The 55,200-nt window shown below is 69.4% G+C and carries 58 protein-coding genes, 1 tRNA gene, 2 pseudogenes and 1 riboswitch; of the genes and pseudogenes, 36 read left to right on the top strand and 25 right to left on the bottom strand.

Annotated features, from left to right (window positions below):
• The first annotated feature begins 18 nt into the window (after positions 1–18).
• Positions 19–194, top strand: a riboswitch (cyclic di-AMP (ydaO/yuaA leader).
• A 2-nt stretch (positions 195–196) separates the two neighbouring features.
• Both ASD90_RS18475 and ASD90_RS18470 read left to right on the top strand, forming a co-directional pair.
• Positions 197–973: a C40 family peptidase gene (locus ASD90_RS18475; protein ID WP_056759748.1), complete on the top strand. Its 777-nt coding sequence runs from the start codon at positions 197–199 to the stop codon at positions 971–973.
• Positions 974–1,069: 96 nt separating this feature from the next.
• A complete protein-coding gene (locus tag ASD90_RS18470; protein WP_056759746.1) occupies positions 1,070–1,753 on the top strand; it encodes a DsbA family protein in 684 nt (227 codons plus the stop codon).
• Between the two features lie 47 nt (positions 1,754–1,800).
• Here ASD90_RS18470 and ASD90_RS18465 read toward each other — a convergent pair whose 3' ends face one another.
• Positions 1,801–2,412: a hypothetical protein gene (locus tag ASD90_RS18465; protein ID WP_056759744.1), complete on the bottom strand. Its 612-nt coding sequence runs from the start codon at positions 2,410–2,412 to the stop codon at positions 1,801–1,803.
• A gap of 489 nt (positions 2,413–2,901) precedes the next feature.
• Here ASD90_RS18465 and ASD90_RS18460 point away from each other — a divergent pair, with 489 nt between their 5' ends.
• Positions 2,902–4,671: a sigma-70 family RNA polymerase sigma factor gene (locus ASD90_RS18460; RefSeq protein WP_056759743.1), complete on the top strand. Its 1,770-nt coding sequence runs from the start codon at positions 2,902–2,904 to the stop codon at positions 4,669–4,671.
• On the opposite strand, the gene ASD90_RS18455 is transcribed toward ASD90_RS18460, so the two are convergent.
• From ASD90_RS18455 to ASD90_RS18445, 3 genes are all read right to left on the bottom strand, one after another.
• Positions 4,656–5,120, bottom strand: coding sequence for an STAS domain-containing protein (locus ASD90_RS18455; RefSeq protein WP_056759741.1), 465 nt, complete (start codon positions 5,118–5,120; stop codon positions 4,656–4,658). The genes ASD90_RS18460 and ASD90_RS18455 overlap by 16 nt on opposite strands.
• The gene (locus tag ASD90_RS18450; RefSeq protein ID WP_235506785.1) at positions 5,117–7,327 is read right to left on the bottom strand and encodes an MASE1 domain-containing protein; all 2,211 of its coding nucleotides are present in this window, start codon (positions 7,325–7,327) and stop codon (positions 5,117–5,119) included. The genes ASD90_RS18455 and ASD90_RS18450 overlap by 4 nt, the downstream gene beginning before the upstream one ends.
• 359 nt (positions 7,328–7,686) lie before the next feature.
• A complete protein-coding gene (locus tag ASD90_RS18445) occupies positions 7,687–7,950 on the bottom strand; it encodes a hypothetical protein (RefSeq protein WP_056759739.1) in 264 nt (87 codons plus the stop codon).
• Positions 7,951–8,172: 222 nt separating this feature from the next.
• On the opposite strand from ASD90_RS18445, the gene ASD90_RS18440 reads away from it, so the two are divergent.
• Both ASD90_RS18440 and ASD90_RS18435 read left to right on the top strand, forming a co-directional pair.
• The gene (locus ASD90_RS18440) at positions 8,173–8,418 is read left to right on the top strand and encodes a hypothetical protein (RefSeq protein ID WP_056759738.1); all 246 of its coding nucleotides are present in this window, start codon (positions 8,173–8,175) and stop codon (positions 8,416–8,418) included.
• Positions 8,419–8,674: 256 nt separating this feature from the next.
• Positions 8,675–8,857 (top strand): hypothetical protein, encoded by a 183-nt coding sequence (locus ASD90_RS18435; protein ID WP_056759737.1) that lies wholly within the window; start codon positions 8,675–8,677, stop codon positions 8,855–8,857.
• A gap of 103 nt (positions 8,858–8,960) precedes the next feature.
• On the opposite strand, the gene ASD90_RS23130 is transcribed toward ASD90_RS18435, so the two are convergent.
• Entirely contained in the window at positions 8,961–9,119 is a 159-nt protein-coding gene (locus ASD90_RS23130; protein ID WP_369793631.1) for a helix-turn-helix domain-containing protein, read from the bottom strand.
• A 561-nt stretch (positions 9,120–9,680) separates the two neighbouring features.
• Between ASD90_RS23130 and ASD90_RS18430 the strand changes: the two genes are divergently transcribed.
• Positions 9,681–10,424 (top strand): DUF4352 domain-containing protein, encoded by a 744-nt coding sequence (locus tag ASD90_RS18430; protein WP_056759727.1) that lies wholly within the window; start codon positions 9,681–9,683, stop codon positions 10,422–10,424.
• A gap of 261 nt (positions 10,425–10,685) precedes the next feature.
• On the top strand, positions 10,686–10,889 hold the full coding sequence (locus tag ASD90_RS23825; RefSeq protein ID WP_162260223.1) for a hypothetical protein: 204 nt from the start codon (positions 10,686–10,688) through the stop codon (positions 10,887–10,889).
• 370 nt (positions 10,890–11,259) lie between these two features.
• Here ASD90_RS23825 and ASD90_RS18425 read toward each other — a convergent pair whose 3' ends face one another.
• The 7 genes from ASD90_RS18425 to ASD90_RS18395 all read right to left on the bottom strand — a co-directional run bounded on the left by ASD90_RS18425 (position 11,260) and on the right by ASD90_RS18395 (position 18,634).
• Positions 11,260–12,165 carry a TIGR03560 family F420-dependent LLM class oxidoreductase gene (locus ASD90_RS18425; protein ID WP_162260222.1) on the bottom strand — a complete coding sequence of 302 codons (906 nt, stop codon included), beginning with the start codon at positions 12,163–12,165 and terminating at the stop codon, positions 11,260–11,262.
• 516 nt (positions 12,166–12,681) lie between these two features.
• Positions 12,682–13,152 carry a TspO/MBR family protein gene (locus ASD90_RS23125; protein ID WP_162260221.1) on the bottom strand — a complete coding sequence of 157 codons (471 nt, stop codon included), beginning with the start codon at positions 13,150–13,152 and terminating at the stop codon, positions 12,682–12,684.
• A gap of 508 nt (positions 13,153–13,660) precedes the next feature.
• Positions 13,661–13,957 carry a hypothetical protein gene (locus ASD90_RS18415; RefSeq protein ID WP_056759720.1) on the bottom strand — a complete coding sequence of 99 codons (297 nt, stop codon included), beginning with the start codon at positions 13,955–13,957 and terminating at the stop codon, positions 13,661–13,663.
• Positions 13,954–15,003 (bottom strand): trans-aconitate 2-methyltransferase, encoded by a 1,050-nt coding sequence (locus tag ASD90_RS18410; protein ID WP_056759718.1) that lies wholly within the window; start codon positions 15,001–15,003, stop codon positions 13,954–13,956. Before ASD90_RS18410 ends, ASD90_RS18415 begins: the two co-directional genes overlap by 4 nt.
• Positions 14,996–15,340 (bottom strand): nitrate/nitrite transporter NrtS, encoded by a 345-nt coding sequence (gene nrtS, locus ASD90_RS18405; RefSeq protein WP_157610608.1) that lies wholly within the window; start codon positions 15,338–15,340, stop codon positions 14,996–14,998. Before nrtS ends, ASD90_RS18410 begins: the two co-directional genes overlap by 8 nt.
• Before the next feature lie 81 nt (positions 15,341–15,421).
• Positions 15,422–16,471, bottom strand: a complete 1,050-nt coding sequence (locus ASD90_RS18400) for an alpha/beta fold hydrolase (protein WP_235506820.1) — start codon at positions 16,469–16,471, stop codon at positions 15,422–15,424.
• An 873-nt stretch (positions 16,472–17,344) separates the two neighbouring features.
• Positions 17,345–18,634 carry a glycosyltransferase gene (locus ASD90_RS18395; protein WP_056759712.1) on the bottom strand — a complete coding sequence of 430 codons (1,290 nt, stop codon included), beginning with the start codon at positions 18,632–18,634 and terminating at the stop codon, positions 17,345–17,347.
• 105 nt (positions 18,635–18,739) lie between these two features.
• On the opposite strand from ASD90_RS18395, the gene ASD90_RS18390 reads away from it, so the two are divergent.
• Positions 18,740–19,342 carry a TetR/AcrR family transcriptional regulator gene (locus ASD90_RS18390; RefSeq protein ID WP_056759710.1) on the top strand — a complete coding sequence of 201 codons (603 nt, stop codon included), beginning with the start codon at positions 18,740–18,742 and terminating at the stop codon, positions 19,340–19,342.
• Between the two features lie 128 nt (positions 19,343–19,470).
• Here ASD90_RS18390 and ASD90_RS18385 read toward each other — a convergent pair whose 3' ends face one another.
• From ASD90_RS18385 to ASD90_RS18375, 3 genes are all read right to left on the bottom strand, one after another.
• Positions 19,471–20,502, bottom strand: a complete 1,032-nt coding sequence (locus ASD90_RS18385; protein WP_082588857.1) for a hypothetical protein — start codon at positions 20,500–20,502, stop codon at positions 19,471–19,473.
• A 485-nt stretch (positions 20,503–20,987) separates the two neighbouring features.
• Positions 20,988–21,578, bottom strand: a complete 591-nt coding sequence (locus ASD90_RS18380; RefSeq protein WP_056759706.1) for an isoprenylcysteine carboxylmethyltransferase family protein — start codon at positions 21,576–21,578, stop codon at positions 20,988–20,990.
• A 306-nt stretch (positions 21,579–21,884) separates the two neighbouring features.
• Complete coding sequence (locus tag ASD90_RS18375) at positions 21,885–22,610, bottom strand: TetR/AcrR family transcriptional regulator (RefSeq protein ID WP_157623230.1); 726 nt, start codon at positions 22,608–22,610, stop codon at positions 21,885–21,887.
• Between the two features lie 31 nt (positions 22,611–22,641).
• Here ASD90_RS18375 and ASD90_RS18370 point away from each other — a divergent pair, with 31 nt between their 5' ends.
• Positions 22,642–23,601, top strand: coding sequence for an alpha/beta fold hydrolase (locus tag ASD90_RS18370; protein WP_056759702.1), 960 nt, complete (start codon positions 22,642–22,644; stop codon positions 23,599–23,601).
• A 258-nt stretch (positions 23,602–23,859) separates the two neighbouring features.
• On the opposite strand, the gene ASD90_RS18365 is transcribed toward ASD90_RS18370, so the two are convergent.
• The gene (locus tag ASD90_RS18365) at positions 23,860–24,204 is read right to left on the bottom strand and encodes a J domain-containing protein (protein WP_056759700.1); all 345 of its coding nucleotides are present in this window, start codon (positions 24,202–24,204) and stop codon (positions 23,860–23,862) included.
• Positions 24,205–24,783: 579 nt separating this feature from the next.
• Complete coding sequence (locus ASD90_RS18360; protein ID WP_056760265.1) at positions 24,784–25,215, bottom strand: Hsp20/alpha crystallin family protein; 432 nt, start codon at positions 25,213–25,215, stop codon at positions 24,784–24,786.
• A 155-nt stretch (positions 25,216–25,370) separates the two neighbouring features.
• Between ASD90_RS18360 and ASD90_RS23115 the strand changes: the two genes are divergently transcribed.
• Both ASD90_RS23115 and ASD90_RS18350 read left to right on the top strand, forming a co-directional pair.
• On the top strand, positions 25,371–25,862 hold the full coding sequence (locus ASD90_RS23115; RefSeq protein WP_082588855.1) for a MerR family transcriptional regulator: 492 nt from the start codon (positions 25,371–25,373) through the stop codon (positions 25,860–25,862).
• 194 nt (positions 25,863–26,056) lie between these two features.
• Positions 26,057–26,800 carry a ParA family protein gene (locus ASD90_RS18350; RefSeq protein WP_057586566.1) on the top strand — a complete coding sequence of 248 codons (744 nt, stop codon included), beginning with the start codon at positions 26,057–26,059 and terminating at the stop codon, positions 26,798–26,800.
• 214 nt (positions 26,801–27,014) lie between these two features.
• On the opposite strand, the gene ASD90_RS18345 is transcribed toward ASD90_RS18350, so the two are convergent.
• Entirely contained in the window at positions 27,015–27,302 is a 288-nt protein-coding gene (locus tag ASD90_RS18345) for a hypothetical protein (protein WP_056759698.1), read from the bottom strand.
• A gap of 16 nt (positions 27,303–27,318) precedes the next feature.
• On the opposite strand from ASD90_RS18345, the gene ASD90_RS18340 reads away from it, so the two are divergent.
• From ASD90_RS18340 to ASD90_RS24425, 20 genes are all read left to right on the top strand, one after another.
• Positions 27,319–27,876 carry a hypothetical protein gene (locus ASD90_RS18340; RefSeq protein WP_157610610.1) on the top strand — a complete coding sequence of 186 codons (558 nt, stop codon included), beginning with the start codon at positions 27,319–27,321 and terminating at the stop codon, positions 27,874–27,876.
• A 45-nt stretch (positions 27,877–27,921) separates the two neighbouring features.
• Positions 27,922–28,968 (top strand): hypothetical protein, encoded by a 1,047-nt coding sequence (locus tag ASD90_RS18335; protein WP_056759696.1) that lies wholly within the window; start codon positions 27,922–27,924, stop codon positions 28,966–28,968.
• Between the two features lie 160 nt (positions 28,969–29,128).
• Positions 29,129–30,460: a sugar ABC transporter substrate-binding protein gene (locus tag ASD90_RS18330; protein WP_056759694.1), complete on the top strand. Its 1,332-nt coding sequence runs from the start codon at positions 29,129–29,131 to the stop codon at positions 30,458–30,460.
• A 156-nt stretch (positions 30,461–30,616) separates the two neighbouring features.
• Positions 30,617–31,450, top strand: coding sequence for a carbohydrate ABC transporter permease (locus ASD90_RS18325; protein WP_056759692.1), 834 nt, complete (start codon positions 30,617–30,619; stop codon positions 31,448–31,450).
• On the top strand, positions 31,447–32,352 hold the full coding sequence (locus ASD90_RS18320; RefSeq protein ID WP_082588853.1) for a carbohydrate ABC transporter permease: 906 nt from the start codon (positions 31,447–31,449) through the stop codon (positions 32,350–32,352). Before ASD90_RS18325 ends, ASD90_RS18320 begins: the two co-directional genes overlap by 4 nt.
• Positions 32,349–33,413: a D-2-hydroxyacid dehydrogenase gene (locus tag ASD90_RS18315; RefSeq protein ID WP_056759690.1), complete on the top strand. Its 1,065-nt coding sequence runs from the start codon at positions 32,349–32,351 to the stop codon at positions 33,411–33,413. Before ASD90_RS18320 ends, ASD90_RS18315 begins: the two co-directional genes overlap by 4 nt.
• Positions 33,413–34,180 (top strand): DeoR/GlpR family DNA-binding transcription regulator, encoded by a 768-nt coding sequence (locus ASD90_RS18310; RefSeq protein WP_056759689.1) that lies wholly within the window; start codon positions 33,413–33,415, stop codon positions 34,178–34,180. Before ASD90_RS18315 ends, ASD90_RS18310 begins: the two co-directional genes overlap by 1 nt.
• 90 nt (positions 34,181–34,270) lie before the next feature.
• A complete protein-coding gene (locus tag ASD90_RS18305) occupies positions 34,271–35,632 on the top strand; it encodes a hypothetical protein (protein WP_056759688.1) in 1,362 nt (453 codons plus the stop codon).
• The gene (locus ASD90_RS18300; protein ID WP_056759687.1) at positions 35,629–37,371 is read left to right on the top strand and encodes an IlvD/Edd family dehydratase; all 1,743 of its coding nucleotides are present in this window, start codon (positions 35,629–35,631) and stop codon (positions 37,369–37,371) included. The genes ASD90_RS18305 and ASD90_RS18300 overlap by 4 nt, the downstream gene beginning before the upstream one ends.
• A complete protein-coding gene (locus ASD90_RS18295; RefSeq protein WP_056759686.1) occupies positions 37,368–37,727 on the top strand; it encodes a hypothetical protein in 360 nt (119 codons plus the stop codon). Before ASD90_RS18300 ends, ASD90_RS18295 begins: the two co-directional genes overlap by 4 nt.
• Complete coding sequence (locus tag ASD90_RS18290) at positions 37,724–38,407, top strand: polysaccharide deacetylase family protein (RefSeq protein WP_056759684.1); 684 nt, start codon at positions 37,724–37,726, stop codon at positions 38,405–38,407. The genes ASD90_RS18295 and ASD90_RS18290 overlap by 4 nt, the downstream gene beginning before the upstream one ends.
• Position 38,408: 1 nt before the next feature.
• Positions 38,409–39,170 (top strand): SDR family oxidoreductase, encoded by a 762-nt coding sequence (locus tag ASD90_RS18285; protein ID WP_056759682.1) that lies wholly within the window; start codon positions 38,409–38,411, stop codon positions 39,168–39,170.
• Positions 39,170–40,291: a carbohydrate kinase family protein gene (locus tag ASD90_RS18280; protein WP_056759680.1), complete on the top strand. Its 1,122-nt coding sequence runs from the start codon at positions 39,170–39,172 to the stop codon at positions 40,289–40,291. Before ASD90_RS18285 ends, ASD90_RS18280 begins: the two co-directional genes overlap by 1 nt.
• Positions 40,288–41,289: an SIS domain-containing protein gene (locus tag ASD90_RS18275; protein WP_200958656.1), complete on the top strand. Its 1,002-nt coding sequence runs from the start codon at positions 40,288–40,290 to the stop codon at positions 41,287–41,289. The genes ASD90_RS18280 and ASD90_RS18275 overlap by 4 nt, the downstream gene beginning before the upstream one ends.
• Complete coding sequence (locus tag ASD90_RS18270; protein ID WP_056759678.1) at positions 41,286–42,215, top strand: ketose-bisphosphate aldolase; 930 nt, start codon at positions 41,286–41,288, stop codon at positions 42,213–42,215. The genes ASD90_RS18275 and ASD90_RS18270 overlap by 4 nt, the downstream gene beginning before the upstream one ends.
• Positions 42,203–43,105: an acetaldehyde dehydrogenase (acetylating) gene (locus tag ASD90_RS18265; protein ID WP_056759677.1), complete on the top strand. Its 903-nt coding sequence runs from the start codon at positions 42,203–42,205 to the stop codon at positions 43,103–43,105. Before ASD90_RS18270 ends, ASD90_RS18265 begins: the two co-directional genes overlap by 13 nt.
• Positions 43,102–44,154, top strand: a complete 1,053-nt coding sequence (gene dmpG, locus ASD90_RS18260; protein WP_056759676.1) for a 4-hydroxy-2-oxovalerate aldolase — start codon at positions 43,102–43,104, stop codon at positions 44,152–44,154. Before ASD90_RS18265 ends, dmpG begins: the two co-directional genes overlap by 4 nt.
• A 219-nt stretch (positions 44,155–44,373) precedes the next feature.
• A complete protein-coding gene (locus tag ASD90_RS24435; protein WP_235506784.1) occupies positions 44,374–44,649 on the top strand; it encodes a trimeric intracellular cation channel family protein in 276 nt (91 codons plus the stop codon).
• Positions 44,625–44,858, top strand: a complete 234-nt coding sequence (locus tag ASD90_RS24430; protein WP_235506782.1) for a trimeric intracellular cation channel family protein — start codon at positions 44,625–44,627, stop codon at positions 44,856–44,858. Before ASD90_RS24435 ends, ASD90_RS24430 begins: the two co-directional genes overlap by 25 nt.
• Positions 44,859–44,866: 8 nt before the next feature.
• Entirely contained in the window at positions 44,867–45,010 is a 144-nt protein-coding gene (locus ASD90_RS24425; RefSeq protein ID WP_235506779.1) for a hypothetical protein, read from the top strand.
• A 118-nt stretch (positions 45,011–45,128) separates the two neighbouring features.
• Here ASD90_RS24425 and ASD90_RS18250 read toward each other — a convergent pair whose 3' ends face one another.
• A complete protein-coding gene (locus tag ASD90_RS18250; RefSeq protein ID WP_056760258.1) occupies positions 45,129–45,818 on the bottom strand; it encodes a DUF981 family protein in 690 nt (229 codons plus the stop codon).
• Positions 45,819–45,919: 101 nt separating this feature from the next.
• Complete coding sequence (locus ASD90_RS23645; RefSeq protein WP_157610611.1) at positions 45,920–46,084, bottom strand: hypothetical protein; 165 nt, start codon at positions 46,082–46,084, stop codon at positions 45,920–45,922.
• Positions 46,085–46,174: 90 nt separating this feature from the next.
• Between ASD90_RS23645 and ASD90_RS18245 the strand changes: the two genes are divergently transcribed.
• The 3 genes and pseudogenes from ASD90_RS18245 to ASD90_RS23105 all read left to right on the top strand — a co-directional run bounded on the left by ASD90_RS18245 (position 46,175) and on the right by ASD90_RS23105 (position 47,608).
• Positions 46,175–46,738 (top strand): TetR/AcrR family transcriptional regulator, encoded by a 564-nt coding sequence (locus tag ASD90_RS18245; protein WP_056759675.1) that lies wholly within the window; start codon positions 46,175–46,177, stop codon positions 46,736–46,738.
• A 355-nt stretch (positions 46,739–47,093) separates the two neighbouring features.
• Positions 47,094–47,267: pseudogene (locus ASD90_RS23110) on the top strand (helix-turn-helix domain-containing protein); the annotation flags it as partial.
• Complete coding sequence (locus tag ASD90_RS23105) at positions 47,198–47,608, top strand: tyrosine-type recombinase/integrase (RefSeq protein WP_082588852.1); 411 nt, start codon at positions 47,198–47,200, stop codon at positions 47,606–47,608. The pseudogene ASD90_RS23110 and the gene ASD90_RS23105, both read left to right, overlap by 70 nt.
• 14 nt (positions 47,609–47,622) lie before the next feature.
• Here the strand turns inward: ASD90_RS23105 and ASD90_RS18235 are convergent.
• Positions 47,623–47,698: transfer RNA gene (locus ASD90_RS18235), tRNA-Arg, on the bottom strand.
• A gap of 380 nt (positions 47,699–48,078) precedes the next feature.
• Here ASD90_RS18235 and ASD90_RS18230 point away from each other — a divergent pair.
• Positions 48,079–49,337: pseudogene (locus ASD90_RS18230) on the top strand (IS256 family transposase).
• 343 nt (positions 49,338–49,680) lie between these two features.
• Positions 49,681–50,409 carry a class I SAM-dependent methyltransferase gene (locus ASD90_RS18225; protein ID WP_056760256.1) on the top strand — a complete coding sequence of 243 codons (729 nt, stop codon included), beginning with the start codon at positions 49,681–49,683 and terminating at the stop codon, positions 50,407–50,409.
• 255 nt (positions 50,410–50,664) lie between these two features.
• Here ASD90_RS18225 and ASD90_RS18220 read toward each other — a convergent pair whose 3' ends face one another.
• The 4 genes from ASD90_RS18220 to ASD90_RS23640 all read right to left on the bottom strand — a co-directional run bounded on the left by ASD90_RS18220 (position 50,665) and on the right by ASD90_RS23640 (position 53,638).
• Positions 50,665–51,738 (bottom strand): hypothetical protein, encoded by a 1,074-nt coding sequence (locus ASD90_RS18220; RefSeq protein ID WP_056759672.1) that lies wholly within the window; start codon positions 51,736–51,738, stop codon positions 50,665–50,667.
• Positions 51,731–52,237 (bottom strand): RNA polymerase sigma factor, encoded by a 507-nt coding sequence (locus tag ASD90_RS18215; RefSeq protein ID WP_056759670.1) that lies wholly within the window; start codon positions 52,235–52,237, stop codon positions 51,731–51,733. The genes ASD90_RS18220 and ASD90_RS18215 overlap by 8 nt, the downstream gene beginning before the upstream one ends.
• A gap of 179 nt (positions 52,238–52,416) precedes the next feature.
• Complete coding sequence (locus ASD90_RS18210) at positions 52,417–53,490, bottom strand: hypothetical protein (RefSeq protein ID WP_056759668.1); 1,074 nt, start codon at positions 53,488–53,490, stop codon at positions 52,417–52,419.
• On the bottom strand, positions 53,483–53,638 hold the full coding sequence (locus ASD90_RS23640) for a hypothetical protein (RefSeq protein ID WP_157623229.1): 156 nt from the start codon (positions 53,636–53,638) through the stop codon (positions 53,483–53,485). Before ASD90_RS23640 ends, ASD90_RS18210 begins: the two co-directional genes overlap by 8 nt.
• Positions 53,639–55,200: the final 1,562 nt, after the last annotated feature.

Raw genomic sequence — 55,200 nt, 5'->3', positions numbered from 1 at the left:
GGACCGCCTAGTCCTGCCATCGACCTGAGGCTCAGTACGAACCGCACGGCAGGAGCGGGGGAACCACTTTCTCCGGGCGTCGAGAGACGCCCTCGGGGTGAAGCCCTCCGTGGACCGAACCTGGTCCGAGCGAAGGCCGGGCAGTACCTCCAGCCCGAACCCGACAGCTCACCTCGTAGGCGTCGAGAGGTCAAACGTGGCTCAGAACGTTCCCGGGCGCCACCGCGCCCCCGGTCGCTTCAACGCGATCTCGGAGCTCAAGACGATCGCCAAGGAGTCGGCCCAGCCCGCCGTGAAGGGTGCCGCCATCGTCGCGGCCTCCGGTGGTCTCGTCGCCTCGTTCGCCGGCACGGCGAACGCCGCTGACGGTACGAGCAGCGCCGCCGCCGGTCCTGCGGCCGTCGGCCCGGCCGTCGGCACCCTCAAGGCCGGCAACGCCCTGTCGGCGATCGGCTACGCCAAGCCCGCCCTCAAGCAGGCCACGGTCAAGCCCGTCGTCATCGAGGACGTCAAGGTCAAGGCGGAGCGTGCCGAGAAGAAGGCCGCCGCGAAGGCTGCCGCCGAGCGGGAGGCCGCACAGGAGCGCGCGTCGCGCTCCGGCTCGACCACGCGCGCTGCCCTCAACGTCGCGCCCAACCCCAGCGCCACCGGCATCGTCGGCATCGCCCAGTCGTTCTTCGGCGTGCCCTACGTCTACGGCGGCACGACGCCCTCCGGCTTCGACTGCTCGGGCTTCACGTCCTACGTCTACCGCCAGGCTGGCATCTCGATCCCGCGCACCGCCTCGGCCCAGGCCGCGGCCTCGACGCCGGTCAGCAACCCGCGCCCCGGCGATCTCGTCTTCTTCGGCTCGCCGATCTACCACGTGGGCATCTACGTCAGCCCAGGCCGCATGATCGACGCCCAGCGTCCCGGCACCGTGATCGGCAACCACTCGATCTGGACCCAGCCGTCGATGTACGGCCGCATCTGAGCGGTCACCTCTCGCGCCTCACGTTGCGCCCCCACCGGATCCGGTGGGGGCGCAACGCTTTTCCGGCCTCGACGGCGTCCGTGGTTGACTGAGTCGATGACCGATCAGCCTGCCGCCGAGTCCACGACCCTCATCGAGCTCGACCTCTGGAGCGACCTGGTCTGCCCCTACTCCTGGGTCGCCAAGCGGCGGGTCGAGGCCGCCGTGGCAGCCTTCGAGCGCCCGCACGACGTCACGGTGCGACTGCGCTCCTTCGAGCTCGACCCGGACGTTCCGGTGGGTGGCGCGGTGCCCGTCAGCGAGCACCTGTCGGTGCGGCACGGCGGCGACGCCGGTGCCGGCCGGCTGATGAACGCCAGGGCGAGCGAGGTGGCCGAGGCCGATGACCTCGTCTTCGACTGGGACCGTGCCGTGCGCGCCAACACCTTCGACGCCCACCGGCTCTGCGCCCTCGCCGGCGAGATGGGTGGCCCCGCGCTACGCTCCGCGGCGGTCGAGCGCTTCCACTCGGCCCACTTCGGCGAGGGCCTCGCCATCGACGACCACGAGGTGCTGCAGCGGCTCGCCGCCGAGTGCGGCCTCGACGAGCGCCGCGTGTCGGCCGTTCTCGCGTCGGACGAGTACGCCGAGCAGGTGCGTGCCGACGAGCAGCAGGCGCGCTCCATGGGCGTCACGTCGACGCCCTTCGTCGTCGCCAACGGCTATGCCGCCGTGACCGGTGCCCACCCGGTCGAGGACTACCTCGCACTCATGCGCGGGGTCGCTACCCAGACCGTCTGACGGGTCCGGGGGACTCGCGGAGGCGGCCGGACGGCATACGCCCCCGGTCAGGAGGGGTGGTCAGCGGCCGGACGGCCGAAGGTCACCGCCTCGTCGACGGCCGGTGGCGCCTCGGCGCGCAGCTGCTGGTCGGGGAGCGGGCCGAGGGCGTCGTTTACCGTCGAGAAGGCACGGCGCAGCGCGACGAAGACGGTGACCGCGAAGATCTGGCGGTCGTCGAAGCCGGCCGCCCGCAACGGCTCGAGGTCGGCCGGCGTGGTGGCGTTGGGGTTGCCTGCGACGGTCCGGGCCCACGCCGCGAGGGCCGCGTCGGCGGCGTCGAGCCCGTCGTCGTCGCCGCGGAGCACGGCCCCGGCGACCTCCTGCCCGGCCGCGGTGGCGAGGCGGCCGCCCCACGCGAGGGCGCAGTACGAGTCGCCGATGGTCGAGGCGGTCGCGGAGATGAGGATGCCGCGCTGACGGAAGGTCAGACCGGCGACGGAGACCATGTCGGCGAGCAGGCGGAACAGCGTGTCGTGGGCGGCGGGGGACTGGGCCCAGACGCGGCTGAGGTTCATGACGTAGCCGTGGTCGGCGACGTCGCTCGCGAAGTAGGCCTCGACGTCCGGCGTCGCGGTCGGCTCGGTCAGGAAGCCGTGGCTCGGGTGGGTGGCCGTCATGTGCTGCTCCCGGGAAGCGGGTCGTGGAACCTCCATCGTCGCACGCGGGGCCGGGCCGGATCAGGCTCGTGGACAAGGGGTCCGGGCTCTGGTGGGTGCTCCCGTCCCCTCCTCGGGAGCACCCACCACGCGGTGGAAGGCGGCCACGTCGCGGCCGTCCGTGATGCGCTCCCGCCATGGCCCCCACTGCTGGCTCGAACGTTCGGCCGAGATGACCGGCGCGGCGCATCACCAAGGAAGACGCCGCGGCGCGCCGAGTGTGTCGCAAACGCACGCAAATCACCCACTCCGGTTCCCACCCTGTACATCCGTGGGCATGTCGCGCCATGATTCGGGACCTCGCACGTCTCCTGGGGGGAGGATGCGTGAGGTGCGTTGCTGACGTGCCGACGGGTCGGGGACGGGACCCGGCGCCCGGTCACGCACCCGATGGAGTGACGGTCGAGGCAGCCGACGAGCGGTCGGCGTACGGGTGGGGGACGAAAGAGCGTGGAGCGGGCGCACGGCGAGCACGACGGGGTGACGGGCGAGCCCCTGGCGGGGACCGGCGAGGGCGGACGCGTCGACGGAGTCGAGAGCGACGCGGCGCTCGTCGACCGCGTGCGCGCGGGCGACGACACCGCCTACTCCGAGCTCTGGTCGCGTCACGAACCGGCGGCCCGACGGCTTGCCGCGCGGGTGGCCGCACCGAGCGACGTCGACGACCTCGTCAGCGAGAGCTTCACCCGCACCCTCGACGCCCTCCGCGGTGGCGGCGGCCCCGACACGGCCTTCCGGCCCTACCTGCTGAGCACGCTGCGCCGGGCCAACATCGACGTCGCGCGGCGCTACACGAACCGGGTCGTGCTCACCGACGACGAGACGACCATCGACACCCGCACCGCCGCCTCGGCGGAGGACGAGGCCGTCGACGCGGAGGAGCGCGACGCCGTGTGGGCCGCCTGGCGCTCGCTGCCCGACGAGTCCCGGTCGCTGCTCTGGCGTCTGGTCGTGCACGAGGAGAAGCCGCACCAGATCGCTCCCGGCCTGGGCACGACCCCCAACGGCGTGGCGAGCCGGAGCAAGCGCGCGCGTGAGCGGCTGCGCCAGACGTTCCTGTCAGAGCTCGTCGCGAACGCGGGTGAGCCGGACTGCCGCGAGGTGCGCCGCCAGCTCGGTGGCTACGTGCGCGACTCCCTGCCCGTCAGGGCCCGCGAGCGCGTCGACGACCACCTCGACCGGTGCGCCCGGTGCCGCGCGGCCGTGCTCGATGTCGTCGACGTCGACGCGGCGATCCGGCTGCGCGTCGCGCCGGTGCTGCTGCCCGGCGCCTTCGCCGCGGCCTCCGGAGTGGGCGCTGCCGGTGCCGTGGGGGCTGCGGGTGGCGCGGTCGCGGGTGCCACGGCCGCGGGCGGTCCAGGCGCCGGAGCAGCGGCTACGGGCGCGGGGGCCACGGTCCCGGTCGCGGTGGGAGTGGCCTCGATCATGGACGGCGTCGACGACCGTGAATGGTTCGCAGCCGATGTGGGCGGTGCCGGTCCCGGCGGCGGTGCGGGCGGTGTGGCCGGTCGGGTGCTCTCGGTGTCGGGTCGCTCGGCGGCCGCGGTGGTCGTCGCGGCTGCGCTCGTCGTTGCGGCAGCCCTCTTCCTGCTCCAGCTCGACCCGACGGGGCGCGTCTCGGCGGACGCACCAGTGGGCCGCGACTCCTCGAGGGGAGCCGTGGACGGCACCGAGTCGTCCTACCCGGCCGAGACGTCCGCCTCCTCGGTGCCCACGTCGTCCGGGCCTCGACCCGTCATCGGCGTCGCGACGGCGGAGGGCGTCTCCCGCTTCCAGTCGTCGGGCGGGCGTGCGGGGAGCGCCGACCGGCAGATCCGGACGACGTCGAGCCTCCGCGCGACGAGCCCCACCTCGACCGCGGGCCCGACGTCGAGCCGACCGGCGACGAGCTCGACCGGCCCGTCGGCGCCGGTCGCCCCGCCTCCTGCCCCGAAGGGCACGGTGACGACCCTGACGTTCCGGCCGAGCGACCGTGGGTACCTCGCCCACCTCGAGGCACCGGCCGGGTGGCTCATCACGTCGGTGCGCGACGAGCACGGCACCAAGGTCGTCGAGCACGTGAGCCGGCCCACGTCGCAGTTCGACGGCCGGCTGCGCGCGGGTGAGCTCGTCGTCGAGGTCACCCGGGAGGAGCCTGGTCGGACCGGGACGCTCGTCGCGCTCTTCACCGACCGCTCGGGCTCGCCCCTGCCCGGGTCCGGGAGCTATCCGTTGCGGTGACCGTCCGCGGTGCCCGTCCCGTCCGCGTCGGGCTCCGCCGCGTCTGCGACCGGTGGGGGCTCGGTCGAGTCGGGCACGCCGTCGTGCGGGAGGGCGGCATACGCCATCGGGTCGCTCGGCTCGGGGGCGCTCTCGTCGACGGGGATCACCTGGCTCAACCGGGTCAGCTCGATCACGGCGCGGATGGGTGAGCCGTCGGGGACGACGAGGCGCAGGTCCTGGCGGCGGTCGCGCAGACGCTGGGAGAGGCGGAAGAACGCGGCGATGGCGGCGCTGTCGAGGTAGGTGGTGGCGCTGAGGTCGACGACGACGTGCGTGACGCCGGTCGGGACGGCGTGGCCCAGGGCGTCCGTGAGCTCGCGGGCGTTGGAGAGGTCGAGCTCACCGGTGATGCGGACGAGCTGGGTGGTGCCGGTGCGGCGCGTGTCGACGCGGGCGAGGTCGCTCATCCCTCGCCTCCCATCTGGACGCGACGGCGGAGGCGGACGTCGGTGCCGCCGGTGGTGTGCTCGACGTCGACGTCGTCCATGAGGGCGTCCATGAGCTGCAGCCCCCACCCACCCCCACGGTCCGCGGCGGGACGCCAGTGGCCGTGGTCGCGGACGCGGACCTCGAGCCGGTCGTCGTCGAGCCGGGCCTCGACGACGAGCTCGCCGGACGAGGTCTGACCGCTGTAGGCGTGCTGGACGACGTTGGCACAGGCCTCGCCGCAGGCGACGAGGACCTCGTTGACGTCGTGGTCCGAGACGGCGGACTCCTTGAGCCAGCGGCGCAGGGCGCTGCGGACCTGCACGAGGTTGCGGGCCTCCGCGGGCAGGCGCACGTCGAGCTCGCCGTCGACGGAGATCGCGGGCCGCATGACGAGGATCGCGACGTCGTCCTCGATGTGGTCCTCGTCGAGGAAGGTGTCGAGGAGCCGGTCGCAGAGGGCCTCGATGTCGTCGACGGGTGCGGCGGAGGCCTCGCGGTCGAGGCGGTCGAGCCCGGCGGTCAGCGACACGCCGCGTCGCTCGACGAGGCCGTCGGTGTAGAGCAGGAGCGTCGCGCCCGGGGCCAGGACCTGGCTGGCCTCGGTGAACGAGCCGTCGACGGTGACGCCGACCGGAGGGGAGAGCGCGCCCTCGAGGTAGGCGCCATGGCCGTCGGTGAACGTGAGCGCAGGCGGGTGGCCGGCGTTCGTCCAGCGCAGGCGGCGCGTGGCCGGGTCGTAGACGAGGTAGATCAGCGTGACCATCTCGGGGACCGGGAGCTGGGCGACGAGCTGGTGGACGCCGCGCATGACGGCGGGCGGCGACGGGTCCTGGAGGGCGTACGCGCGCAGGGCCATCCGCACCTGGACCATCGTCGCGGCAGCCGTGAGTCCGTGTCCCGCGACGTCGCCGATGGCGAGCCCGATGAGGCCGTCGGGGAGCTGGACGACGTCGTACCAGTCGCCGCCGACCTGCACGTCGGCCGTCGCGGGCACGTAGCGCGCGGCGAGCGCGACGCCCGGCACGTCGGGGAGGCGGTCGGGCAGCAGGCTGCGCTGGAGGGTCTCGGCGATCTGGTGCTCCCGCTGCGCCCGGGCCTCCTCGTGGCTCAGCTGCTCCTGGGCCTCGGAGCGCTCCTGGATCTCCTGGACGAGACGGGTGTTGGCCGCGGAGAGCTGGGCGGTGCGCTGCTCGACGCGACGCTCGAGCTCGGAGGCGGCTGCCGAGAGGGCGGCGGCGGTCTGCATGCGCTCGCTGACGAGCGCGGAGAGGAAGAAGGAGGTGAGGGCGACGCACGCGTTGAAGGCCTGGAGCGTCACCATCTGCTCGAGCAGCGTCCTGCCCTCGAAGGGCCCGACCTGCTCGGCGGCCGCCCACGTCGCGACGAGCGAGGCGATGAGGGCCGCCGGGGCCGCGCCCCGGAGCTGGAGGCGCCACGCGGCCCAGCCGAGGACCGGCAGGGTGAGGAAGATGATGTGCGGGCCGGTGGTCGCGACGCTCGCGACGACGAGCGTCGCCACGACGATGATCGTCACGGCCTCGACCCACCGCCGCAACGGCCAGCGGCGCTGCTCCCAGAAGAGGGGCAGGCACAGCAGGAACGGCGCGACGGCGAGGACGCCCATCGCGTCACCGGTCCACCAGACCGCCCATGCCGCCGGGAGCTCCGCGGTCGTGATGGAGCCCGAGGCGACGAGCGTGACCGCGCCGATCGTCGCGCTGACGAGCATGCTCGCGAGGGCACCGAGGAAGACGATCGCGATCGCGTCGCGCTGCCGGTCGAGCTCGCGACGGAACCCGACGCGCCGGAGCAGGGTCACGGCGACGACGGGCGCCAGCGTGTTGCCGACGGCCGTCACGACCGCCGCCAACGGGTTGGCGCTGATCGGCAGGTTCACCGCGAGTGCCGCGACCGCCACGGCCGGCCAGTAGGACCGTCCGAAGACGATCAGTGCCGCGACGGCGACACCGGTCGGCGGCCAGAGCGGCGTGACGTCGTTGCCCACGAGCGAGAGGCGCAGGCCCAACCGGGCACCGAGGTAGTAGGCGACGGCGATCGCGGCGAGACGGGCGATCCGGCGGGCAGGGGATATGACCGCTTCGTCCCGAGCCGGTGGGTCGAACGGGCCGGCGGCGGGCAGGGGAGCAGGGCCCGAGGTCCCCACCGCCCCCACGCCTGTCGTCATCGTCGGGAGCAGCCCAGCCGCCCACGCCCCGCCATGGCAGTGACTCTAGGAGCAGGGAGTGTCGCGTGACGAGCCTTTCGTGCAGGGCAGTGTGCAGCCACCGGTCAACGACGCGTTCCGGTGGTCGCAGGTGGCTTGGTGAGCGGTTGTGACCCGGTGGGGGCGCGATCAGGCGCGGTGAGGCGCGCGGCGGGGCGCGACCGTGGCGCGGGGGCCGAACCCCTCGAAGCCAAGCGATGGACCCGACGACGCTGCCGAGGACCAAGGTGACGAGCCACTGGTCCCGGGTGAAGGCCGCATAGCGGGCCCGTCGTGGACGTCGCGGCGTTCGCCGACGGACGCCGGATGTCCAGGCGGAGTCAGTGACCCATCGTGAGTCGTCGAGGACGACGACGACGGGCGTCACCGATCTGCGCGGCGATGGTCAGGTCCGGTCTGAATGACGAGGCCAGGCGACGGTCGTCAGCGATGTAGAAACCCTCACCTCTGGACCTGGCGACGAGCACGAGGGCGTCGTCGATCCGGATGGCGGCTCGCCATTGGCCACCCAGGTGGTACACCTTCCCGATGGAGACTTCCTCGGTCGGCATCAGCGGGTCTTCGTGGCGGCTGGCGTTGGACATGTTGTTCTCTCTCACGGCGTGAGCCGGGCGGCTGATCGGTTGCTGAGGCCAAGAGAGAGCTGCGAGCTCCTCTTGTGGGACCTCGAACCCGACCCCGCGTTCCTGTCAGGGCGGGTAACGGATCCGAAGTCGCCTCGTTAGAAGTACTCTATCAGGGATCTATGGGTGTGTTATACGAGTGCTACTCGGCGGCATAGCAACACCCGTGCTACGTTGCGTCCCATGGCGCGCCCCTATGGAGACCCGGTAGAGATCGTGACTGCACCCATTCCGGCGCAGTCCCCGTTCATCCCCATCGACGCGAAGATCGTCGTCGGAGCGGTCGCCCCGGCGTCGCCGGAGCCGATCCCGCTGGTACTCCTTCCAGGTTTCGAGTACCGGCTCCGCGAGTGGCGGCACCCGGAGACCCACGAGGTCCACTGGCTGTTCGAGCGGAGAAAGTCCGCCCAGCAGGGCGACGACGAGTAACAGTCCCCACCGAACCTGGATGCGTCCAGACCCCGCCCGGCCCGAGCCGCACGCACGTCCGAGAGGCCCGGGGACAGGCGGCCTATAGCTGCGTGCGTGGCTGAGGGTGTCCCGGTCAAGCGTCGTGAACCCGCCGCAGATGGTCCGCACATGGTGCGCCCAGGGCTTGTGGTCGCGCAGACATCTGAGCGTGGGGCTGGAGCGACCGGCGCCTGCTCAGCGGCAACACGATCGGCTCGGTCGTCGCGGGGAAGCGATGCGTGACCGGTGGGAGCTGGCGACCCCGGCCGCCCGGGCCCGCGGCGATCAGGACAACCGGCTGCAGCACCACCGCTGGGTCGTGGTCACCGAGCGGCGCAAACGACACACCGTCGCCAACGTCGCGACCGCCCGGGAGTCGGCTGGCTGGTGCTGGTCGCCGGCGGTCATGGACGCCTGACCACCCCTGAACCGCTCCAGGGCAGGTGGCCGGAGGCAGCGCGAGGAACGACCCGCGACTCAACTGTGGCGCCAATCCCCTCGGGAGACTGCGACGCTCGACCCTAGTGCGGACATCGACCCGGACGATGGGACCGATCTGCCAGATCCTCGAGCCCGTCATGTTCGTACCGGACCAGCCACGCGCGCAGCGTCTGTCTCGAGACACCCCACGCCGCGGCGACCTCGGATACCTGCCGGCCGTCGCCGATCACGGCCAACACCGTCAAGCATCAGGCGACGCCGGTGCAGATGCCGGCCAACGTGGCCGGGCGCCGACCGGGGCCGTGCGATGTTGGGACGCCCGGCGGCGGGCTAGTCGTCGGCGTCACCCTGCAGGGCGGACTTTCTCCGCTCGAGCCAGCGCGTCTCGTGCGTCTCCGGGTGCCGCCACTCACGCAGCCGGTAGTCGAAGCCCGGCAGAAGCACCATCGGGATCGGATCAGGGGAGGCCGGTGCGACCGCCCCCACGACGATCTTCGCGTCAGGGGATGAAGGTTGACTGCGCGGGAACCGGCGCAGTGTGGACCTCCAATGGGTCCCCAGACGGGCGAGGCATGAGGCTCATCGAGCATGCGTCTGTAATAGGTGACACACAGGGGCTGAATAGAAACCCCATAAAGACCTGATAGACTGCTCATCAACACCAAGTAGGTGTGCACGCTGGACCAGTTCCCGGTCGATGGGGACACGCTCCGAACCGCGCCCCACCAGGGCCGGCTCGGGCTGCAGGGCGTGCTCGAGCCGCCCGGCTCACCGACCCAGAGAACAGAAAGCAGCCCATCGTGAGCAGCAACACCGAGTACAAACCCGGCGACGTCGCCAACGGCCACCTCCTCACCCAGGACGGCCAATGGGTGCCGCTGCCAGCGCCGCAGCCCATCATCCCGCCCGCCTTGGAGAAGAAGAAGGGCATGGGCAAGGGCGCGAAGATCACCATCGGCGTGGTTGGCGCGCTGGTCCTCATGGGCGCGTGCAACGCGATCACGTCGGCCGCTGGCGGGGGCACGACCCCAACCACGACCTCCGTCACCGTCACCGAGAAGGCCGCGCCCCCGGCTGCTGGCAAGGCCGCCGCTCCCAAGCCCGCCGCTCCCAAGCCCGCCGCTCCCAAGCCCGTGGCGAAGCCGAAGGCCGCCTCGCAGATCGGCACGCCGGTCCGCGACGGCAAGTTCGAGTTCACCGTCAAGAGCGTCAAGTGTGGGATCTCCACGGTCGGCAATGAGTACCTGAACACCAAGGCACAGGGCCAGTTCTGCGCTGTGCAACTCCACATCGAGAACATTGGGGACGAGCCGCAGTCCATGTTCGCGGACAACCAGTTGGCCTTCGACGCCAAGGACCGGAAGTTCTCCGCTGACAGCACGGCCTCGATCTACGACGACAGCTCGCAGGTGCTGTTTGAGGAGATCAACCCCGGCAACTCCGTCAAGGGCAAGGTCTACTTCGACGTCCCGAAGGGTGCAAAGCTCACCCAGCTCGAGCTTCACGACTCGATGTTCTCCGATGGCGTGAAGGTCGCTCTCTGATTCGCCGAGAGTCCCAACCGCCTCACGCTGGTAGCCCCCCAGACCGTCGCGATCTGGGGGGCTGCCCGGTCCGGCCCGCGACAAACAAGAGGATCGGGCCGTCCAACGAGCTGCCGGTTCGACCCGTTCGTCCCCCTGCATGTCGCCGTCAGACCGGCAGGGCCAGCCGAGAGAAGAGAAGGGCATGCCTGCTGACCTGCCCCTCACCCAGGTCGACAAGTTCGACTGGATCAACAACGGGATGCGTTTGCAGTAGCTGCGTTGCGGGAACCACCCGGACGTGGAGTACCTGACCTCGAACCCGTATCAACGGGATTTGCAGCCCAGGAAGATGTTGAAGGGCGTCGTCGAGGGCGCTCGCCGCGCGAGGTCACCGTCGAGCTGCCCACCGGCTACGGCGACAAGCCGTACACCGACGCCATGACGGGCCGTGCCGTGCAGCCGGTCAAGGGCAAGCTGACCTGACCCTGCCCGCGCTGAGCGGCTCGGTGCTCATCACCAAGTGACCAGTACGCCCCCGTGACAGCGCCGTTGATCGGCCGCTGTCCCGGGGGCGTCGTGGCACTGCCATTCGCCCTGGCTAGTTCTCGATCTCTACATCGTCGCCGTTGCAGCGCGTTCGATCGGTCGGTGAGAGCGCGTGGGACGGTCCACCTCGAACGGGATAGCCCATTGGCAGTGGAAGGACGCGGATGCCCATGGACAGAACGAGCGGATCGGACACTGCGGGCGTTGTTCTCGCCCGGACTGGGTAGTGGCCGCGGCCGGGGATCCTCGCGGCCGCGCAGTTTGGGCGAGGCCCTGACTGCCAGTTGTGAGGCGAGTGTCCGCACGTTCACATGTCCGCCAGCGCTGGCACGACCGTCTCGCCGATGAGTAGGACCGCCTCGACGTCATCGGAGTCCGCCAGGGTGAAGGTCACGTACTGCGAGCCAACCGCCGCATACTCGCGCAACCTGGCCACGACCGTCTCCGGGGTGCCGGCGATGCCGCCGAACTCGGGATGGCGCCGCGCCTTCGCGGCAAGCTCGGTCTCGTCGTTCGCGATGAGGATAGACACGTGGTTGCAGCGAGTGATCTCGCCAAAGGGTCGTCCAACCGCCTGACAGTGTCCTGCCAGAACGCCGAAGAGACGCTCCACCTCGCCGGGACTTCCCGACACGTTGCACATGTCGGCGCGGGTCGCGACGAGACGAAGAGTGACCCGCTCCCCGCTGCCTCCGATGAGGATCGGCGGTCGCGGATGCTGCACCGGTCGCGGGTCGTTGTAGGCACCGGAGACCGTGTAGTGCTTCCCGTCGAAGCTGGCGGGACGCTGGGTGAGCATCCGGTCGACGACTTGCACCGCCTCCTCGAGCATCTCCATGCGCTCTCTCACCAGTGGGAACGACCAGCCGTAAGCGTTGAATTCCGGCTCGTGCCAAGCCGCTCCGAGCCCGACGATGGTGCGGCCGTGGCTGATCACGTCCAGCGTGGCGCAGGTCTTCGCCAGCAGCGCCGGGTTGCGGTAGGGCACGCCGACGACGAGCTGACCGATGCGGATCCGATCTGTCACCGCCGCGATCGCGCCCAGCGTGGCGAAACACTCGAGGATCGGGACTTCACGCTCGGGGTTCTCCTCGTCGGAGAACATGAAGTGGTCGGCCATCCACACCGAGTCGAGGCCGGCTTCCTCGCAGGCACGAACCACCGCGAGAAGGGTGTCGGCGTGGTTTCCGTGCTCACTCGGGTGGGTGGGCATGAGCTGTAAGCCGAGAAGCATCGTGCTCTCCTAGGATCTGGCGATTCGCTAGATGCTCTGCCTTGAGCCGCCTGCCGAAACGGGGCACCGTGTCGATCTTTGCAAAGGAGAGGGATGCGGCGCCAGCACCCGCTAACTGCGGTCCTGGCCGCTGTTGCCTCCCGGTACGGGTGGGCCTCCCTGATGTTCACAAGCAACAAGCCGTTCGGACGCTGCGGGCGCCGTCAGGGAGCAAGTCCTGCAAACTCGTCGGTGCGCTCACTGCCAGCAGCGGTGTCCCGACGAACCTGCACATGAGACCTCAGTCAACGAGCCGACACACGCAGTAGTCGGCGGTGGACGTAGGTCGGCTGTGCTCGCGAGATCGATCGGACCACGCGGAGCGACTCTTGCAAGCCCACCCGCCGTGTGGCCGGCTTGCGGTGGGAGGATGTGGCCGCTGGACAGAGGGCGACCGAGCGGATCGCGGCAAGGACGCGTTTCGATCGACTGTCGGTTCTGCTCGCCCACGGGTGCCTAGCCCGGGTTGAGGCGCCACAGTCGGTAGCTCCACGGAACGTCGTAGGCGACCACCCAGAGGGTGTACGGCGTGAGGGCGATCATCGAGGGCCGGTCGGAGGTGACGGACCTCTGCAAGGCCAGAAGCGGAACGAGGAAGGCCAAGGTTCCGGCGAAGCCGTTGCGAGGACTGCGTCGGCCGATGAACGCCACATTCCACAGTTCGTTGCCTGCCAACACGACTAGCGCTAGATGGCGTACCCGTGAGTCCCTGTTCAGGTATGCCCGATAGAGGACCGTCCCCATCTGGACGTAGTAGGTGGCTCCCACAAGCCCGAATGCTGGCATCGGCAGTTGAAGCCGGGGTTGGCGCAGCTGGCGAAACCAGCGCAGCGAGTCTCGGCCGATGAACGCGTTGCCGGCAACCGCTGCGGCCAGCGGCGGTCCCATCGCCGCCGCGAGCCCTCTGACGTCGTGCGATCTACTCACTGACAAAGTCTGCTCGCCACCACTGCCGTTGGGAAGCAGCCGAACAAGGGGACGTTTCATGGCCGGTCCGGCTGTTCGACACCGGGCATAACCGCAAGGCCCCCGATGCCCATGACGCGCGCTCGATCGCGGTGATCACCGTCCGAACGTGGGGAGCTCAACTCTTACGCAGGCCGTGTGCACGAAGTTCGCCGACGTACCGCCGGGCGACGTGCGTGTCTCTGGGCGTCGACCCACACCGGTGGCGCGACGGTCACGTCCTCGCTACGTCAAGGGGGCCCTGCAGACCGCAGAAGGGGGCCGCGAGGTTGCAGGAGTGCGCTTCTTCGCCATAGTGGGGGAGTGGGGTCACTAGTTAGCCCCGCCCGCTTCGCGGCGGTATGTCGCGCCATTACGAGTCGAGCGCGGTCCCTTGTCGCGGGCGTCTACCGCGGGGACCGGACCGCTTGGCAAGGACTGAACTCCGAGGTGCCACCGTGTCGGCGACCAGCGCCCGGTGCCGGCAGGTCTACAGCTCTACTTCGCGCAGCACATCCAGGTTGCGAAAGGTTGGCCGTTCATCGCATATCGCTGCCAGGAACGAGGCAAACTCTCCTGTCGCGGGGCGGTCGGAGTTCTCCATAGCCTGGTCGTGCGATGCGAACACCACCATCAGCATGTATTCGTCCTCGGCGTCTCGGTCCCTAGTCAGCACGGCGCGGTGCGGAATCCGATCACCCTCGGTCTTGGCCATCCAGGCATCGAGGTACTGGTCGAACTCGGCGATCCGACTCGACCTGAACTCGATCATCTGCGCAAACTTCACGACACCCTCGCCTCCAGCACGAGGTTGAACGGCGTCTCCGCGACCCGGCGGAACGTCGAGAACCCAGCGCCGACAACGACTTCGCGCAGTCTGGCCTCCCCGGCCTGCGCGCCCAGCGCTGCACCCACGTCCTGGGACAACGAGCTGGGAGTGCAGAGCAATGTCGAGAACCCGTAGTAGGCGGCGCCTACCGAGGTGAGGTTGTCGCCGAGGTCATCGTGGGCGAAAGGCTCGATGAGCATGAGAGTCCCGTCCGGCCCCAGGCGCTCGCGTGCGTGGGCACACGCGCCGGCCGGGTCGCCCATGTCGTGGAGGCAGTCGAAGAAGCAGACGAGATCGAAGACCCCTTCGAACGTCGCGGCTGTCGCGACCTCGAATTGAACCCGATCGGCCAGTCCAGCGACGGAGGCGCGCCTGCGCGCTGCCTCGATCGAACCTTCGTGGGCATCGAAACCGACGATGCTCGACGCTGGGTACTCCTGCGCGAGGAGCAACGTTGACGCACCGTGTCCGCAGCCGACGTCGGCGACGTGCGCGCCGGCGGTGAGCTTGGCTTCGACACCGTCGAGCGCGGGGATCCAGGCACGGGCCAGGTTGTTGAGATAGCCGGGCCGGAAGAACCGTTCGCAGCCGCCGAGGACGTGACCGTCGTGCTCGCCCCAGGAGAAACCCTTCCCAGTCCGGAACCGCTCCGCGATCGTGTCTGTGGCGTAGACCGACCCGACGGCGATCTCGAAGGCTCCGATGACGCAGGCTGGGCTGGTCTCATCGGTGAGTGGGATGGCGTGTTCATCGGGGAGCAGGAACCGGCCGGCACCGTCATACAGCAGGTAGCCGCGCGCCGCTTGTGCACTCGACCACTCGCGCACGTACCGCTCGGCGGTGTCGGTGCGACTGGCCAGGTCCGTCGGGCTGAGCCAACCTGCCCCGGCCATCGCGCGGTAGAGGCCGAGCTGGTCGCCGATGACGACCATCGAACCGCCGAGCAACGCTCCGACATCGCAGATGGCTTTCTCGACGAATTCGGCCATCTTCGTCTCATCCATGTCCTTGTTCCTTTCCGCTCATGGCACGTTGCCCGGTGTGGGTGAGGCCCGCGTCGCTCTCAACCAGTGATGGTTGGACTCGAACGGTCGCCATCCTGCGGGTCGCCGACAGCAGCCCGAAGTTCGAGACGCAGAACGGCGTCAGGTACGTCAAAGCGGCCTTCACCCAGACCAGGGCGGTCGCACGCCCGGCCAGGATGACGCCGAGCTGGTTCATCGCGAAGAACGCGGTGCCGACAACCAACATCACGGACACCGTCCGCTTGAGCTGCTGTGGCGCAAGAGCCACCGAGAGCAGTTCACGGGGAGTGGACCACGTCGACGCTGAGTCGTTCATCTCGACCTCCCTCAATCAACGGTTGTCGATCAAGGTAGGCACGGCCGGTGAGAGATACCTCCGTATAGATACGGGACTTCGCTAGATTCCGAACTCGGCGGCCCGGCGGACCAGTTCCGTCTTCGAACCGATCTCGAGCTTTTCGTAGACGTTGACGAGGTGACTCTCCACGGTGCGCTTGCTCACCCCGAGCTGACCGGCGATCTCGCTGGCCGTCTCGCCTCGCGACGCGAGTAGGGCCACCTCGCGCTCGCGCCGGCTCAGCGCATCCATTCCGAGGTTGGTCCGCCGCCTCGGACGGCTCTTTCGACCGGTCACGAAGATCTCGACCTCGTCAGCGATCGCGTCGACGTCGCCGAGCCAAGGCCGGTGGTCGGTTCCGGGCAGTTCGACGTAACGAGCTCTCGGAAGGTGCTCCGCGAGGTACCGCGCGTGGCCCACCTCGATCCACGTGTCCCCGGCACGATGCAAGATCAGGGTCGGCTGCTCGATCATCGGGAGCAGGTCGCGTATGTCCATCCGCATGTTCATCCGGATGGCGTTCTGCGCCATGGCCGGGCTCGCCGCCATTCGCAGGTACCGAGCCCACCACGCGCGATGTTGCGCATCATCGGCCGGGCTCGGGCGGCCGCCATCCCACCACGTGCCGGATGCCCACGCCCGGTCCATCCCGACGATGGTGTCCTCGAGCTGCTCAGCCGAGGGGCCGTAGGGGTAGTCGGGACCGGGAAGGCGACGTGCCCACGACCCGTACAGCACCAGTGCCCGCGCCCGCTCCGGGTGCTTGTAGGCGAACAGCATGCTGAGTGTGCCGCCCTCTGATATTCCGAACAGGGTGCCGCGGCGCGAGTCGGCGGCATCCATGACGGCCCGGATGTCGTCCATCCGCTGGTCCATCGACGGCGGACTGTCAACGGGGTCGGACATGCCCGAACCCCGCTTGTCGAACACGATCAGCCGCGAGAACGAGGCCAGTCGGCTCAGGAAATGGGCCAGCCGCGGTTGCTCCCACGCCACCTCAACGTGAGAGACGAAGCCCGGCACCAGGATCAGGTCGTGGGGCCCGTCACCAACAACCTGGTAGGCGACACTGACCCCATCACTCTTCGCGTATCGCGTCTCCCGCTTCATCACTCAGCGCTCCAGCCCGAGTCCGCCCCGAAACAGCCTCCCGTCAACGATAGAGCCCGGGCGTGGCACGAACCACGGATGCCCGGGCCTGACGACCGCGCATGCACGCGAGGGCCCCGAAGGATTGTCGTACCGTCATCCGGCCTGGGCAGCTGGCCGAAGCCGCGTCAGTCTGAACGCTGGGGACGCCCTTCGTCGAGGAGGTCTCAGAGTGGGCCGGAGGGGCTCGCACGCCGGCGACCCTGGCGGCGTTGTGACGCACGTGAGGCTCGCGCGCATTGCGAAGTCCGCACGCTCGGATTCTGGTTGTCCCCCGTTGGTGGTTGGTGAGCGCGCTCAGGGCAGTCAGGGCGCGAGCTGGGCCTGATGCCGGACTTGGAGAGCGAGTTCCAGGCGACGGCGATGAGGATGACTCTCGCGAGACCGGTCGCCCACGGAAGGGGCAGTGCGAAGCCGATCCAGAAGACGGCTTCAACCGGGAGTACGGCCAGGTTGAGTACAGCACCGATCCTCCGCCCCTGCCAGAGCAGCCAAGCTGAGCAGAAGGCCACCAGGGTCGCCGCACAGAACAGGAGGAGGAGTCCGACGAAGGTTCTGTCTGAGGTACTGGCCGACCAAGGGCCGCCGAACATCTCAAACAAGCCGAAGAAGCGGGGGAGCCGACCGCTTCTCAGCCAGTAGATCGAGACGGGCGCGGTGGCGATTCCGAACCCGAGGGCGTACACCCAGGTCACGATCGCCGCTGCCCGCGCGCTACTCAAGGCGAAGCCCTCCCGGGTTCACACCGGCGCTCCCTCCGGCCGCCGCTCAGCCGGACCCTGGTGAGGTGGGACTGTTCCGCGACGCACACCCCGGTCGCGAACCTCAGCCGTGTCACGGGCGGGTGGTTGCCGACTCGTGCAGGATCGCGTTCTCGATCGTCTGCATGGGGTCGTAGGCGTGGAGCTCGGCGCGCAGGTCCGCGACCTTCCCGGCGTAGGTGGGGTCCTCCAGGAGGGTGCGGACTGCCCGCCTGAGTCTTGCTGGCTTTGGGCGTTCGCTGCGCAGGTCGATGCCGAGTCTGTTGTAGCCGACCCGTGCGTTGATGTCGTTCTTGCCCTCGCGCTTGCCGGCCCCGACGACCGGGACGCCGTGCAGGAATGCTGCGAGGTTGCTGCCGAAACCACCGCTGGTGACGAAGACGTCGACGTGCGGGAAGAGGTCGTCGTAGTCGATGAAGTCCTCGATCACCACGTTCGGGTCGGGGAAGCGCTCGCGGAGGGCCTGGGTGTGGGCTCCCGCGGTCGTGGCGACGACCATGTACTCGGAGTCCTTGAGTGCCTGGATGGTGGGGATGATCAGTTTGCCCGGGTCGGTGTTGTCGACGGTGCCCTGGGAGACCGCCACCACCTTCCTCGACGTCTGTACCACCGCAGCCGGCAGCGGGGTTCCCGGTCTGGTCGCCCGGCGGGCCGGGAGGAGCGGGCCGACGTACTCGGCGTTGGGAAGGGGCTGGTAGCCGGGGAACTCCAGGCCTGGGGAGCCGTTGAGGAAGACCCGCGTCGTCCTCAGCATCGGCTCGTGGGGGAACCCATCGGGTCGGATCGGTGCGATGCCGTGTCGGGCGAGGATCTGGTTGTAGTGAGTGGTGCCGGCGTTCATGCCGCTGGAGAGCAGTCTGCGCACGAGCGCGTGGTGAAGCCGGCCCACGGGCGTGCGCGAGGGGCGCAACCCGAAGAACGGTGGCGGTCCATGGGCGTCAGGCATCACCATGCTCAGGCCGATGGCGAACACCGGTAGATGCAGGGACTCCGCGACGAGCTGTTCTGCGTACAGGGCGCCATCACACACCATGGCGTCGAAGGGCCACTCCTGCCTGATGTCCACGAGGTCCTGGAAGTGCTCCTCGACCTGGCTTACGAAGAGCTTGTCGAGGTCGAAGGAGATCAGACGTGGTCCCTTGAGAGCCACACGTTCGGGGAACAGGGTGTTGAGGGTGCTCGCCATGACCTCGGTGGCCTGCCGGTAGGCGAACCAGCGCATGCCCAGTCGGTCGAGCTTGGCGCCGTACTCCGGTCCGGCGTACCACCGCACGTCGTGACCACCGTCGGCCAGGTGGGCGGCGATCCCCGTCAGGGGGTTGAAGTGTCCATCGGCCGGCATCGACGCGAACAGGATTCTCATCTGCCATCCCATCCTCTCACTATAGTCAGACTATAGTGAACCTCCATGGAGCCTCTGTCTAGCCCCACGACCCGCACGGACCGCGCCCTGATCACCCGACGCCGGATGGTCCGGGCTGCCTATGACCTGTTCTCCGAGCGCGGGTACCTCGGCACGACGATCGCCGAGGTGGCCCAGCAGTCAGGCGTAGCGGTTCCGACGATCTACTACACGTTCGGGACCAAGGCGGCGCTCCTCGCGGAGTCGCTGGGGGCGGCCGTCGTCGGCTTCGACCACTGGCGAGAGCCCCCACCGGACCCGGACATCACCGAGCTGATGCCCCGGCACCAATGGTGGGCCGCCTTCCAGGCGGCGCCCACATCAGAGGCGGCCTTCGCTGTCTTCTTCACCCACGGTGTCGGGATTCTCGAGCGGGTGGCGCCGCTCGTGGCCGCGTTGCACGGAGCCGGCGGCGACGTCGAGGCGGCCGCCGTGGTCGAGGTCAGTGAGCGCCGACGCGTCGAGTCCTACCGTGAGACGGTCCGCGACCTCGCACGAAAACCCGGCGGCCTGCGACCCGGGCTGTCACCGGCGAAGGCCACCGACATCCTGGTCGTGCTCTTCAGTGCCGAGCTTTACCAGTCGCTCCGCACCGGCCGGGGATGGTCCACCGCGCGCACTACGGCGTTCCTGCGCGAACTGCTGTCAGCGCAACTGCTTGGAGAGTGACGCCGAACTCCTACGGACTGACCCGGCCCCTTCGCTGGCGACTCTGGCGTTGCCGGCCGACGCACCGACCTCCGACCTGCAACTCGCGGCGAAAGACGCGGTTCGCCGGCATCCTGTTTGTGGGACGCTCAAGCCAGTTCCAGGACGGGTCCCTTGTGGAGGGCGAGGTAGACGTCGTTGCGGATGGCGTTCGCTTCGGCATCGGTCAGTGTGCGTGCCAACGCTCGTAACGTGAGCCGGACAAGGCAGTTGACCTGTCCCGGGGTGATACCCAGGCGCTGCTGCGCCCGCGTGGGTAGTTCGTCGTGGTCGGTGCGGCTGAGCACCTGGATGGACTCGATGTCCTCGACCCGATCATGCAGCGTCGACCGGACGGTGTCCCCGATGTTCTCGTCGTCGGTGTCTGGCGCGACGACGACGGAGAGGTCTCGGGTGATCGCCGGAAGCCTCGAGACGGGTCGCCATGGCTTCAGGTCCTGCATCTGGGCAGCGATGCGTGGTTCTGTTGCGCGCAGATAGCGTATGTCGGGAATTCCCTTGGCCAGCATCAGGGCACGTTCGAGGCCCATCCCGAGTGCGAGCCCGGACCAGCGGCTCGGGCGCAGTCCGGCGCGGGTGAGGACGTCGGGATGAATCCGTCCGCACTCGGCGATCTCCATCCATTGCCCGTCGTGCCACACGTCGATCTGCCGGCCGCCGTCGGTGTAGGCGTGCGCCGATGCGATGGTGCGGTACCGGGTCCCGGGCAGGATGGCTTCGACGAGCAGCGCAATCATGTGCTGCAGGGTGGCGCCTGTGGTGTCGGGGTAGGAACGCAGACGCCAAAGGTCGACCTGATGCGGTTCACCGACGTGGGTGCGGTCGACGACATCGCGGCGATAGACGAGCCCGGGAATAACGATGAGTTCATCCACCGGACCGGAACGCGCGCGGTATCGCTGCAGCGTGTGAGGGATGTCGGCGCTGGTGTGGCTGCGCAGCATCGTGGTCGGGCTGATGTAGCGGGTGTGCCGGGCGTCGCGGGTGATGCTCCCGGCGTCGAAACCCAGGTGGTCGTAGTTGTCGTGGACCGCGACGATCGGGGGGTTGCGCACCGTGATTGTCGTAGAGGCCCACGCCGCTGCCAGGGCAGAGACGATGCGCTCGAGCAGGATCTGCATCGCGTGTGGCCCCTGGGCGGGGTTACTCAGGTCTCGCAGGGTAAGGGCGCGGTGAAGGTCACAAGGGGTGAGGTAGCCAGGTTTCACGAGAATGCTCCAAGTGCGTGTCGGTTCGGGTGGGGTGGCTTCCCCCGACCCGGGCGACGCAGGAGCTGCTACACGAACGTACGCGCGCAAACGAACCCGCGGCCATCACCAGGCCGGGGGCAGAGAAATCGCTGACTCGCGTTCATGGAGAAATTTTACGACGTTTGTCGACTATGGCCCAGCGATTATTGGCCGTCCGCGTTCGGCCCAAGAGCCTGTTCACCCCTCACCGCCCCCTGCGCGTGTCTCATTGCCGGCTATGCACGTGTCCCGTCGCGGCGGTTGGTCACGCATGACCCAGCCGCGCGACTCGCGACATGGTCAGGCGTTCGGGGGACGTGCGCTGAAGGTGGTCTTGGAGCAGGTTGTGAGGGCGCGGCGCGCGCTGTCCTCGGCGCCTACCAGACGAAGGGGATGACGCGCCTGGTCCGTGCCATGTAGCGGACGTAGTCGTCGCCGAGCTCGGCAACCAAGAACTGCTCTTCGATCCGTGTTCGGTAGGCCAAGGCGGCAGTTGACACGAGCAACAGCAGCACGAGCGCGACCCATGATTGAAGAGCGAGCCCGAGCCCGATCATCCCAAACAGCACTCCTGTGTAGCCGGGATGGCGAAGGATGCGATAGGGCCCGGCGTCAACCACTGTGTGGTGACGTTGAACCTGCACCTCGAGGGAGAAGTTGGTCCCCAAGGTGTGATACGCCCACGTTGTGAGTGCCATCCCGGCAGCGAACATCACGAGGCCCGGGTAGAAGGTCCAGCGGGCAAGGAGTGGCCCGACTCGGGCGTAGCCAGCCCAGATCGCGACGGCTACCGCCGGAATGATGGCGAGGTTCGTGAATGTCGATGCGTCCCGTCGGGGCTTAGCCCTGGTTGACGGCGCGTTTCTGGTACTCCATCGAGCGAAGTAGAGGAGTGGAACGCTGAAGCCGCCCAGGAAGACAACCCAAAAGAGGATCTCCTGAAAGCTGGAGGTAAACAGGGGAGTCATGTGCGACCTCGACAGCTCATGACCATGGTTTGCGGCAAACTCAAGGCTAGGAGCGTGACACCCATGGGTCAATGGAGGCGCCTTGGTACCACGTTGGCTGGCAAGCCGTGGCAGGCCGAGCGTCCGCCACAAGACCCTGCACGACGCCCGACGCAGCTCCCCGGCGGGAGAGGGCCCGAGCGCGCACTCATCGGCAGATCGGGTACACAGGGCCGGAGGCCACGCCGGCAGGTGGCGGATAGACGCACTCCGGAACCGTCTGGATCGCGGCGAAGCCGGGCGGCCATACTCGTCGGCTCGATGGTGTCAGGTTGCGGCGGCGATCGGGTCTTGGGGGAGGGCGAGCGCGGCCTGCATGCCGCTGATGAGCGCCACGAACGCCTCGCGCCAGATCTCCTCCGCGTGGTCCGGTGGAAGTCCGTCACGCAGCTCGAGGAGCGCCAGCCCCTCGCAGAGGGCGTCGATCTTGATGGTTGCGTCCCGGACCTCTGGGTTGGTCAGGCCACCCTCCAGACCCAACGCCCGACTCACCATCTCGACCAGGTCGGCCAGCGCCTTCAGCCGCGCCGGACGGAAACGCTGCGTGAGGTCAGGCGGTAGTTCCCCGATGTGCTGGAACGCAATCCGGAACAGCGCCGGATGCTCCAGCGCCCACCGGCGGAAGTTGTCGACGATGGAGTTGACCAGGTCGGCCGCGGGATCATGCGTTCGCGGGTATTCGTTGACCCAGGAGCCCAGGAGCTGGAAGGCGCGGTTGCCCAACGCGACGAGCAGGCCCTCCTTGGACTCGAAGAGGCTGTAGACGGCGCGTGTCGTCGTTCCCGCCGCGGCGGCCACCCGCCGCATCGAGAGCGCATCGGGGCCGTCCGCGGCCACAATCCGCTCTGCCGCGTCCAGCAGTGCCTCCGCGGTTGCTTCGTCGTGAATTCGCGGTCTACCCATATTGACAGCATAGTGGCACGTCGTTACGGTACGACGTATCGCAACGGAGTTGCGAAACGGCACGAGGGCCCGGGAGGACAGGATGGACACACGGCCAAGCAGACAACGGCCACCGCGGTCGGTGGCGACGGACCCGCTGACGAGCCCGGGGGCATACCCACGAGGGGTTGACGACCAGAGGCGGGAGTTCGAGGAACGCCGCCTGGCCGCGTTCCGACGCCGCGGGTTCTCCGGTGTCGGGCGCCGGATCCCTGACCACGCCGGGCGAGAGACCTACATCCTGGTCAGCGAGGAGTCGCCCTGCCCTGCGGTCCTGGTCCACGGTGGCGTCGGCACCACTGTCGAGTGGGCCGACCTCGCACCCCAGCTGGGGAGCCCGCTCATCATCCCGGACCGGCCCGGCTTCGGACTCTCCTACCCGACCGACTACCGCCGCCTGGACTTCCGGGCCGACGCGGCGCGGTGGCTGCTCGAGTTGACCGACGGGCTCGGTGTCGACAAGATCGACCTGGTCGGCAACTCGATGGGCGGGTTCTTCGCGATCGCCTTCGCCGCAGCGCACCCCGACCGGGTCCGCAAGCTCGTTCTCTGCGGCACAGCCGGCGGGCTGTTTCCCAAGCCCGGCCTCTTCCTCCAGCTCTGGGCGACCCCCGGCGTCGGGACACTGATCTCCAAGATCCAGGTCCGGGACGCTGAGACGCTACGCAAGCGGGCCTTCGGCAACTACCTGGTGCACCCCGAGCGCGTCCCGGCCGACCTCCTGGAAGTTGCCCTCCTCGGGATCAACCTGCCCGGAACCGCCCAGACGAACCAGGCGATCATGCAGGCCGTCGCCACCATCCGAGGATGGCGCCCCCAGCTTCGCCTGGAGAGCGCCCTGGCCACGCTACCGGTGTCCACGCTCCTCATCTGGGGAGACCACGACGCCCTGGCCGGTCCCGACATCGGTCGCGACCTCACCACCCGAATGCCCAACGCGCGCATCACCGTCATCCCGGACGCCGGGCACATCCCACACCTCGACCAGCCGGAACCCGTCGCGGCGGCCCTCAACGAATTCCTCGGTCAGCCACTCCACTGACCCCGGGGCGAAACCGCCGCACATCGGCCGCTGTGATCATCACCGGTTCGCCCGCACGCAGGCTCAGCTCCACTTGCCACCGCCGGGGGTGAGCACGGGCAGCGTCTTCGACCTCACCCCTCCCCTGGACCACGCAGCCGACGGCCGCCGGCCGTGGACGAGCGCACCGCCACGATGGTCCTGCTCACCCTCTGACGACACATGCCGGGCCGCGGTCGCGGATCCGCCGCGGATCCGCCTCGCGGGCCGGCGGCGTGGTCAGGAGTGCCAGCGGACAGGGCCGGCCTGAATGGGCGGGTCGTCCGGCGTCGGGGAGGCCCGGTGGACCCGGACCTTGACGGGGACGGCTGATCCGGAGGAGGTGCGCAGCTGGTCGTAGGCGGCGCGCCGGGCTGGGTCACGCAGCACCTCGTAGGCGGTCATGATCTGCTGCACAGCTTGATCTGCCAGGTCTGCCGCGTCGGCGGCTGGGCCGGGTCCGGCCCCGCGGGTGTCCGGGTGGTGCTGGCGGAGCATCGCTCGGTAGGCGTGCCGTAGCTGGGCCGGCGTGGCGTCCGGCGTGAGTCCCAGGACGGCGTAGAGGTCGGTGGGTGTTGTCCTCATGAGCGTGGCGTGACGGGGGCGTGGTGCGGCGGGTGGGATGGTCGTGGTCCCGGCCGAAGGATCGGCCGGGACCACCTGGTGTGGACGACTGCGTTGCCGGCCCGCTGAGGTGTGCGCCGTGCGGGCGCGGGCGCCGCGAGCTGTTGCGACAGGCGCTCAGGGTGAAACGTGCGGGCGGGAAAGGCAGTCACGTCCCAAACGGTGCCTCACGTCTGGCCATCACCTACCTCTCGTTTCGTGGTTGTCGTGTAGCTGGCGTCATCGCCGCGGGTCAGCGGGGGGCGATCGTTGCCGGCTCCCTTCCCCGGCGCCTGGGTGTCGCGGCCGGCTCGGTGGCGCAGCGGGGCGACCTCTCGTTGAGGACGATGACCCTGGAGGGCCTTGCCGGGCTATGTTGCTTTCGGCTGGCTGGTCCGGTGGCGGGCTCGGCCATTCGGCAGCCACGATCGCCTCGAACTCGGCCCGCAGCAGGTCTTCGTCGGCGCAGAGCAGTTCCAGGAACAGGTCGCTGGTGCTGGGGGCGGCGGCATCCACGCTGTCGGCGGGCAGGATCGCGGGCAAGTGACTCACCCTCCTGGCTCAGGCGTTGATGGAGCGCCGGTCCTCACCGTTGCTGGTGATGGAGATCTTGCGCGGCTTCGCCTGCTCGGCGACCGGGACGTGCAGGGAAAGGACCCCGCTGTCATAGCTCGCCGTGATGTGCTGCGTGTCGAGGTTGTCGCCGAGGATGAGCTGGCGGCTGAACACCCCTCGAGGGCGTTCGGCGGCGATGAGCTCGGCGTCGCTCGCTCGAGCCGGACGTTCGGCCTTGACCGTGACCACGTTGCGTTCGACGTCCAGGTCGATCGAGTCCGGGTCGACGCCCGGCAGGTCGAACTCGACGTGGAAGGTGTCACCGTCCCGCCAAGCGTCCATCGGCATGACCGACGGACGGGCCAAGGTGCCGTTGGTGCCGAGAACCTGTTGGGTCAGGCGGTCCAGCTCACGGAAAGGGTCGGTGCGCATCAGCATCGTCACCACCTCCATCGCTTGTCTTCTGATGCTCCTTGTCTGGTCCACGATCGCCGTGCGATCTGTGGCATGCGCAATAGATTTTTTGTAGCACTGGTGGGACGCTGGTGCAAGAGGCAACGCGAGGAAGTTGCCGCCGAGAAAGGGCGTGGTCGATGCGCGTGCCGGAACCAGCGAGCGACCGGGGCGTCTACGGGATCTCGACCGCCGCGGAGCTGGTCGGAATGGGCGTGCAGAACCTGCGGCTCTACGAGGCCCGCGGTCTGCTGGAGCCCGACCGCACCGAGGGCGGCACGCGCCGCTACAGCGCCGACGACCTCGACCGGCTGCGCCGCATCAGCGTTCTGCTCGGGGCCGGACTCAATCTGGCCGGCATCGCCATGGTGCTGGATCTAGAAGCCGAGAACACTGCACTACGAGCGCGGAAGAGGAGGACGACAGTGGCTGACAACCGCATCGACCCCGGCGAGGAGGTCCCCGAGGCCGACCTCCTCGAACAACGAGCCCCGCTCGATCCGGACGCGGTGGCCGACACACTTGCGGCGGTCCCCCTCGACGCGCCGGCAGACCTCGTTGACGAGGCAGACCGACTCGAACAGCAGGCGGTCGTGCCCGACGAGGGCGAGGACGACTATCCACACGCATAGCGTCGAGAGGCCGTGGTGAACGGGTCGTCCGTGAGCGCCTCGCGGCGATAGGACCCAGGCCCCTTGGGCAGTCCGGGAAGCTACGCACCCACCGAATTGAGCGCCGCGAGCGACATCCACGACGGATCTCGTGCGACTCTTCCACGGCGAAGCTCGTCGAGAAACTCCCACGAAGGCCGTGACAGGATGGCCCCGTGGCGGCAACGGTGATCGCGGTATACAGCACCAAGGGTGGGGTCGGAAAGACGACGACCGCTGTCAACCTCGCCTGGCAGGCGGCATCCGAAGGGCGAGACGTTCTCCTGTGGGATCTTGACCCGCAGGCCGCGGCGACCTGGCTGCTGCAGGTGAAGCCGCATCTGCGAGGAGGCGCTGAGGCGCTCGTGCGGGGCAGGAAGCCCGCGAACAAGGTGGTGCGCGAATCGAAACTCGAGCGGATCGACGTGCTCCCCGCCGATGAGAGCTACCGCGACCTCGACATTGCCCTCGACGCGGCGAAGAAGCCGTCGTCCCGCGTGACGGAGGCACTGCGGCCTCTCCGCAGGCACTACGACGTCATCATCCTCGACACCCCGCCGGGCGCGTCGCTGGTCGCCGAGAACGCGCTGCGCGCAGCGGACGTCGTCGTTCTGCCGCTCATCCCGTCGGCGCTGGGGCTGCGCTCGCTGGAGCAGGTGCGCGGTGTGATCAAGGATGCCGGCGGCCACGTCAAGCTCGTTGCATTCCTCTCTCAGGTGGACCGACGAAAGCGCGCCCATGTGGACGCGCTCGAGCAGCTTCCTGCGGCGCACAAGGAGGTCGGCGACGGCTACGTCGGCGCGAGCGTCGTCGTGGAGCGCATGGGCGAGCACCGCGCGCCGATAGGCGTCTACGCCCCGACCTCGGACTCTGCCAAGGCGTTCGCGGACCTGTGGAAGCGCGTCCGGCGCGCTTCTTGAGGCCGCGCTCGGGCTGGTTCGGATAGCCGGTACGAAAACCGCGATCGACCCCGGTTTGAGAGCGGAGAGAAATCAGCGCGGTGGGGGACATGGCGGACGACGGCATAGACCCGACCGAGGATGTGCCGCCTGGCCCGCAACCCGTCATCCACCCGAGCGGTCGCTCCATACCGTCGGGAGGACGCTGGTGCGGTGAAACTCCCGATGGGAGTTGTCAGAGGCGGGACACGGCCACGAGGCCGGGGTCGAGGCCGAGTGTCTCGGCGACTTCGGCACGCACGGCGGATGCCAGTGCGGACTCGGCTGCCTCGTCCCGTCGGCGTCCTGCGAGGCTCACCATGGCTCCAGGTCCGGAGACCGCCCCAGCCGGGCTGACCAGCACGACGACGTCATCGGGGACGAGGTCGAGGGCCACCGCTGCGGCTGCAGCGACCTTGCGTGACAACGCACGGGCTGCCTCGTCGGGGAGGTCGGGGCCGGTGGTGACGCAGATCCAGGGCATGGGCGATCCTTTGTCGATGGCGATCGGATCCGGACTGGTGGGGTCAACGTACGTCGTCGTCGGTGCCTCCGGCATCCTCGCCCCGCTCGGCCGGTCGCTGTTTCGTGTGAGGGAAGGGGAGGGCCACCCCTTCCGGGTCGGGATCTCACGGGGATCGCGTCTGGCGGAGGGGGACTGGGACCGACGGTTCGCGCTCGACGCCCGTGACCCCCGGGCCGTGCGCAGGATGCTCGCTGACCTCCGGTCCGATGGGGTGGGCGTAGACGTGGCGGTGGGCTATGCGGGCGCGTTGAGTCCGGAGTCGTGGTCCGTCCTCGCGCGCGCCGCGGCGCACGCAGTCATCGTGCTGCCGAGCCGATTCGCGGATCCGTTGGGGGGCGAGGAGGCGGCCGCCGCCTGGCTGCCGACCCGGGCCACCACCCGCGTGCTTCTCGGATGGGCTGGAGGCGACGGTGACGTGCGGTGGCACACACCAGAGGAGATCTCTCGCGTCGTCGCCGACGCTGTACTGGACGAGCGAGCGGAGCCGCTCACAGTCGGACGCGTCACGCCGTGGAGCGAAAGGCCCGCCTGACGCGCCGACCGTCGGTCTGCCGCGGCGCGGGTGGAGGATGCGCTCATGAGCGACGTCGCCAGCGATCCGATCCCGCCCCCCGACCGGCAGCACGTGCGCGAGCCGTGGCCGCCGGTCAACGGCACGCCCGGGACGACGCAGGGTCGCTACGGCAGGGCCGGCAACCTCGAGCTCGTCGCGCCGGCGGTCGACGACGGTCTGTGGGTCGGCTGGTTCAACGCGGACCCGGAAGAGACCTACCAAGGTGCGGCAGTGGGGTCGTGGAGCGGTGCGTTGCGCTTCGGCAGGGGCATGCGATACGTGTCGGCCACGATTGCCCAGGTACAGGCCGGTCCCGACTTCCTCGAGGTGCTTGCGATGAGCGAGGCGGGTGAGCTCCGACGCCACGTGTGGACACCGACAGACGGGTTCGTCGACCACGGCGCCGTTGCCCACGGGGTATCGGGTTCGTCCGGAGTGGTCGAGACACCGGACGGCGATCACGTGGTGGCCGTCGTGGGCGCGCTCGGCCTGCAGATCCTGAGCGGAAGGCCGGGGCGTGGCTACCCGGTCATGACCCTCGAGTCCGCGGTCGACCGGCCCGGCCTCGGCAGGCTCGGGAGACCCGAGCTCGGTGACGACGACGCAATCGTGGGTGTGGACGCTGCGTGGCACGTCCGGGTGGCGGGGGGCGAGGGGCATCTGGACGTCCTCATCCGTTCGCAGAAAGGCCAGGTGCTGCTGGGATGCGCGTCTGGTTCGCGGGTCTGGACGTGCGTCGCACAGAGGGCGGGCGCGGCAGCCCTGGCAGCAGCGGGTCAGCAGCGGGCCGTCGTTGTCATCGTGGAGGGCCACGTCTGGCTACACGTTCTCGATCGCGACGTGCAGGACGCGCCCGCCCAGCCCGCCCAGCCCGTCGAGCCCGACGAGCTCGTCGACCTCGGACCGGCGGAGGCGGTGGCCCTGGCGGCCGGGCGGGTGCATGGACGCGGTCCCTGGCAGGTCGTGCTCCGAAGTGGCGACCGCCTCCGGCACGTCAGCGGCGGCCGGTCGAGCGAGGTCACCGCCGACGGCTGGGCAGCGACCGGCATGGCTTCCCTGCACCGCGGCTGACCCCCGGCTGGACGACGCGGCCTTCGGCGCGAGGGTTCATGGCCGTGCTCAGCCTGAGAGTTTCTGAGAGTTTTTGCGCAAGAATGCTTGCGCACGCTTGATTCTGGTACCTACAGTGGGTCATCGATCCGCCTTGCGGCCTCTCCAGAAGGGACCCCCCATGTCACAGCTCGACCGCCGCACCTTCCTTCTCTCCACCGGCCTGATCGGCGCCACCGCCGCTCTGGCCGCCTGCTCGGGCGGTTCGGAGACGCCCACGTCGACCGGCGGCGCACCTGCCGTGTCCACCGGCAAGCTCAGCGGCACCGTCACCCTGACCACATGGGGCAGCGACCAGGAGGTCGCGGCCTTCAAGAAGATCGCCGCTGACTTCACCGCGGCCCGCGGCGCCCAGGTCAAGATCGAGGTCCTTCCCTACGACCAGATCCGCACCGTCGTCGACCGCAGGCTCCAGGCGAACCAGGCGCCCGACCTCTTCCGGGTCTCGTACACCGACGTCACCGGCTACGCCGCGAACGGTGTCCTCGCCGATCTCAGCGACCACATCGACAGCTCGTTCGGTCAGCAGTTCTTCCCCGGGCTCTGGGCGGCGATGCAGTACGACGGCGCCCCGATCGGGGTGCCGCACCACACCGACACGTCGGCGCTCGTCTACAACAAGGCACACTTCGCCAAGGCCGGCATCACCTCCGTGCCGGACTCGCTCGAGTCCGCCTGGACGTGGGAGGAGCTGGTCGGCGTCCTCGGCAAGCTCAAGACCGCCAATCCCGGTGTCTCCCCCTTCGCCTTCAACTACCAGCTGTACGGTGCCTACCGCTGGTTCAACACCCTCTTCCAAGCCGGCGGTACGGTGCTCGACGCGTCCATGAAGAACGTCACGCTCGACACCGAGCAGGCGAAGAAGGCGCTCACGTGGACGCAGAGCCTGTACACCCAGGGCCTTCACGCCCCGAGTGTGCTCGTCAAGCGACCGACCTACCCGGACGAGATCTTCCCCACACAGAAGATCTCGATGATCCAGGCCGGCGACTTCCTCGTGCCCTCGCTCGACGGCGCCATCGCGAAGAAGTTCGAGTGGGGCGTCACCTACCTGCCGCACGACAAGGCGGCAGCCACGGACCTCGGCGGCAACGCGGTGGTCGTGACCGAGGGCTCGCCGAACAAGGACGCGGCGATCGAGTTCGCCAAGTTCCTCGTGACCAAGGAGAACATGCAGTACTTCTGCGAGAAGACGACGGTCCTTCCAGTCCGCAACGACCTCGCCGACGCCAAGCTCGCGTTCGATGTGAAGCCCGACCTCATGCCGGTCTTCCAGAAGCAGGCGACGACGATGCCCGAGGCGCTCGTCAAGACGTCGACGCTGCCGTCCTTCCCGGGCATCAACCAGGCCCTAGTCGACAACATGGACCAGTTCCTGTCGAACCCGTCGGCCACGGTCGACTCGGTCGTCGGCGGCCTCACCACGGCCATCCAGAAGGCCCTGCAGGTCTGAGCAGCGAATCGTTGCCCTGACCAGTTCCCGACCGAGCGGAGGACCATGACCACGGTAGTAACGAGACGGCGTGCGCCGGAGCCCCCGGTGCGCGCCGGCGGGAGGCGGCGCGTCGCCTCCGCAGCCCTGAAAGCCGAGCGCAGGGCAGGCCTGCTCATGGCGAGCCCCGCGCTGCTCGTCTTCACCCTGTTCATGTTCATCCCGCTCGCGCTGACCTTCTGGTACAGCCTGCAGCGATACTCGGGCTTCGGCCGGATGCGCTTCATCGGGCTCGACAACTACGCGGCCATCATCAACGACGCGACGTTCTGGACCGCGTCGCTCAACACGCTGCTCTACACGGCGCTGACCGTCCCGATCGGCATCGTGTGCGGCCTCTCGGCGGCCCTCCTGCTCAACCGGTGGATGCCTGCGCGCGGGCTCTTCCGGGCCCTCTTCTACGTGCCGGTCGTCATCTCCGGCGTCGCGTCCGGCATCATCTTCCTGCGTCTCTTCGACCCCATTGTCGGCATCCTGAACCAGATGCTCACGACCATCGGGCTCCCGGCCATCGACTGGCAGGGCAACGGCACCTGGGCGCTCGTCTCCATCATCCTGGTGAGCACCTGGCAGGGCATCGGCTTTGGCATGGTCGTGTATCTCGCTGCCCTGCAAGGCATTCCGCGGGAGGTCTACGAGGCTGGAACGGTCGACGGTGCGGTCGGTTGGAAGCGGTTCATCCACATCACGTGGCCGCTCCTGCGCCCGACGACCTTCTTCCTCGTCGTCTACTCGATCATCGGCAGCTTCCAGGTCTTCGACGTGGTCTACGTCCTCACCCGCGGGGGTCCCGGAACGTCCACGACCTTCCTCGTGCAGTACGCGTACGACCAGGGCTTCAACCAGCGACGCCAGGGATACGCCGCGGCCATCGGCGTGATCATCTACCTGGTCGTCCTCGTCTTCACCGTGCTCCAGTGGCGCTTCTCCAAGAGCAGGGACGACGCATGAGCACCGCACTGACGAGTGTCGCCACGACCGAGGTCACCGCGATCGAGGAGGCGAACGCCACCCTTCCGAAGGACGAGGAGCGGCACCAGCCACGACGCGTCGTGCTGACCCGCGTCGCGATCGCGGTCGTCGCCGCGATCATCCTGATGTTCCCGATGTACTGGATGCTGCGCACCTCTGTCGCCACAAGCGACGAGCTGTCCACGTTGCCCGTGCCGCTGTGGCCTCAGGACTGGCACTGGGAGAACTACACCCAGCCGTGGAGCCAGTACCCCTTCGCGCGGTGGCTCGCGAACTCCGTCGTCATCGCCGTGCTCTCGGTCGTCTTCACGCTCGCCATCAACCTCATGGCCGGTTACGCCTTCGCGAAGCTGCGCTTCCCGATGCGCAACCTGCTCTTCCTGCTCATCATCAGCACGCTCATGGTGCCGGTTCAGGTCATCATGGTCCCGCAGTTCCAGATGGTCATCGACCTCCACCTGCTCAACAGCAACTGGGGCGTAGTGTTGCCGCGCCTCGCCGAGGCGTTCGGGCTCTTCATGGCGCGCCAGTTCTTCCTCAGCGTGCCGGACGAGCTCATCGAGGCCGCGCGCATCGACGGAGCCGGTCACTTCCGGACCTTCTGGAGCGTCGTGCTGCCCCTGTCCAAGCCGCTCATCGCGTCCCTCGTCATCTTCACCTTCATGTGGCGATGGAACGAGTTCGTCTGGCCGCTCATCGTGCTCAACGACCCCGACGCCTACACGCTGCCGGTCGGCCTCCAGTTCCTCATCCAACAGTTCAGCTCGAACTTCGGGCCGCTGCTCGCGATGTCGTTCCTGTCGATCCTGCCCATGCTTCTCGTGTTCGCCTTCTTCCAGAAGTACTTCGTCGAGGGTGTCGCCCGGACGGGGCTCAAGTGACGACGCCCGCGAGGTCGGCCCTCGCGCCCCTGCACGTGCTGGTCACGCTGGACTTCCCGGAGTCGTTTCTCGACCGGGTGCGAGCCGTCGACCCACGCGTCGTCCTGGACCACCACCCGGTAGCCGAGCACGAGGACCCGGCGGGCGTCGTGCCCGCTCACGTGCTCGCGCGCGCCGAGGTCATGTACACCAGTGCCGTCCTGCCCGGGCCCGACACGGCACCGTCCCTGCGGTGGGTTCAGCTCGACACGTCGGGAATCGACCACGTCCGGGGAACTTCCTTGTGGCACAGCGACTGCGTCATCACGACCCTCGGGGGTGTCAGCCCTGCACCTCTCGCCGAGTGGATCATCATGATGGTCCTCGCGCACGCCCACCACCTGCGCACCACCGAACGCCTCGCTGCCACGCACACCTGGCCGTCGCGGGAGTACCGGTGGAACAGCCTGATGCCCCGCAACCTGCGGGCGAGCACCATCGGCATCGTCGGTTACGGGCGCATCGGCAAGGAGGTCGCGCGGATCTCCCGAGCCCTCGGCATGGACGTGGTCGCGCTCCGTCGAGGAGGATCCGCACCCGTCGAGGCAGGCTCGCCCGTCCGCACCGAGGAGCGGTTCGGCGACTCGGGTGACGTCGAGGGCGTCACCGAGCTGCCGGCCTCGCAGCTGCACGATCTGCTCGCGCGCAGCGACTACGTCGCCCTCACCGTGCCTCTCACACCGCAGACCGAAGGCATGATCGGGGCGAGCGAGATCGCCGCCATGAAGCCGACGGCCGTTCTCGTGAACGGCAGTCGAGGCGGCGTCGTCGACGAGGCCGCCCTTCTGGCGGCCCTCGACCAGGGACACCTCGACCTCGTCGCGAGCGATGTCTTCGACGCCGAGCCGCTGCCGGTCGACCACCCGTTCTGGTCGCACGAGCGATCCGTCGTGACGCCCCACGTGGCGGGCTTCGCGCCCGACTACCTCGACGTCGTCGGCACCCTCTTCACCGACAACCTCCGCCGCTATCTTGCGGACAGCCCGTTGCTCAACGTCGCCGATCGCGAAAGGGGCTACTGATGCTCCCCGTCCAGCGCCACGCGGAGACGCTCGGCCTGATCACCCGGCAGGGTGTGGTCAGCGTCGAGGACCTCGCCGCGCATCTCGAGGTGAGCCTGTCAACGGTACGCCGTGATCTGGACGAGCTCGAACGCCAGGGACGCGTCAGGCGAGTCCACGGCGGGGCCGTCGTGGACGGTCCGCAGGTGCCAGACGCACCCGAGCTGCCCCCGGCGATGCGTGAGGTCGAGCGCCAGGAGGAGAAGCAGGCCATCGCCCGTCGGGCCATCCGTCTCATCGAGCCCGGGTCGGCGCTGCTCCTCACCGGTGGCACGACGACGGCGGCCCTGGCGCCCCTGCTCGCCGCGGTGCCCGACGTCACCGTGGTGACGAACTCTCTCGACGTCGCGATCCGCCTGGCCGACGTGGACGTCGACCTCGTCGTGCTCGGCGGGGCGCTGCGGCGCCCCGAGCTCAGTCTGCTCGGTTCGCTGGTCGGCCTGACCCTGGGCGAGCTGCACGTCGACCACGCGATCATGGGCGTCTACGGCGTCGACCACCGCAGCGGCCTGCTGGGGGCCAGCGCGCTCGAGTGCGAGACGGACCGCCGACTGGCGGGAAGCGCCGACCGCCTCACCGTGCTCGCCGACTCGAGCAAGTTCTCGCGCCGTAGTCCCCACCGCATCTGCCCGCTCGACGCGGTCACGGAGCTCGTCACCTCGGCTGCCGCTGACGAGACCGACGTCTCCGTCCTCCGCGACCAGGGACTCGTGGTCCACGTCGCCTGAGGCGACGACATCCGCCCCAGCAACCGTGATCCGCCAGCTCCACCACCCGCCAGCACGTCCCGTCCCTCGAGCCACCGAAGGAACCATGTCATGACCACCCGCAAGATCGTCCTCATCGGGGCGGGCAGCGCCGTCTTCACGCGTGGCCTGCTGGCCGACCTGATCTCCGCCGACGACCTCGGTGCCTGGGAGATCTCGCTCGTCGACGTCGACGAGGTCGCGCTCGGTGTCGCGGTCGGACTCGCCGAGCTCATGGTGCAGGCGCGCCGAGCGGGGGACCGCATCAGTGTCCGGGGCACTGCAGATCGCACCCAGGCGCTGCCCGGCGCTGACTTCGTCGTCACGTGCGTCGGCGTCGGCGGACGCGACGCGTGGCTCCGCGACCACGAGACGTGTCAGGCCCACGGCGTCTTCCAGCCGGTCGGCGACTCCGTCATGCCGGGTGGCATCAGCAGGCTGCTGCGCACGGTCCCGGTCATGGTGGAGGTCGCGCGCGACGTCGTGCGCCTGGCGCCGGACGCCCTCTTCTTCAACTACAGCAACCCGATGACGGCCAACGTCATGGCCATGACCCGGCACGCCGGTGCCACCGTGGTCGGTCTCTGCCACGGCATGCACCACGTCCAGCGCGAGCTAGCCCAGCTCATCGACGAGCCCTTCGAGCGCACGTCGACCTTGTATGCCGGCATCAACCACCTGACCTTCATCTACGACTTCCGCCTCGACGGCCAGGACGCCTGGCCGCTCGTCGCGAAGGTCCGCGAGCAGGAGCGCTCCGAGCCGGCCGACCCCGGCGACATCGGCAACATCTTCGTCGACCGCATCAAGGCGGCACAGAACCCGTTCTCGTGGGAGCTGTTCGATACCTACGGTGCCTACCCGGCCGCCAACGACCGGCACGTCACGGAGTTCTTCCCGCAGCGCTGGCCGTCAGGGGCCTACTACGGCAAGACGCTCGGCGTGGACGCCTTCTCCGTGCCCGAGATCCTCGAGTGGGGCGAGAACCGCTACCAGTCGATGAAGGCCCAGGCGGAGGGTCGAGCACCGTTGGACGAGAGCATCTTCGGACGCTCCACGGGTGAGCAGGAGCAGCTCATCGCCATCATCCGGTCGGTCATCGAGGACCGCCGTGAGATGTTCTCGGTCAACGTGCTCAACAACGGTGCCGTGCCCGGCCTGCCCGATGACGTCGCCCTCGAGGTGCCGGGCGTCGCGACGGCCCGAGGCCTGCGCGCGATCCAGGTGCCCGACCTGGGCTCACCGCTCACCGCGATCCTGGCCCAGCGGCTCGTGTCGGTCTCGCTCGCCGTGGAGGCGGCCATGACCGGCGACCGGGGCCTCGTCGTCGAGGCGATGATCGCCGATGGCGCCGTCGCCGACCCGGAACACGCGCGTGCGCTGACGGACGCACTCATCACGGCCCAGGCCGAGCACCTCCCGGCATTCGCATGAGCGCGCACGAGGGCCCCGTCGCAACGTCCGGCCTGCGCAGCGCCGGCTGGTTCCAGGCGCCAAGCAAGAACGGCATCCTGCACCGGTCCTGGTTGCGCAGCGAGGGACTCCCCGACGACTCCTTCGACGGTCGCCCCGTCATCGGTGTCGCGACGAGCTGGTCCGAGCTGACGCCGTGCAACGCGCACCTGCGCGAGGTGGCCGAGCACGTCAAGCGCGGCGTGTGGCAGGCCGGTGGGGTCCCGTTCGAGTTTCCGACCGCCTCGATCGGCGAGACCATGGTGCGCCCCTCGGCCATGTTGCTGCGCAACCTCGTCGCCATGGACCTCGAGGAGACCTTGCGCGGCAATCCGATCGACGGCGTCGTGCTCCTCGCCGGCTGTGACAAGACGACGCCCGCCTACCTCATGGGTGCGGCGAGCACCGACCTCCCGTCGCTGCTCATCACTGGTGGACCGATGCTCAACGGCCGGTGGCGTGGCCAGACGGTGGGCTCCGGCACGTCGGTCTGGAGGATGACCGAGGAGCACCGGGCCGGCCGGATGACCGATGCCGATCTCGCCGAGGCCGAGTCGTGCATGAGCCGCAGCCGCGGCCACTGCATGACCATGGGCACGGCGTCGACCATGGCCTTGCTCACCGAGACGCTCGGCATGCAGATGCCGGGCACCGCGGAGCTGCCGGCCGACGACGCCCGGCGTCGCACGGCCTCGCACCTGGCCGGCCGGCGCATCGTCGACATGGTCGCGGAGGACCTGCGGCCGAGCGCCATCCTGACGCGCGAGGCATTCGAGAACGCCATCCGGGTCAACGCCGCGATCGGCGGCTCGACCAACGCCGTCGTCCACCTGCTCGCCCTCTCCCGGCGGGTCGGGGTGCCCCTCGACCTCGACGACTTCGACCGCCTCGCGCGTGAGGTTCCGACGCTCGTCGACGTCATGCCGTCCGGTCGGTTCCTCATGGAGGACTTCGCGTATGCCGGCGGGCTCGGTGCCGTCGTCGCCCAGCTCCACGACCTGCTGCACCGGCAGACGATCGGCGTCAGCGGCAGATCGCTGGCGGAGGCGTACGCGGGCGCGCAGCGTTGGGACGCCGAGGTCATCCGCGACTTCGACGCGCCGTTCCAACCAGCGGGGAGCGGCACCGCTGTGCTGCGCGGCAACCTCGCGCCGCGCGGCTGTGTCGTCAAGCAGTCGGCTGCGAGTCCCGACCTCATGGTCCATCGCGGGCGGGCGGTCGTCTGGGACGACTACGAGGCCTACCTCCGTGACGCGGACGACCCCGACCTCGATGTGGAACGCGACGACATCCTCGTCCTACGTGGTGCTGGTCCGAAGGGCTACCCCGGCATGCCCGAGATCGCGAACCTCCCGCTTCCTGCCAAGATGCTCGCCGCGGGCGTGACCGACATGGTCCGCATCAGCGACGCCCGGATGTCCGGTACCTCCTACGGCACCGTGGTGCTCCACGTCTGCCCGGAGTCGGCGGTCGGCGGTCCGCTCGCCGCGGTGCGGACCGGCGACCTCATCGAGCTCGACGTGCCCGGCCGCCGCCTGCACCTCGACGTGTCCGACGAGGAAATTGAGCGTCGCCTCGTCACCGAACCGCCGCGGCCATGGCAGGCCAGGCGCGGCTACCAGCGCCTCTACGTCGACCACGTGCTCCAGGCCGACGAGGGCGCCGACTTCGACTTCCTCGTCGGCGCCGAGACCGCCATCATCCCCAGGAGATCGCAATGATCGACCACCTCAGTGACGCGGGCACGCTCGCGGCCCCGGCAGCCGTCGACGTGCCGGCCGTGCTCGCCGCCTGCCACGGCCGACTGCTCGAGCGCGAGGGCATCGCCATGTTCGTCGCCCTGGACGATGCACGGCCCGGGGGCGACCTACGGGTGGGCGACGTGACCGCACTCAGCGACGGTGCACGGGCTGCCGAGCTGCTCGACGGCTACTACGCGGGGCTGGAAGCCGTCGGCTTCCCCGCGCAGTACCCGGACGAGCCCGACGAGACGGGTGCGCGCGAGCTCATCGACGCGCTCGTCGTCCTCAGCGACCAACACCTCCGCGCGCACGTCGACGGCGAGGTGACGTCATGAGCATCCTGACCAAGGACTACCAGCGCCAGGCCTTCGCCGACGGCAAGCTGCTACGAATCGTCAACTGGCACAACACTCCCGAGTCGCAGCGCGGAGTGCTCAAGGCCGAGCTGTCGTGGTATCTCGACCACTACGTGCCGCTGCTGCCCGAGGACCTCGACCGGTTCACCGACACGGGCGAGTGGCACCTGCCCAAGCCCGGCTTCATCCCCGTCTTCTACGACAGCTACCTCAACAACGCGACCGTCGCGGCACCCGTGTGTGACGAGCTGGGGCTGACGGCCTGGTTCTTCCCGACCACGGCGATCCTCGACGTGCCGCCGGAGGAACAGTCGGCCTACGCCGAGAAGCACGACTTCACGATCCTCGACGAGGAGCGCGACCAGGCGGCCTACGCCATGACGTGGGACGACCTCGCCGTCATCGCGAAGCGCCACGTCATCGCGGCGCACACCGCCAACCACGCCGCGGCCAAGGACATCGTCACCCCGGACGACGTCGAGCGCGAGATCACCGCACCCATCCGGGCCCTGACCGAGCTGACCGGCGTCGCGCCGGCCGCCTTCGCGTTCCTCTACGGCACGCCTCCAGACCCGGCGACGCCGGCCGGGCGAGCCGTCCTGGACAGCGGCATCCGCTACGCGACGACGAACACGGCCTACCTGAGGATCAAGGACTGAGATGGCCACGCCTCCCGCCCCCGAGCGTCGGGTCGCCCTCGTGACCGGCAGCAGCCGCGGCATCGGTGCAGCTGCGGCACGTGGCCTCGCTCGCCGCGGCCACGACGTCGTCGTGACGTATGCCGTCCGGCGCGACGCCGCTGCGGAGGTCGTCGACGTCTGCGCCGCCGAGGGCGTCCGGGCCGTCGCACTGCCGTTCGACCAGGGCGTCCTCGGTGGGGTCGACCGGCTCTTCTCCGAGCTGGACGATCGATTCGGCCGCCTCGACGTGCTGGTCAACAACGCCGGCATCCTCCCCCCGGCCGCCCGGGTCGTCGACCTCACGGCGGAGCGCCTCGTGCGCACGCTCACCGTCAACGCAGCGGGGGCCGCGCTCTGCGCCGCCCGAGCCGTCGAGAGGATGAGCACGGCACGCGGGGGCCACGGGGGCGTCGTCGTCAACGTGTCGTCGCGAGCGGCCGAGCGCGGCGCCGCAGGCGAGTTCGTCGACTACGCGATGAGCAAGGCGGCTCTCGACGTCCTCACGACCGGCCTCGCCCAGGAGGTCGCCGGCGAAGGCATCCGCGTCGTCGGGGTGCGCCCCGGGCTCATCGACACCGACATGAACGCAGACCAGCCCGGGCGCCTCGAACGCCTGGCTCCGACGGTGCCGCTCGGTCGCATCGGCACCCCGGACGAAGTCGCCGAGGCCATCTGCTGGCTCGCCTCGGACGCCGCCGGCTACGTCACCGGTGTGACCATCGACGTGTCGGGAGGGCGCTGATGTCCATCCACGGTGCCATGGACCAGGGAGCCGGCGGACCGACGGCCGGCACGATCCTCGTCGTGGGAGAGCTGTGCCCCGACATCGTCGTCACCGGGGTGCCCACGTCCGGGACGAGCCTGCGCTTCGGGCAGGCGGAGGACCTGGTCGGCGCGACGACGATGACGCTCGGCAGCTCGGCCGGCATCACGGCCTGCGCTGCCGCGGCCAGCGGTGCCGACGTCGCCCTCCTGGCGGTCGTCGGCGACGACGAGCTCGGACAGACCTGCCGCGGCTGGCTCAGCCGGCGGGGCGTGCGCACCGAGCTCGTCCGCGTCGACGAGGCCCGGCCGACCGGCTCGTCGATCGTCCTCGTCAGGGCCGACGACAACACGGACCGCCAGATCCTCACTCACCTCGGTGCGATGGAGTCGCTCCGGTCGGATGAGGTCACCGACGCCGTCCTCGCCGCCGTGCGCCATGTGCACGTCAGCTCCTTCTTCCTGCATGTGTCTGCGAGAGAGTCCTTGCACGAGAGGCTCGCCCGTGCTCGCCAGCTGGGCCTGTCGACGAGCCTGGACACGAACGACGACCCTGACCGTGTGTGGGCGAGCGGTGCTCGGGAGGCCGTCGCGCAGTCGGACGTGCTGTTCGTCAACGACGCCGAAGCCGTGGGCCTGGCCGGCCTCGGGCCGGGCGGCTCTCCCGATGCGGCAGTCGAAATCCTGCTCGCATCGATGCCGACCGGGACAGACCCGCGACTGCCCGCCGTCGTGCACAAGCGCGGCGCCGAGGGGGCGGCGGTCCGTTTCGGGGGTGGAGCCGTGCACATCCATGCTCCGGAGGTCGCAGTGGTCGACACCGTGGGCGCCGGGGACACCCTCGCGGGCACGGTGCTCGCCGCCCTCGTGAGCGGTGCCGACTGGCCAGTCGCGCTCTCCCTCGGTGTCGCGGCGGCGAGCCTGTCCACGCAGGGGGCAGGAGGCGTCGCCGCGCAGGCCGGACGCAAGGACGTCGGCGACCTCGCCGCCACGCTCAGCGCATCCGCCTCCTCGAGCGTGGCCACCACGCGGAGCGCGGACGAGCGCCCACCACACGAACCTGCATTCGAACCGTACAAAGCCTGGGAGGGCACACCGTGACCACGACGACCGAGCCCACCTCTGCTCAGGACCCCGCCGGCGCCCTGAGTCCTGCGACGCGAGCCGAGATCGCGAGCCAGCCTGCGCTCTGGCGCCGCGCCATCGAGATGGCGCACGACGGCATACCCGGGCTGCCGACCGCAGGAGAGCGCGTGCTCGTCCTGGGCTGCGGCACCTCGTACTACGTGGGTCTCGCCTACGGCTCGATGCGCGAGGCCGCCGGCCTCGGTCCCACCGATGCACTCATCGCGAGCGAGATCCCGCCCGTGCTACGGGCGTACGACCGGGTCATCGCCATCAGTCGATCGGGCACGTCGTCCGAGCTGCTCGACGCCGTGCGCACGCTGCGCGAGCAGCAGCCCGGTGTGCCGGTCACGGCCCTGCTCGGAGAGCAGGGGACTCCGCTCGCCGACCTCGCGAGCGACATCGTCGACCTGTCGTTCGCCGACGAGCAGAGTGTCGTGCAGACCCGCTTCCCGACCGTCCAGCTGGTCCTGCTGCGGGCAGCTCTCGCTGCCCAGACCACGAGCGTGGACGCCGCCACCTACGACCGGGTGCCGCTGGCTGGGCTCGACTCGCTGCCCGAACGTGCCCAGGCGGCGCTGGAGAGTGCCCTGCCCGCCACCGGCATCAGCCAGCTCGTCATCCTCGGCCGGTCGTGGGGCCAGTTCGTCGCGGAGGAGGCAGCTCTCAAGGTCCGGGAGTCTGCCGGCGCGTGGACCGAGTCGTACGCGGTGGGGGAGTACCGTCACGGGCCCGTGGCCACCCTTGGGCCCGGGACCCTTGTGTGGGGCCTCGACCGGCTGCCCGACGACATCGTCGCCACCGTCGAGACAGCAGGTGGCACAGTCGAGCACGGCTGCGGTGAACCGCTCGTCGAGCTCGTCCGACTCCACCGCTACGCCGTTGAGCTGGCGGCCGAGGCCGGGCGGGACGCGGACCGGCCGCACCTGCTCTCGCGCTCGGTCGTGCTCGGCGAGAACGGGGAGCCCGGATGAGCGTCGTGCGCACCGACGTCCTCGTCCGCGGCGCCCGAGCCGCGGGTGAGGCCGTCCTCGCGGTCAACGTCGTGACCCTCGAGCACGCGGAGGCGGTGGTGGCGGCGGCCGAGGAGGCGGGGCGCCCGGTGATCCTGCAGGTGAGCGAGAACGCCGCGGCCTTCCACGGTGGCGCGCTCGCCCCGCTCGCTGCCGCGTGCCGACTCGTGGCCGAGACGAGCAGCGCGCGGATCGCCCTGCACCTCGACCACGTGACGGACTGGGCCCTCCTGCGCCAGGCTGCCGACTGCGGCTTCTCGTCGGTCATGTTCGACGCGGGCGCCCGGCCCTACCGCGACAACGTCCGGGACACCGGCGCCGCTGCGGACTGGGCCCACGGCGCCGGCCTGTGGATCGAGGCCGAGCTGGGCCATGTCGGGGGCAAGGACGCGCCGGTCGGCAGCGCACACGCCGAGGGCGTGCGCACCGACCCGGTCGAGGCGCGGACCTACGTCGAGGCCACCCGCGTGGACGCGCTGGCCGTCGCGGTGGGCAGCCGCCACGCCATGCGCACCCGCTCGGCGCAGCTCGACCACGACCTCATCGCCCGGCTCAGGAACGCGAGCCCCGTGCCACTCGTGCTGCACGGCTCGTCGGGCGTCGCCGACGACGAGCTGCGGTCCGCCGTCCGCCACGGCATCACGAAGGTCAACGTCGGGACCGCTGTCGGCGTCGCCAACACCGCGGCGGTGCGCGCCATTCTGGCGGCGGACCCGGATCTGCAAGACCCGCGGCACTACCTCGCGGTGGCGCGCGCCGCCATGCGTGACGCGGTGATGGCGCTGCTCGTCGCCCTGCCGGTGGGCGGGGTCCGCACCCCGCAGCGCTCGACCCCCTCGACGTCGACCATCTCGCACGACCCTTCGGAGGAAGCATGCCCCGCGTGACCGCTGCCATCGTCGGTCCCGGCAACATCGGAACCGACCTGATGGCCAAGCTGCTCCGCTCTCAGCACCTGGACCTGCGCTGGATGGTCGGCGTCGACGCCCGGTCCGACGGGCTGGCCCGAGCGCGGTCGGCGGGGCTCGAGACGTCCGCGGAGGGCGTCGGGTGGCTCGTCGCCCGGCCGGAGCTGCCCGACATCGTGTTCGAGGCCACGTCGGCGGCCGCCCACGCCGCCCACGCGCCCCTCTACGCGCAGGCCGGGATCAGGGCGGTCGACCTGACCCCGGCGGCGGTCGGTCCGTTCGTCTGCCCACCCGTCAACCTCGACGCCGTGCACGACGAGCCGAACCTCAACCTCATCACGTGCGGCGGCCAGGCGACGATCCCCATCGTCGCGGCGGTCTCGCAGGTCGCGCCCGTCGACTATGCGGAGATCGTCGCCTCGATCGCGTCGCGCTCGGCGGGTCCCGGTACCCGGGCCAACATCGACGAGTTCACGCGGACGACCTCACGCGCCATCGAGAGCGTCGGAGGGGCCGCCCGCGGGAAGGCGATCATCATCCTCAACCCCGTCGACCCGCCCATGGTCATGCGCGACACCGTCTTCTGTGCCGTCCCCGTGGACACGGACACCGACGCCGTCACCGCGTCCGTCGTCGCGATGCTCGAACGGGTGCAGGGCTACGTCCCCGGCTACGCCCTCAAGGCGGAACCCCAGTTCGACCCCGTGCAGACCCCGGACGGTCAGCGCCTGCGCGTCACCGTGCTCCTCGAGGTGACGGGGAACGGCGACTACCTCCCGCCCTGGGCGGGCAACCTCGACATCATGACCGCTGCCGCTGCCCGCGTCGGCGACGTGCTCGCCCACCAGCTGGAGAAGGTGACCCCGTGACGACCGCTCCCCGACCCAGGCACCCAGGGGCCGTGCGCCTGACCGACACGACGTTGCGCGACGGCAGCCACGCGATGCGTCACCAGTGGACCGTCGAGCAGGCCCGCGCCGTCGTGCGGGCCCTCGATGACTCCGGCGTCGAGGTCATCGAGGTGTCGCACGGTGACGGCCTCGGTGGCTCCTCGTTCAACTACGGCTTCTCCGGCACCGACGAGCTCGAGCTCATCCGGGCCGCGGTCGAAGAGACACGACGGGCTCGTGTCGCAGTCCTGCTCCTGCCCGGAGTGGGGACCGTCGAGGACCTGGACCGGGCGCACGACCTCGGCGCCTCCGTGGCGCGCATCGCGACCCACTGCACCGAGGCCGACGTGTCCGCCCAGCACTTCGGGCGCGCCCGCCGGCTCGGCATGGAGACGGTCGGCTTCCTCATGTTGTCGCACCGCATCGGGCCCGACGCGCTTGCCGCCCAGGCGCGGATCATGGCCGACGCCGGCTGCCAGTGCGTCTACGTGGTCGACTCGGCCGGCGCGCTCATCCTCGAGGCCGCCGGCGACCGAGTGTCTGCGCTCGTAGCAGAGCTCGGCACGGATGCCGAGGTCGGCTTCCACGGCCATCAGAACCTCTCGTTCGGTGTCGCGAACTCAGTCCTCGCGCAACGAAACGGCGCGAGCCAGATCGACGGCACGCTGTGCGCCGTCGGCGCGGGCGCCGGCAACGCGCCAACTGAGGTGCTGGCCGCGGCCTTTGAGCGTCTCGGTGTCGAGACCGGTGTCGACGTCCAGGGGATCCTCCGCGCGGCCGACGAGGTCGTGCGCCCCATGCTCCTCAGACTGCCGTGGATGGACCGGGCAGCCATCGTCCAGGGCACTGCGGGTGTCTACTCGAGCTTCCTGCTGCACGCCGAGCGTGCTGCGAAACGTTACGGGGTGCCTGCGCATGCGATCCTCCGCGCTGTCGGAGAAGCCGGTTACGTCGGCGGGCAGGAGGACATGATCATCGACGTCGCGATCAGGCTAAGGGACGGTGCACCGTCCGACTCCGTCGCCTGACAACGCGGCCAGCTGGGTGGGGGGCTGGCCCAGGCCATGCGGGCGATGAGCAAGGGCGCGCCGGGACCTGCAACACGGTAAGCAGTCCCGCACTCCGAGGACCACTGCGTTGGCAGGCACGACGGGCAGGGCAGCCTGACACCTCCGTCCGACGGCTCACCCGCCCGTCCGGGCGTACCGTGTCGGCACGGCGAGCCCGGATCCCCAGGAGCAGCCCGCGTGAGTGTGAGCGCGACGACCGGCCTGCTCCTTCTCGACCTCGCAGGTACCGCCGTCTTCGCCCTCAACGGAGCGCTCACTGCCCTTCGCGCGGCGCGGCTGGACCTGGTCGGGGTGCTGACGCTCGGCATGATCACGGCCCTGGGCGGCGGCATCATCCGCGACGTCATCATCGCGTCTCTGCCCCCAGCGACGTTCCGTGACTGGCGGTATCCGGCGGTCGCCGGTGCCGGTGCCCTCATCGCCTTCGGGTGGGGCCGAAGCTCGACCGGCTGAGCTTCCCGATCGAGGTACTCGACGCCGAGGGCCCCAGCCTGTTTGCCATCACGGGAGCCACCAAGGCCATGGATGCCGGGCTCGGGCCCCTTCCGGCCGTCATCCTGGGCGCGGTCACCGCGGTCGGGGGTGGCACGATCCGCGATGTGCTCATCGGCCGGGTCCCGACGGGCCTGCGGAGAGCGGCCTCTGTGCCGTCCCGGCCCTGATCGGCGCCGTGACCACCGTGGTGAGCCTCGAGATCGGCCTGCACGGCTGGATCCCGGCGTTGGCTGCCGGCCTGGCGTGCTTCGCCGTCCGCCTGATCGGGATCCGCTTCGACCTCAACGTGCCGGTCCCCCCGGGGTCACCCGACGAATGAGACGGCATGGCGCATCCCGGCGCGCGGCGCGGCGCCAGGTCCTCAGGCCCTCAGCTCGTCCGAGTGGCCCTGCCCCGCGAACGCGCGGGGCAGGGCCCGGACGCCCCAGGTCGGCAGGTCACCACAGGTGCATGGTGCCGTGCGCGATGTTGAAGTACATCCCGATGTGCGTGTAGTAGTTCATCGCCCCGAAGAGCAGGAAGACGGCGCCGCCGACGACCCAGGCCCGGACGGCCCACGGCAGCAACGACGGCCGGTTCAGCAGCTGCGCGATCGCGAAGAGCAGGGCGCCGACCGCGACCACGCCCCACAGGCCGCCGAGGAACAGCGCCTCCAGGATGGGCAGGTGGCCGAAGCGGCCGCTGATGGGTTCCTCCGCTGGTGCCGCCCCGAGCTGGAACCGAACGAACGTGATGGCCAGGACGCCCATGGCCAGCCCGAGTGCGCCCACGAAGACCGAGATCGGCTTCAGGGCCGCAAGTGCGGTCGCGTTGGCCTCGTCCGGCTCGCCGGCGAACAGGGCTCGGTGACGCCACAGGTACACGGCGGCGAACAGGAGCAATGCGCCGAAACCCGCGGCCGGCTGGCCGAACGCGACGTTCGCGTACTCGAACCCGTCGCCGCCGAAGGGCCACGTCACCGTGGTGTGCAGACCCAGCGCGAGCAGCAGCAGCCCGGTGACGCCGAAGAAGGCGGCCCAGCCTTCGCTGTCGATGCGCTTGCCTCGGATGAGTCGGGCGAGGAACCAGGCAAATCCCAGAAGTCCCGCTCCCGCCGAGACCGCAACCAGCTCGTTGTAGACGACCACGTCGTCCACCTTCCTTTCATCGGCGGAGCTGTTGGCTCCGCCGCTCGTTCGTTCAGTTCCGTGGTGTTCCGGCCGGGTGCAGCAGCGGCACCCGGTTGCAGTCAGCGCGAGGTCTCCGACCGGGCAGTCCCGGGTGTCCCGGTGCGGGTGCCGGTACGACCTTTGTGTCGGTCAGGCCGGGTCGCGTCGATCAAGCCGAAGACGAACCACGCGACCACGAAGAGGATCGCGAGGGCGCCGGGGACGAGGACGTCGCTGGGTGTCATGAGGATCTCCATCTCTGGTTGCAGGCTCAAAATATCGATACACTCTCTGTAGCGATATTGCCCAGGCTTTTGTTCCCGAGAGGACCGTGTATGCCAACTGCGGCCGGCCGACCGCGCGACCCGTCCGTCGACGAGCGCATCTCTCGTGCGGCGCTGCTCCTGCTGCGTGAGAACGGGCCCCAAGCCGTCCATATCGACGCGGTGGCGGCCCGCTCCGGAGTGGCTCGTACGACGATCTATCGCCGCTTTCGGGATCGAGCCGCTCTGCTCACCGCGACCCTCGAACTCTTCGTCGATGCACCCTTCCCCGCCGCGGACCTGCCGGTCGAGGACAAGCTGCGGTGGGTGCTCGACCAGGTCCGAGAGCTCGTCGAGGAGCAGCTGGGGCGAGGTGCGATTGCTGCGGTGCTCGCGGACTCCGACCCCGCGTTCAGCACGGCCCTGCGTGCCCGCCTGAGGCGCCGGCTCGAGGCCCTACAGGTGCAGATCGACGCCGACGTCGCCAGCGGTCGACTGAGGGATGGGATCGACGTGGAGTCGCTCGCCGGCGTGGCCTTCGGGGCCTACCTCGGGGAGGCGCTGCGGCACGGCAGGGTTCGACCCGGCTGGGCTGACGGGGTCGCCGACCTGCTCCTCAGAGGCATCAGCACCTAGCCCTGCCCTGGACATTCACCGTGCTTCCCGCCCGATGGCCTCGAATGGCCGTGGACGAGATCCCCTCTAACGTGGTCTGAACCTCCTCCCGCCACGGCTGTAGCAAGGCGGCCTCGACAACGTCCCAACTCGGTATGACAGGACGACTTCGACCATCGCCAATGCGTGGTGAATGTGCCGCGGGCGTGCCCGACACCAGGGGAGCGGGCGAGGTCAAGCAGGCCGCGTCTAGTTGTACTGACCGGGCACGTTGGTTGAGGGAATGCGACTCCGCGTTGTGAGCTGCTGACGTGGGAGGGCCTCCCACGGTGGAGTGGAACTGCTCAAGGTTCACTTCGCCAAACAGGAGGCCCTCGTGTCCCACGCTAACGCTGCCCTGACCCCACGCGCCCGGCTCCGGGTGGCCCAACTCGTCGTGGACAACGGGGTGGCGATCACGGAGGTCGCGGCCCGGTTCCAGTGCTCGTGGCCGACCGTCAAACGCTGGGCCACCCGGTACGCCGCCGGCGAGGCGATGACCGACCGGACGATCTGCTCTTCCCGGCACCGGAGGGCGGCTACCTATCTGCGCAGAACTGGCGTAGAGCGGTTCACTGGACGACCACGGGACTCGGGCGTCGTCCCCACGACCTCCGGCACACCGCGGCCAGTCTCTGGATTTCAGCTGGCGTGGACATCAAGACCGTGTCCTCGTGGCTCGGTCACTCGACCGCGAAACTGACTCTCGACACGTACGGCCACCTCATGGGGACGGACGCCGGCAGGGCGGCGCTCGATCGCGTGAACACGGCTCTTAGGCACCCCACGGGCACCCGGCAGGGTTCGGTGTTGCCGCGGATCGCAGAGTTCGGCGCTGAAAACAACCCCTGAACTGCGGAAACGTGTGGTGCCCCCGGCAGGATTCGAACCTGCGACACCCGCTTTAGGAGAGCGGTGCTCTATCCCCTGAGCTACGAGGGCGGGGCATGGCTGAAACCCTTGCTAGAAACCTCGCTGCAAGGGTCGCTGTGACCCTCGCTGTAACGAGGCCCTGTCGGGCCGGCCAACGGGGACAGGCTACTGGACCCGTGGGGTGGTCCCGCGCGGGGCTGCCGCCAGCACCATGACACGCATCATCAGCGGCATGAGCGCAAAAGTCAGTCGACCATCTCCACCCGGAGTGGGGTGCCCGCAAGCTCCTCCACACGCGAGACAAGTGCGGGCGCTACCTCGCAGCAAGAGTTGAGTCCATAGCGTTGGTGTACGACGACACCGGTGGCGTGTCCCTGCCGGATGCAGGTGCGGTCACCGCGTGATCCTTCGAGTGAACCTCTCACAGCACCCTCGAATGGAGCATCGCGATGACCGCGAACACCAGTATCGACCCTGCCGCCTTCCTGCACGAGCAGCTGGCCCAGGCCAGTCCCGATCTGATGCGCGAGCTGCTCGGCACGTTCATCAACGCGCTGCTGTCCGCGCAGGCCGACAGCGTGTGCGGCGCCAGGTACGGCGCCCGCAGCGATGAGCGCACCAACCGACGCAACGGCTACCGTCACCGTGACCTCGACACCCGCGCCGGCACCTTGGACGTAGCAGTGCCGAAGCTGCGTGAGGGGACCTTCTTCCCGGACTGGCTGCTTGAGCGGCACCGCCGTGCGGAGGCGGCGCTGACGACGGTCGTCGCGACCTGCTACCTGCTGGGCGTCAGCACCCGGCGGATGGACAAGCTCGTACGGACGCTCGGGATCACCGGCCTGTCCAAGTCGCAGGTGTCGGTGATGGCCAAGGACCTCGACGAGCAGGTCGCCGCGTTCCGCACCCGACCCCTGCACGAGGGCCCGTACACGTTCGTCGCGGCCGACGCGTTGACGATGAAGGTCCGCGAAGCCGGGCGGGTCGTGAAGGTGGCGGTGATGGTCGCGACCGGCGTCAACGCCGAGGGATACCGTGAGGTCCTCGGGATCCACACCGCGACAACCGAATCGAGCGCCGGCTGGCTCAGCTTCTTCCGGGACCTGGCCGCCCGCGGCCTGTCCGGTGTCGCGCTCGTCACCTCCGATGCGCACGCCGGCCTGGTCGAGGCGATCGGCGCGACCCTGCCGACCGCGTCGTGGCAGCGCTGCCGGACCCACTACGCCGCGAACCTCATGCCGTGACGCCGAAGTCGCAGTGGGGCTGGGTGCGGGCGCTGCTGCACAGCGTGTACGACCAGCCGGACGCCGACTCCGTGAACGCGCAGTTCGACCGGGTCTTGGAGGGCTTGTACGAGAAGCTCCCGCAGGTCGCGGAGCACCTGGAGCTGGCCCGCGCCGACATCCTCGCGTTCACCGTGTTCCCGAAGGAGATCTGGCGTCAGATCTGGTCGAACAACCCGAACGAGCGGCTCAACCGTGAGATCCGCCGGCGCACCGACGTCGTCGGGATCTTTCCCAACCGCGACGCTGTGATCCGGCTCGTCGGGGCGGTCCTGGCCGAGCAGCACGACGAGTGGGCCGAACAGCGCCGCTACCTCGGGCTCGAGGCCCTCAAGAACGCCCGCGCCGTCCTAACCGCACGCACCACCGAGGACCGACACGAGGAGGTGAACTCCGGCCTGATCACCAGTGCAGTCACCGCCTAACCGAACAACCTCAAGGATCCCCGTCGTACACCACGGACCCGGACTTGACCCGCAGCAAGATCCCCGCGCAACGACTCGGATGCGTGGGGGCGGGTCACCGACAAGACGCACGCTCGAGGCCGGCTGGAACTCGCTCAGGTGGAACCGGGCTTGGTCCCAACCGTTCTCTGAGAACTCGAGGTGTCCCCCCTCGGCGACTAGGTCGAATCGGTAGGTCACGCTCGCAGCGTACGGCCGATGACCGCCCGCGACTGGTGCGCGTGTCGCGGCGCCAGACTCTTCTGTGTGCAGCAGCGGCGTCGTCCACGTCCACGTGCCCAACGACCTGACACACTGCCGTGGCATGACCTCCGAGACGCAGGCCGCCGAGCAGCAACCGGACCACTATGACGCCTTCGCTGATGCGTACACGCGGGCGAACGAGAACGGCCTGTTCAACCGGTGGTACGCCCGACCGGCGGTGCTGGACCTGCTCGGGGACGTCGCCGGGCGCCGGATCTTGGATGCTGGCTGTGGTTCCGGGCCGCTCCTCGCCGACCTGAAGGAGCAGGGCGCGAACGTGGCTGGTTTCGACGCGAGCCCCGCGATGATCCGGCTCGCCCGCGAGCGGCTCGGAGACGAGGCCGACCTCAAGGTGGCCGACCTGACCCAGCCCCTTCCGTACGACGCCGAGGCGTTCGACGACGCGGTGGCCGTGCTCGTGCTGCACTACCTCGAGGATTGGTCGCGGCCGCTGGCCGAGCTGCGCCGCGTGCTGAGCCCCGGCGGTCGGCTGGTCGTGGTGGTCAACCACCCGATCATCCCGCCGGTGATGTATCCCGAGGTCAACTACTTCGCGACCGTGGCGAACGCGGAGGAGTACGACTTCGACGGCGTATCTGCGACGCTCACGATCTGGTACCGCTCGCTCAGCGCGATGTCGGAGTCGTTCACGGCCGCGGGCTTCAGGATCTCGGGGATCAGCGAGCCGCCGGTGTCGCCCGATACGCCGCCAGAGCTGCTGCCTCCGAGCGAACCCGACCCCACCCGTTTCATCGGGTTCATCTTCTTCGCCCTGGAGGCCGTCTCCTAGGTACGCGCCTGGGTCTCACCTACCGGGGCCGGGGCCCGGAGACGGGGCAACGCGCTTGCTCATCGGCACGACCCATCAACGGCATGAGCGAGCGTCCCGCCCTCAACGCGACATGACCGGGCGAGCGTGGCCGCCCTCAACGGGCAGAAGAGGGCGCTTCTGGGTTGCCGATCGGATCGAGGCCCTTGGAGAACCGGCCGCCGAGCCGAATCCGCATCCACTGCTGGCGCAGCGGGTGGAGCGCGCCCTGGCCCGTCAGAGCGGGTGAAGGGTTCCGGGTGACTTGAGCGGGTGGGTCATCGGGGGCAGGTCGGCCCAGTGGGGCGGGATGAGGAACCGGTCTCGGGGCTGATGCTCGTAGTATCCGGCCACTTGCGGTAAGGGGGTTTGGCGGATCTGCCAGGTCTTGCCGTGGTCGAGGCTGACGACAAGCTGGTCCCTGTTGTCGGTGACGTTCTGGTAGTAGGCGACCTCGCAGTTCGGTCCGCCCTCGGCCATGGTCGTGGAGTAGGGGGCGGTCGGCAGGTCGGCGCTCGCGAACGACCCGTCGCGCTGCTGGATGACCAGGCGGAGGTTGGCGCCGACCCCGGCCAGGCCCCAGAGCCCGCAGCCGAGGGCGGTCGGGGTCGCCCAGCGGGTGTCGGGGACCTGCGGGATGGCGAGCCGCCCCAGGGTCCTCGCGTTCAGGTCGAGGGTGCACAGGCCAACCTGGTCTGCGCACTCGATGCTCGGGGCCCCGAAGCCGTGGGTGGCGGGGCGGTCCGAGACCGTGAGCTGCACCGGCTGGCGCATCGTCGCCGACACCAGGTAGGGGCCGGGGTGTTGGTGCGCCCAGTACCAGACGCCGGGTGCGACCTCGCGGAGCAGTCCGTCCCCAGCAACGGAGGGCTGCTGGCTCGAGTTGGTGACGGCCCCGAGGGTGACGAGCCGGTGTCCGGAGCCGTCCACGACAGCGATGGCTTCGCGGCCGAGGCAGTCATGGTGTGGGTCGGGGTGGGGGCAGCGTTCCCACACCGTCAGAACGGTCCGGGAGTCGGTGTGGGACTCGAGCTGCTTGACGACGAACGCGTCGGGGTGGTCCACGATCTGGTCCGCGGTCCAGTCCGGCACGAGCAGCTGCGGTGCCGGCAGGGCCGGGATCTGCTTGTGGTGCAGCTGGCCCAGCCCGGCGAGCGCCAGCGCCAGGGCAAGGACGGCGGCGACCGCGGCGGCGACGGAGAAGGCCGCGCGGCGGTGCCGCGCTCGGCGGCGGCCCGCGATCATGACCTCGAAGGGTGGCGGGTCAACGGACCGCTCGGTGTCGCGCGCGAAGCTGCGCAGGTCAGACATGATCGGCCCCCTCGTGGTCGATGAGGTGGGCAGCCATCTTGACGCGGGCCCGGGCCAGACGAGCCTTGACCGTCCCCTCCGGGACGGACAGCTCGTGCGCGATCTGCGCGACGCTGAGGTCGCCGATGTAGTGGAGCACGACGGTCACCCGGACGGGCAGGCTCAGCTGGCTCAACGCGTACACGAGAGCGAGGTGGTCCTCCGGGGCCTGCGGCCCGAGGTCGATCTCGAGCTCTGCACGGAACTTCGGCAGGATGCGCCCGGCGACCCGGGCGCGGCGCCAGCGGTTGCGCAGCACGTTCAGGGCCACCGTCCGCAGCCACGCCTCCTTGTTGGCGGCCAGTGTGAAGTCCTGTCGATGCGTGAGCGCGGTCAGGAACGACTCTTGCACGAGGTCCTCCGCCTCGGACCGGTTGCCGCACAGCGCCACCATCTGGGTCACGAGGCGCCGGTAGGACAGCTCGTACACCGCGCGGACCGCGTCACCCTCGTCGTCCATGAGCTGACCACCTGCCGAATCTCCCTGACGATGCTTCCACTGAGACGAACCCCCGGACGGTGTTTCGGTTGCATACGCTCGAGTGACCTCGTGCGTCCATGTGCTTCGTCGGGGGTTCAGATCCTCGAAGGGGCGGAGATTTCGACGCGGAGGGCGAGGTGGACGCGAGTCCGGAAGCGTCAGAGCGGCTGAAGACCTCGAGGAGCCGCGAGCGGCTGTGGCATCGGGGGCAAATCCGCCCACCGTGGCGGGATCAGAGTCCTGAACCGGGGCTGCCGCTCGGCGTAGCCCGTCCCCTGGGGCATCGCAGTCTGCCGGATCTGCCATGTCTTCCCTTGGTCGAGGCTTACGACGAGCTGGTGTGTGTTCGCGACGCTGGTCTGGAAGTAGGCGATCTCGCAGCCGGGGCCACCCTCGGCCATGGCGGCCGCGGCGCTGTCGTCCGGGATGTCGGCGCTGGCGAAGGAGCCGTCGCGCTGCTGGATCACCAGGCGGAGGTTGCCGCCGACCCCGGCGAGGCCCCAGAGCCCGCAGCCTGTGGCCGTCGGGGTCGCCCAGCGCGTATGTGGGACCTGCGGGATGGCGAGCCGCTCGAGGGTCCTCGCGTTCTGGTCGAGGGTGCACAGGCCTACCCGGTCTGCGCACTCGATACTGGGGACCCCGAAGCTGTGGGTGGCGGGCCGGTCCAGGACGGGCAGCTGCACCGGCTGGCTCATCGTCGCCGACAGCAGGTACGGGCCGGGGTTGTCGTGCGCCCAGTACCAGAGCCCGTCGTCGACCTCGCGGAGCAGCCCGTCATCACCCAGCGAGGGCTGCTGACTCGACCCCGTTACCGCTCCGAGGGTGACGAGCCGGTGGCCGGAGCCATCCACGACACCGATGGCCTCGCGGCCGAAGCAGTCATGGTCCGCGCGGGGTTGGGTGCAGCGCTTCCACACCGTCAGGGTGGTGCTCGGGTTGGGGCGGGACTCGAGCTGCTTGACGACGAACGCGTCGGGGTGGTCCACGATCTGGTCCGCGGTCCAGTCCGGCACGAGCAGCTGCGGTGCCGACCCGGACGGGACCTGTCTGTGGCCGAGCTGTCCCAGGCCGGCGCCCGCCAGCGCCAGGGCGAGGACGGTGGCCACCGCGGCGGAGAGGGAGAGGGCCGATCGGCGCCGGCGGGCCCGGCGCTGGATCGCGATCATGACCTCGAAGGGCGGCTGGTCAACCGACCACTCGGTGTCGCGGACGAAGCTTCGCAAGTCAGACATGGTCGGCCTCCACGTGGTCGCCGACGTGACCGGCCATCTGCGGCAGACTGCGCTCGCTCAACGCGTACACGAGGGCGAGGTGGTCCTCGGAGGGCCGCCGGTAGGACAGCTCGTACACCGCGCGGACCGCGTCGCCCTCGTCGTCCATGAGCTGACCACCTGCCGATTCGCCCTGACCATGCCTCCACTCCGGACGAACCCCCAAGCGGCCTGATGGTTGCATCCGCCCGGCAACCCGGGTGAGACAACCCGTGAGCTGCGCTGCTTCGCCCTGACCTTGACGTGCTCGTCGACGAGCTCGACATCGTGATGGTCTTCGGCCCAGTCGTCGCCCACGAACGACATCGCACAGATCCTCTTTGCCCCCTGCCGACACCAGCATTCCGTTCAGCAGCGCGGACGAGGACTCCCGCATTGCGTGGCGCGGTCGGCCCCACGCCAGCACGTTTACGGGAACCCGATAGCGGGCACATGGAAGCTATGCGACTACGCGACCACAACAAGGGAGACCTGGCCCTTACGGCTCTGACGCTGGCGGTCGCCACCGCGGCAGCCGCGAGTGAAGCCGCCCGCTGGGCCAGCTGCCGTCACCGCCGACGTCACGACTCCGCGCACGTGCGGCGGCCAACGTCGAAGTAGTCGCCCGCCCGCAGGCGACAGCGGCGTCGATCGAGGCTCAGCTTCGAACCGCCAAACGCCGCAGTGCTGCCCACTCGGTGCGTACATGTCAGTGCGTCCGCTCGGCGGCAGATCCTGACGTCGCTGGCCGCTGCCGGGTACCACGCGGTCACTACGGTTCTGTCATGTCGTGGACAGACGCGTACGTCTTCGTGGATCCGATGGTGGACCTGCGGTCAGACGCCGAGCGTGCCCGCATGGTGGGTGCAGAGCTGCGGCGTGAGGTCGGTCCAGGGCATGTTCTGCACGGACAGCACTGGGAAGTCGTGGCTGAGGCATCACCTCAAGATGAGGTGCTCGTAGCGGCCGGCGAGCTCGCGTTCCTCGTTCACCTGACATGGACCCGGCAGGTTGAGGTCTCGCCTTGGCCGACAGCATTGCGGGTGGACGAGCGCAGAGGACTTCGAGGGCCTCGTCGAGTTCAGGTACTGATACACGGCGGCGCGACTGCCTCGAGTGGAACGCGCGCCCGTCGGGGCATGGTCGGACGTCCCGTCCTCGACGTGGCATCTCTGTGAGTCGCTTGTCCCAACTCTGCACACCCGCACCGTATGTTGTCCGCGTGCGCAGACCGCTCTCCGCCATCGTGGCCGACGTTGTCAGTGTGGCCATCGGAGGGTGCACTACCACGGGTGATCGCTTCACGGGGTGGTGACGACGACTGCGCCCCGGCTCTGTCTCGGTGCTCCACTGGCCTCTGGCGAATGCTTCGTGGCGACAGCCCAGTTCGTTGAAGGGCTGCGGCTGAACCAATGCGTCACTGTTGTGTATCACGCATCGGACGGCCCACTTCCGGCCCTCGTGGAACGGTCACAGCAGTCGAACCGTCGTCGGATTGCTGATCGTCGAGGCCGCATACTCACGCCTGGTCGGCCGTCCTTCGATGGGAGGGCGTCCGGACTCAATCCGGCATGGTCGGACGTCCCGTCTTCAACGCGGCAGACATCCCAGGTTCTGGTTGTGTCAAGTGGTGGAGGCGATGATGTGACTCCAGGCGGTGCCCTCGTCGTAGAGGGATCCGGTTTTGAGGCA

It is taken from the genome of Terrabacter sp. Root181, from assembly GCF_001428505.1.
GTDB lineage: Bacteria > Actinomycetota > Actinomycetes > Actinomycetales > Dermatophilaceae > Terrabacter.
The sequence above is the reverse complement of the archived record's forward strand: the minus strand, read 5'-3'. Positions and strand labels throughout refer to the sequence as shown.

Excerpts from the sequence above, each read along its gene's own strand:
- ASD90_RS18210 (WP_056759668.1), bottom strand. The coding sequence starts at position 53,490 with ATGTCTGACTTGCGAAGCTTCGTCCGCGACACCGAGTGGTCGGTTGAC.
- ASD90_RS18360 (WP_056760265.1), bottom strand. The coding sequence starts at position 25,215 with ATGCTGATGCGCACCGACCCTTTCCGTGAGCTGGACCGCCTGACCCAA.
- ASD90_RS18330 (WP_056759694.1), top strand. The coding sequence starts at position 29,129 with ATGTCACAGCTCGACCGCCGCACCTTCCTTCTCTCCACCGGCCTGATC.
- ASD90_RS18335 (WP_056759696.1), top strand. The coding sequence starts at position 27,922 with ATGAGCGACGTCGCCAGCGATCCGATCCCGCCCCCCGACCGGCAGCAC.
- ASD90_RS18470 (WP_056759746.1), top strand. The coding sequence starts at position 1,070 with ATGACCGATCAGCCTGCCGCCGAGTCCACGACCCTCATCGAGCTCGAC.
- ASD90_RS18385 (WP_082588857.1), bottom strand. The coding sequence starts at position 20,502 with ATGCAGATCCTGCTCGAGCGCATCGTCTCTGCCCTGGCAGCGGCGTGG.
- ASD90_RS23640 (WP_157623229.1), bottom strand. The coding sequence starts at position 53,638 with ATGGACGACGAGGGCGACGCGGTCCGCGCGGTGTACGAGCTGTCCTAC.
- ASD90_RS18215 (WP_056759670.1), bottom strand. The coding sequence starts at position 52,237 with ATGGACGACGAGGGTGACGCGGTCCGCGCGGTGTACGAGCTGTCCTAC.
- ASD90_RS18395 (WP_056759712.1), bottom strand. The coding sequence starts at position 18,634 with ATGAGAATCCTGTTCGCGTCGATGCCGGCCGATGGACACTTCAACCCC.
- ASD90_RS18440 (WP_056759738.1), top strand. The coding sequence starts at position 8,173 with ATGGCGCGCCCCTATGGAGACCCGGTAGAGATCGTGACTGCACCCATT.
- nrtS (WP_157610608.1), bottom strand. The coding sequence starts at position 15,340 with ATGAACGACTCAGCGTCGACGTGGTCCACTCCCCGTGAACTGCTCTCG.
- ASD90_RS18380 (WP_056759706.1), bottom strand. The coding sequence starts at position 21,578 with ATGACTCCCCTGTTTACCTCCAGCTTTCAGGAGATCCTCTTTTGGGTT.
- ASD90_RS18220 (WP_056759672.1), bottom strand. The coding sequence starts at position 51,738 with ATGTCTGACCTGCGCAGCTTCGCGCGCGACACCGAGCGGTCCGTTGAC.
- ASD90_RS18425 (WP_162260222.1), bottom strand. The coding sequence starts at position 12,165 with ATGCCCACCCACCCGAGTGAGCACGGAAACCACGCCGACACCCTTCTC.
- ASD90_RS18445 (WP_056759739.1), bottom strand. The coding sequence starts at position 7,950 with ATGTCCAACGCCAGCCGCCACGAAGACCCGCTGATGCCGACCGAGGAA.
- ASD90_RS18295 (WP_056759686.1), top strand. The coding sequence starts at position 37,368 with ATGATCGACCACCTCAGTGACGCGGGCACGCTCGCGGCCCCGGCAGCC.
- ASD90_RS18265 (WP_056759677.1), top strand. The coding sequence starts at position 42,203 with ATGCCCCGCGTGACCGCTGCCATCGTCGGTCCCGGCAACATCGGAACC.
- ASD90_RS18305 (WP_056759688.1), top strand. The coding sequence starts at position 34,271 with ATGACCACCCGCAAGATCGTCCTCATCGGGGCGGGCAGCGCCGTCTTC.
- ASD90_RS18465 (WP_056759744.1), bottom strand. The coding sequence starts at position 2,412 with ATGACGGCCACCCACCCGAGCCACGGCTTCCTGACCGAGCCGACCGCG.
- ASD90_RS23645 (WP_157610611.1), bottom strand. The coding sequence starts at position 46,084 with ATGACACCCAGCGACGTCCTCGTCCCCGGCGCCCTCGCGATCCTCTTC.
- ASD90_RS18320 (WP_082588853.1), top strand. The coding sequence starts at position 31,447 with ATGAGCACCGCACTGACGAGTGTCGCCACGACCGAGGTCACCGCGATC.
- ASD90_RS18390 (WP_056759710.1), top strand. The coding sequence starts at position 18,740 with ATGGTCCGGGCTGCCTATGACCTGTTCTCCGAGCGCGGGTACCTCGGC.
- ASD90_RS18455 (WP_056759741.1), bottom strand. The coding sequence starts at position 5,120 with ATGAGCGACCTCGCCCGCGTCGACACGCGCCGCACCGGCACCACCCAG.
- ASD90_RS18310 (WP_056759689.1), top strand. The coding sequence starts at position 33,413 with ATGCTCCCCGTCCAGCGCCACGCGGAGACGCTCGGCCTGATCACCCGG.
- ASD90_RS18340 (WP_157610610.1), top strand. The coding sequence starts at position 27,319 with ATGGCGATCGGATCCGGACTGGTGGGGTCAACGTACGTCGTCGTCGGT.
- ASD90_RS18270 (WP_056759678.1), top strand. The coding sequence starts at position 41,286 with ATGAGCGTCGTGCGCACCGACGTCCTCGTCCGCGGCGCCCGAGCCGCG.
- ASD90_RS18365 (WP_056759700.1), bottom strand. The coding sequence starts at position 24,204 with ATGAGGACAACACCCACCGACCTCTACGCCGTCCTGGGACTCACGCCG.
- ASD90_RS18450 (WP_235506785.1), bottom strand. The coding sequence starts at position 7,327 with ATGACGACAGGCGTGGGGGCGGTGGGGACCTCGGGCCCTGCTCCCCTG.
- ASD90_RS18225 (WP_056760256.1), top strand. The coding sequence starts at position 49,681 with ATGACCTCCGAGACGCAGGCCGCCGAGCAGCAACCGGACCACTATGAC.
- ASD90_RS18325 (WP_056759692.1), top strand. The coding sequence starts at position 30,617 with ATGGCGAGCCCCGCGCTGCTCGTCTTCACCCTGTTCATGTTCATCCCG.
- ASD90_RS18290 (WP_056759684.1), top strand. The coding sequence starts at position 37,724 with ATGAGCATCCTGACCAAGGACTACCAGCGCCAGGCCTTCGCCGACGGC.
- ASD90_RS18345 (WP_056759698.1), bottom strand. The coding sequence starts at position 27,302 with ATGCCCTGGATCTGCGTCACCACCGGCCCCGACCTCCCCGACGAGGCA.
- ASD90_RS18285 (WP_056759682.1), top strand. The coding sequence starts at position 38,409 with ATGGCCACGCCTCCCGCCCCCGAGCGTCGGGTCGCCCTCGTGACCGGC.
- ASD90_RS18410 (WP_056759718.1), bottom strand. The coding sequence starts at position 15,003 with ATGGATGAGACGAAGATGGCCGAATTCGTCGAGAAAGCCATCTGCGAT.
- ASD90_RS23115 (WP_082588855.1), top strand. The coding sequence starts at position 25,371 with ATGCGCGTGCCGGAACCAGCGAGCGACCGGGGCGTCTACGGGATCTCG.
- ASD90_RS18400 (WP_235506820.1), bottom strand. The coding sequence starts at position 16,471 with ATGAAGCGGGAGACGCGATACGCGAAGAGTGATGGGGTCAGTGTCGCC.
- ASD90_RS18435 (WP_056759737.1), top strand. The coding sequence starts at position 8,675 with ATGCGTGACCGGTGGGAGCTGGCGACCCCGGCCGCCCGGGCCCGCGGC.
- ASD90_RS18300 (WP_056759687.1), top strand. The coding sequence starts at position 35,629 with ATGAGCGCGCACGAGGGCCCCGTCGCAACGTCCGGCCTGCGCAGCGCC.
- ASD90_RS18280 (WP_056759680.1), top strand. The coding sequence starts at position 39,170 with ATGTCCATCCACGGTGCCATGGACCAGGGAGCCGGCGGACCGACGGCC.
- ASD90_RS18245 (WP_056759675.1), top strand. The coding sequence starts at position 46,175 with ATGCCAACTGCGGCCGGCCGACCGCGCGACCCGTCCGTCGACGAGCGC.